This window comes from Pseudomonas sp. TYF_14, assembly GCF_043105275.1.
GTDB lineage: Bacteria > Pseudomonadota > Gammaproteobacteria > Pseudomonadales > Pseudomonadaceae > Aquipseudomonas > Aquipseudomonas alloputida.
In genome coordinates, this window is the sequence record NZ_JBICLK010000074.1 from 1 (window position 1) to 53,945 (window position 53,945).

Sequence of the window (53,945 nt, forward strand, 5' to 3'; positions counted from 1 at the left end):
GTCGCCATCGCGAATGGACTGTTCGCTGAGGCAAAACAGACGAATTTGCTTCTTGCTTCTTGCTTCTTGCTTCTTGCTTCTTGGATGTGGGCATTCACATCGAGTAGGTATTCATTCACGCAGGTGGCGCACAGTCACCTTTCCGCCCTTACGGCGGGTCACTTTTTGTCAAACGCGACAAAAAGTAACCAAAAAACGCTGGCTCCTATCATCCGGCCCCTGCGCTGCGCTCCGGGGTCCCCTCGCTCCGGGCTTGCTCCCGGGAGGACCGCGCTGCAGGCCCCATCCTGGGGCCCAGCGCTTGACGGGCATCCATGCCCGTCACCTCCCTTCGCAAGCCCTGCACTCGGCCTCCTGAAGTCGCAATCTGCGTCGCATGAACTATCGCGCGCTTAGAAGCAACAGCAAAAGCAGAAGCAGAAGCAAAAGCAGACGCAGAACGACGCGCTGGCCTCAGCGTGGCTTCAAATCGAGCCGCCGCAGGTGGCACGTCACTTCCTCGCGGTCGTGGTACAGCTGCTTGCAGGCAATCGACACCCTGATCTTGCGTGCCTTGAATGTTGCCTCCATACGGTCGAGCAGGCGCCGTACTTCGGCATAACGCTGCTTCATCGGCAACTTCAGGTTGACCACCGCCTCGCGGCACAGCCCCTCACCCAGCCAGGTTTCAATCAGCGAGGTGGTACGCGCCGGCTTCTCGACGATATCGCACACCATCCAGTCTACCGGCTGCTTCGGCTGCCAGGTAAACCCATCGGCCATCAAGTGCTGGACCAGGCCGGTGTCCATCAGGCTTTCGGCCATAGGCCCGTTGTCGATGGCTGTCACCAGCATGCCACGGCGCACCAGCTGGTAGGTCCAGCCACCCGGCGAGGCTCCCAGGTCGACGCCGGTCATGTCATCACCCAGGCGCTGCTCCCACTGCTCACGCGGGATGAACTGGTGCCAGGCTTCTTCCAGTTTGAGCGTCGAACGGCTAGGTGCCTCGCGAGGAAACTTCAGGCGCGGGATGCCCATGGGCCACAAGGCGCTGTTGCTGGCCGATGCAACGCCGACAAATACCCGCCGGCCGCTGATGAAGGTCAGCAGCAAGCGTGGGCGACCGGGGTCGTCGACCAGGCGGCCGGCCTTCTCCAGGGCCTTGCGCAACGGCACTTCGAACTTTCGGCAGAAGGTGGACAATTCCTTGCCTTCGTTGCTGTCCAGCACCTCCAGCCAAAGGCTACCGAACACCGGGAAGTCAGCCAACTGCGCCAGCAGTACGCTGATGCGGTCACTTTCCGGCAGTTCGACGTAACCGCCACGTGCCCACTGCCGCGGGAAAATCAGCTGGTTGAAACGCAGCTCCCCCATCAAGCGCTCGGCACCGCCCTCCTCGCTACAGACAAACTCGGCACTGGCACTTTGCGGCTTGCCTTTGGCATAGCCGGCAACACCCAGGCGGGCGGCATGTTCGCTGATTTCGGCGCAAACCTCGCCCTCGAAACCGGGCCGGCAATGCATGAACAGGGTATTCATCTCTCACTCCACTACGGCTGGCGCACCACAGGCGCCGGCAGGGCGGCGATGATAAAGGAAGTTCGGAACCTGCGACACGCCCCGCCGGTCCAGAAAAAGGTCAGGTAGCGTAAACCGGTCTAACCTGACCATTCAGCCAGGTCCGTGCCGTGCGGACCGATACAGAGCGGTGCTGCCGGCAAACCGTGAATATTTGCCGGGCACCGGTGCAGAAGGAGTTGGCAATGCCCTCGCTCGATAGCCTGAACACCCTCAAGCCCCTCAAGGTCGGCGACAAGACCTACCACTACTTCAGCCTCACCGAGGCCGCCCGCCAGCTGGGTGACCTGCAGCGCCTGCCCATGTCGCTGAAAGTGCTGCTGGAAAATCTGCTGCGCTGGGAGGATGGCGCGACCGTCACCGGCGACGACTTGCGCGCCATTGCCCAATGGCTTGGCGAACGGCGCTCCGACCGCGAGATCCAGTACCGCCCGGCGCGGGTGTTGATGCAGGACTTCACCGGCGTGCCCGCCGTGGTCGACCTGGCGGCCATGCGCGCCGCCATGGCCAAGGCTGGCGGCGACCCGCAACGGATCAACCCGCTGTCACCGGTCGACCTGGTGATCGATCACTCGGTAATGGTCGACCGCTACGGCACGCCGCAAGCCTTTGCCGAAAACGTCGACATCGAAATGCAGCGCAATGGCGAGCGCTATGCCTTTCTGCGTTGGGGCCAGAGCGCCTTCGACAACTTCCGCGTGGTCCCCCCGGGCACCGGCATTTGCCACCAGGTCAACCTGGAATACCTGGGCCGCACGGTGTGGACCCGTGAGGCCGACGGCCGCACCTATGCCTTCCCCGATACCTTGGTGGGCACAGACTCGCACACCACCATGATCAACGGCCTGGGCGTACTCGGCTGGGGTGTCGGCGGCATCGAAGCGGAAGCGGCCATGCTCGGCCAGCCGGTATCGATGCTGATCCCCGAAGTGATCGGCTTCAAGCTGACCGGCAAGCTGCGGGAGGGCATCACTGCCACTGACCTGGTGCTGACCGTGACACAGATGCTGCGCAAGAAAGGCGTGGTGGGCAAGTTCGTCGAGTTCTACGGGGACGGCCTGGCCGAGTTGCCCCTGGCCGACCGCGCAACCATCGCCAACATGGCACCGGAATACGGCGCCACCTGTGGTTTCTTCCCGGTCGACCAAGTCACCCTGGACTATCTGCGCCTCTCGGGCCGCCCCGAAGCGACCGTGCAACTGGTCGAGCAGTACTGCAAGGCACAGGGCATGTGGCGCCTGCCCGGCCAGGAGCCGTCATTCAGCGACACGCTGGCCCTGGACATGGACGACGTCGAAGCCAGCCTGGCCGGGCCCAAACGGCCGCAGGACCGCGTAGCGCTGGGCCAGGTCAGCCAAGCCTTCGACCACTTCATCGAACTGCAGCCCAAACCGCTGGCCAAAGAAGTTGGCCGCCTGGAAAGCGAAGGTGGCGGCGGTGTGGCAGTGGGCAACGCCGACCAGACCGGTGCAGTCGACTATAGCCATCAGGGCCAGACCCACACCCTGCGCGATGGGGCCGTGGTGATTGCCGCGATCACCTCATGCACCAACACGTCCAACCCCAGTGTGATGATGGCTGCCGGACTGGTGGCGAAAAAAGCACTGGAAAAGGGCCTGCAACGCAAACCTTGGGTCAAGAGTTCGCTGGCGCCGGGCTCCAAAGTCGTCACTGACTACTTCAAGGCAGCCGGGCTCACGCCTTACCTCGACCAACTGGGTTTTGATCTGGTCGGCTATGGCTGCACCACCTGCATCGGCAACTCCGGCCCGCTGGACGAGGCGATCGAAAAAGCCATTGGCAGCGCCGACCTCACCGTGGCCTCGGTGCTATCGGGCAACCGCAACTTCGAGGGCCGCGTGCACCCACTGGTCAAGACCAACTGGCTGGCCTCGCCCCCGTTGGTGGTGGCCTACGCCCTGGCCGGCAGCGTGCGCCTGGACCTGACGCGCGACCCGCTGGGGTCAGGCAAGGACGGCCAACCGGTCTACCTGCGGGATATCTGGCCGAGCCAGCAGGAAATTGCCGAGGCCGTGGCCAAGGTCGATACGGCGATGTTCCACAAGGAGTACGCCGAAGTGTTTGCCGGTGATGCGCAATGGCAGGCCATTGAGGTGCCACAGGCCGCCACTTACGTGTGGCAGGCTGACTCCACCTACATCCAGCACCCACCGTTCTTCGACGGCATCGGCGGGCCGCCGCCACAAATTGCCAATATTCACGGCGCACGGGTGCTGGCGCTGCTGGGCGATTCAGTGACCACCGACCACATTTCCCCCGCCGGCAACATCAAGGCCGACAGCCCGGCCGGGCGCTACCTGCGGGAACAAGGTGTGGAGCCACGCGACTTCAACTCCTACGGTTCGCGGCGTGGCAACCACGAAGTGATGATGCGCGGCACCTTCGCCAACATCCGTATTCGCAACGAGATGCTGGCAGGTGAAGAAGGCGGCAACACCTTGCATGTGCCCACTGGCGAGAAGCTGTCGATCTACGACGCGGCCATGCGTTACCAGCAGGAAGGCACCCCGCTGCTGGTGATTGCCGGCCAGGAGTACGGCACCGGTTCGAGCCGCGACTGGGCTGCCAAGGGTACCAACCTGCTGGGGGTCAAGGCCGTGCTGGCAGAAAGCTTCGAGCGTATTCACCGCTCCAACCTGGTGGGCATGGGCGTATTACCGCTGCAATTCAAGGCTGGGCACAACCGCAAACAGCTGGGGCTGACCGGCAAGGAGCAGATCGATGTACTGGGGCTGGATGGCGCGCATATCCACCCTGGCATGAGCCTGCCCTTGCGCATTACCCGCGAAGATGGCCAACAGGAACAGATCGAGGTGCTATGCCGGATTGATACCCTGAACGAGGTGGAATACTTCAAGGCGGGGGGGATTCTGCATTATGTGTTGCGCCAGATGATCGCCGGGTGAGTCTGGCCGAAGATTCGTTCCGTTCTTGAAACCGAGCGCCGCGGGGGCGGCGCTCGATCTCTGCAATCAATGAATCAAATATCCATTCAATAAAACCAGCCGCTTGCCGATACCTGTCGAAAGCCCTGCGGACTATCACCCATGCGTAACAACCAGCCGATTACCCAGAGAGAACGGACTTTCCCAGCCCAGCAGCGGTTGATCTCCACTACCAACGCCAAGGGTGTGATCACCTACTGCAACGATGCCTTTATCGAAATCAGTGGTTTCACCCGCGAGGAGCTGACGGGCGCACCGCACAACCTGGTGCGCCACCCCGACGTACCGCCTGCCGTGTTTGCCCATATGTGGCAAACCCTCAAGCAGGGCCAGCCGTGGATGGGTATCGTCAAGAACCGCTGCAAGTCCGGCGACCATTACTGGGTCAACGCCTATGTCACCCCCATTTTCGATAACAACCAGGTTGTCGGCTTCGAGTCGGTGCGGGTCAAGCCCACCGCCGAGCAGATCCGCCGTGCCGAGGCCCTGTATCAGCGCATCAACCAGGGCAAGCCACCGGTACCGCGCCGCGACAAGTGGCTGCCAGTGCTGCAGGACTGGCTACCGTTCATCCTGATCAGCCAGGTGGGCTTCCTGATCGGCAACTGGCTGGGTCATTCCTGGGGCTTTGCCTTGGCCGCAGGGCTTTCGGTACCACTGGGCCTGCTCGGCCTGAGCTGGCAGCAGCGCGGCCTCAAGCGCCTGCTGCGCCTGGCCGAGCAAACCACTTCCGACCCACTGATCGCGCAGATGTTCACCGACAGCCGTGGCGTGCAGGCGCGCCTGGAAATGGCCATGCTCAGCCAGGACGCACGCATGAAAACCTGCCTGACGCGTCTTCAAGACAGTGCCGAACACCTGAGCGACCAGGCACGCCAGTCCGATGCCCTGGCGCACAAGAGCTCTACGGGGCTGGAGCGCCAGCGGGTGGAGACCGAGCAAGTCGCCGCCGCGGTAAACCAGATGGCCGCCACCACTCAGGAAGTGGCCAACCATGTACAGCGCACCGCCGATGCCACCCAGGAAGCCAACCGCCTGACCAGCCAGGGCCGGCAGATTGCCGGAGAAACCCGCGAGGCCATCGAGCGCCTGTCGGCGGCAGTGGGCGAGACCGGCCAGACGGTTACGCAACTGGCCAAAGACAGCGACGAGATTGGGGGCGTGGTCGACGTGATCAAGGGCATCGCCGACCAGACCAACCTGCTGGCGCTGAACGCAGCCATTGAAGCGGCGCGCGCCGGTGAAATGGGCCGTGGCTTTGCCGTGGTGGCTGATGAAGTGCGACAGTTGGCCCAGCGCACCGCCGAATCCACCGGGCAGATCCACGGCCTGATCGCCAAGCTGCAACAGACCGCCAGCAACGCAGTGCTGACCATGGAAACCGGCCACCGCCAGGCACAGGAAGGCGTCGACCGGGTAATGCAGGCTGACGAGGCGTTGGTAGGCATCAGCGAAGCGGTGGCCAATATCACCGACATGGCCACCCAGATTGCAGCTGCAACCGAGGAGCAGACCGCAGTGGCTGACGAGATCAGCCGCAACATCAGCACCATTGCCGAACTGGCCGACCAGACCGCCGAACAGGCGCAGCACTCGGCACTGCTGAGCGAAGAACTGACCAGCACGGCGGGTAGCCAGTATTCGCTGGTGGAGCGCTTCAACCGCTGAAGCTCGAGACTTCCGCTGGGGATGGCACCGGCTCTGCCGGTGTTCGCGGGTGAACCCGCTCCTACAACGGCTGTGCCGAACCACCGATGCTGTGCCGGGCCGTCGATGCCTGTGTCGAACCACTGATGCGCGTCCAGCCCGGTCCATGTAGGAGCGGGTTTACCCGCGAATACGGTAGCGGCAGCAACGGTGAACGGCGGGTGGAAATTGGCGAGCAGGCCCGCCCCTTTAGCAGGCAAGCCCGCTTGCTGTGTTACCAGTCCAACCGCAAGCGGCTCTCGAAGTAGCGCTCTTTGCCACTCAGCGGGTCCTCGAAACGCAGGCTCTGCGCCAGCAGTTTCAGCGGCCGCTGGTAGTCATCCTCTTCGTTGAGCAATTGCGGATAGAACGGGTCATTGCTGATCCCTGCCCCCAAGGCCGCCATGTGCACACGCAACTGATGGGTCTTGCCGGTCACGGGCGACAGCCCATAGCGCCATCGCTCACCGTTCTTCTCCAACACCTCGGCCAGGGTTTCACTGTTGGCCTCACCCTCCACCTCATGCATGCGGAAAAATGGCTCGCCATGCACCAGGCGGCTTTTGTGCACCAGCGGAAAGGCATGCTGTGGCATGGCAGCGGCAATGGCTTGGTAACGCTTGTCGATACGCCGCTCGGGGAACAGCCGCTGGTAGGCGCTGCGGCTGTGCGGGTTGGCGGAAAACAACACCAGCCCGGCGGTGTGCCGGTCGATGCGGTGCAACGGCACCAGGTGCGGATTGTCCAGGCGACGGATCAGGCGGCGCAACAAGGTCTGCTCGACGTATTCACCGGTCGGCGTCACCGGCAGGAAATGCGGTTTATCGGCCACCACCAGGTGCTCGTCCACATGCAGCACCACCTCCTGCACCGGAATCGGCCGTTCGTTCGGCACTTCGCGGAAGTAATGCAAACGCATGCCACGCTTGTAAGGCAGGTCGGCGGCAACTGCCTGCCCCTTGGCATCCAGCACCCGGCCACGGGCAAAGCGGTCAAGCCACTGGGCGCGGTCGATGGCCTTGAAATGGTCACACAAGCAATCGAGCACCGTCACCCAGTTACCAGGAGGCAGGCACACCGTACTGGCTTGCTGGCGGGCGGGGTCGAAAGGCGTGGTCATGGCTGGGCTCGAAACGTTCATGGCCGCGCATTATCGCCCAACCCCGCCCCCTCAACCAGCCTGGGCCATCGCCTCGCAGCGATCCTTCAGCCAGCGCAGTACTTGCACCGGCTCCCAGCGGCCAGGGTCGTAGAGTGCATAGAGCAACCCCTGATAGCCCACTACATCCAGCCCCCGGTGGTAACCGGCCCGCTGGAACAAGGCCTCGATCTCGGCGAAGCAGGTATTGAAGTGGACTTTGCCGAACGGCGTGCAGTCGCCCGTCACCAGGCCTTCGAGGCGCAGTTCCAGAACGGCGTCAGCCACCCGATCCACGGGCATGCGGTTGACGCTGTACTTGAGTTGCTCGACATTGAGCATGGCTTCACCTCGACACTGTATTTATATACAGCATACGAACATCCCCTTGCTGCCGTCAATGCGCTTCATTGCAGCCCCGCCAGGTAGCCGCTGCCTTTGCGCATGGTCAGCACCTGCCTGCGCGGCGTGCCGCGCGTCACCGACAGATGCACCCATCTGTCGAATTCCAGGATCAGCTGATCGAAGGGCACCGCACTTTTGCTGATTCGCCGGACGGTCTCGCGCGGGCTGACCTCGATCACCGTGAAGTCCGCCGCCAGCCCTTGCACGTGCTGGCTATCGGAGGCGCCACCGATCAACCGATTGACCCTTTCGCTGCGATACCCGCTGCTGATGATGATGGGCGCGTCAAACAACGCACGTACCTGTTCCAGCGCACCACACAGTAATTGCAGGTTGGCCCTGGCTTCGAGGGGCGGTGCATTATCGAACCCCTCGCGGGCGGCGAGCTGGGAAACGGTCATTTCATCGAGGGTGAAATGTGGAGTGATCAACATGGCGAGCTGTTCCGATGATGGAGAAGGTTACCGGCGATGGTGCGCCTCCACCGGATCATCAGCTCGCTTCACAGATCATGGAGCAGGGTTGCAACTCCTCTGCAGCCATCATTGCCCAAGAAAGGCCACCACTTGTTCGGTATCGAACGGCCAGTGCAACTCGGCGCCGTTGTCACAGCGCCGCAGCACCGGAATGATCAGGCCATAACGCTCGAACAAAGGCTCGCTCTCGGCGATGTCGACCAGCTCTACCAGCAGGCCATGATCGACCAGAGGCATCAACACAGCCTCGGCCACTTCGCAGAGGTGGCAGCCGAGGGTGCCGAACAGTTGACATTCAGGCAGCATGTGGCAGGTCCCGGGTTGGCATACACAGAAGCCTATTCTAGGCGCGCCACGCCCACCCTGCACCTGACCTGGCTCAATCCTGGCTGGTAGCACCGATCCGGTGCAGCGACAGGTCCGCGCCCTGGAACTCCTGCTCATGGCTCAAGCGCAGGCCATGCAGCGCACGAATGGCTCCGTACACGGCAAATCCACCGGCCAAGGCCACCAGCACGCCCATCAGGCTGCCCAGCAACTGGCTGACCAGGCTGACACCGCCCATGCCACCCAACGCCACCTGGCCGAACACGCCACAGGCGATGCCACCCCACACGCCACACAGACCATGCAACGGCCATACGCCCAGGACGTCGTCGATTTTCCAGCGATTTTGCGCGGCGGTGAAGGTCCAGACAAACAGCGCCCCCGCCACCAGGCCGGTGGCGAGCGCACCCACCGGGTGCATCAGATCGGAACCTGCGCAAATCGCCACCAGCCCGGCCAGCGGGCCGTTATGCAGAAAGCCCGGGTCGTTGCGCCCGGCCAGCAACGCCGACAGGGTGCCACCCACCATCGCCATCAGCGAGTTGATCGCCACCAGGCCGCTGACGCCCTGCAAGGTCTGGGCACTCATGACGTTGAAGCCGAACCAGCCGATGATGAGGATCCACGAGCCCAGCGCCAGAAAGGGAATGCTCGACGGCGCAAACGCCACCAATCGGCCCTCGCGGTAGCGCCCACGGCGCGCCCCCAGCAGCAGCACCGCCGCCAGCGCCAGCCAGCCCCCCATGGCGTGTACCACCACAGACCCGGCAAAGTCGTGGAACGGTGCGCCGAAGCGTGCCTGCAGCCAAGCCTGCACGCCCAGGTTGCCGTTCCACACCACGCCCTCGAAGAACGGATAGACGAACGCCACGATCAACGCTGTGGCGCACAACTGCGGCACGAACCGCGCCCGCTCGGCAATGCCCCCGGAGATGATCGCCGGAATCGCCGCCGCGAAGGTCAGCAGGAAGAAACACTTGACCAGCGCGTAGCCATGGTCGACAGCCAGCGTTGTCGCCGGCTGGAAGAAGTTGACCCCATAGGCGATCCAGTAGCCTATAAAGAAGTAGACCAGCGCCGAGATGGCGAAGTCGCTGAGGATCTTCGACAAGGCGTTGACCTGGTTCTTGTGGCGCACCGTGCCCACTTCAAGGAACGCGAAGCCGGCATGCATGGCCAGCACCAGAATGGCGCCCATGAGAATGAACAGGGTGTTGGAACCGTGGACCAGAGAGTCCATAGCGCTGTGCATGTTTTCCATGAAATAGGCAGACCTGCTGAAAAAGGCACCAGGACAGTTCAAGAACCTGCATCCCTGCACCGAATCGGTGCCAGCCCCTACCCTGTTCAGGTGAGCGGGGTGAAGCCTGCGTGGTTTTTTCTTGGGTTTGTCGTGGATTGGGTTAAGGTTTATCGGTATCCGCTGCGCGGGCGCCCTGAATCGGCGCATAACCGGTCACAGGCGCTCCGCAACGTGGCAAAAACATAGCAAGGCCCATACCAGCAGCCGCACTTGAACCTTCCATGCGTGCTGTCACTCGAAGTACCAACACTCATCGACAGGGAGAGACCCATGGCCAGCAAATCGGCAAAGAATGCACAAGAGATATTGATGGCTGACTTCCAGGCCTTGGTGCGCGACACCGAGAAGCTGCTGGCCGACACCGCCAACCTGGCCGGCGACCAGGCCGACGAATTGCGCGAGCAGATTCACGAGCGCCTGGCCCAGGCCCGCGAAACCCTGCAACTGACCCAGGACTCGGTACGTGAACGCGGTCAGGCAGCGCTTGGCAGCGCCGAGCAGTACGTGCAGGAAAACCCGTGGCGGGCAATCGGCATCGCGGCTGGCGTCGGCCTGTTGATCGGTCTGCTGGCCAACCGGCGCTAAGGGGAACCCATGGAGAATGACGCCAACGGCGCCAGCGCTTCGGGCAAGCGCCTGGGCGCGGCCATGCTGGGGCTGCTGCACAGTCACATCGAGCTGTTCGGTATCGAGTTGCAGGAGCAGAAGGGCCGTACCTTGAGCCTGCTGCTGTTCGCCGGCCTGGCGCTGGTGTTCGCCCTGCTGCTGCTGACCGCGCTGTCCGGGCTGCTGCTGGTGCTGCTGTGGGACAGCTATCGACTGGCCGGTATCATTGGTCTGTGCGTGTTCTATGGCATTGCTGCACTGTACTGCGGCGTGCGCCTGAAGGCGGCGGTGTTCGACGAATCATCGCCCTTCGGCGCCACCCTCGACGAACTTGCCAAGGACAGGGAGCGCCTGTTGCCATGAGCCTGCCAGAACTGCCAAACACGCGTAACCCGCGCGAACTGCGCAAGGCGCTGTTGCGCCTGCGCATGGAAATGCACCGCCAGGAAATCCGTCATGAGTCCGGTCAGTTGCTTGAACCGCTGCGCCGCGTGCGCGGTATGGGCAGCTCGCTACATGAAGGCCTGGGTATCAAGCATGCGCCACTGTGGGGCATCGGTGCCGTGGTGGCGCTGGGCTTTCTCACCGGCAAAGGCGTACGCAGCGGCAACCTGACACGCCTGATACGGTTGGGCAGCACCCTGTTGCCACTGGTACGCCTCTACCTGCAAGGCAGCCGCCGCCCCTGACCAGGGTTCGCCCCGGCAGAAGCAGCCTTGTGCTGCGAAGAGGCCCGTTCCATCGATACGAATGCATCAAAGGGCAGGCCTCTTCTTCGCAGCACAATGCGCTTCCTGCAGGGTATGCTGCTGCCTTCGAACGACAGGAGACCGCGCCTTGGACTGGCACACCTTGCTTACCCGCGAACGGCTGGGCAAAGCCCTGTACAGCGCCGATGAACTCGGGCGCAGCCCCTTCCACAAAGACCATGACCGCATCATTTTCTCCGGTGCCTTCCGCCGCCTCGGCCGCAAGACCCAGGTGCACCCGGTATCGAGCAACGACCATATTCATACGCGCCTGACTCATTCGCTGGAAGTCAGCTGCGTCGGCCGCTCGCTGGGGATGCGCGTCGGCGAGACCCTGCGCGACAACCTGCCGGACTGGTGCGCCCCCAGTGACCTGGGGATGATCGTGCAGTCAGCCTGCCTGGCCCACGACATCGGCAACCCGCCATTCGGCCACTCCGGCGAAGACGCCATTCGCCACTGGTTCCAGCAGGCGGCCAGGCGTGGCTGGCTGGACGACATGAGCGATGACGAACGGGCCGACTTTCTCAACTTCGAAGGCAATGCCCAGGGCTTTCGCGTGCTCACCCAACTGGAATACCACCAGTTCGATGGGGGGACCCGGCTGACCTATGCCACCCTCGGCACCTACCTCAAGTACCCGTGGAGCGCCCGCCACGCCGACGCCCTGGGCTACAAGAAGCACAAGTTCGGCAGCTATCAGAGCGAACTGCCCCTGCTCGAACAGATCGCCCGCAAACTCGGCCTGCCGCAGCTGGAACACCAGCGCTGGGCGCGCCATCCACTGGTGTATCTGATGGAGGCTGCCGATGACATCTGCTACGCGCTGATCGACCTGGAAGACGGCCTGGAAATGGAGCTGCTGCAATACGCAGAAGTCGAGGCGCTGTTGCTCGACCTGGTCGGCGAAGACCTGCCAGAAACCTACCGCCAGCTCGGCCCACGCGATTCTCGTCGGCGCAAACTGGCCATCCTGCGCGGCAAGGCCATCGAACACCTGACCAACGCCGCCGCCCACGCCTTCGTCGAGCAGCAGCAGGCGTTGCTGGCCGGGCAACTGGCGGGCGACCTGGTGGAACACATGCATGGCCCAGCCAAACGCTGTGTACTGCAAGCCAAGGACATGGCGCGCAACAAAATCTTCCAGGACAAGCGCAAGACCCTGCACGAAATCGGCGCCTACACCACCCTGGAGATTCTGCTGAACACGTTCTGCGGTGCGGCCCTCGAGCAGCACGGTGGACGTACGCCATCGTTCAAGAGTCGCAGGGTGCTGGACCTGATCGGCAACAATGCGCCAGACCCGCATGCCTCGTTGCACAGCGCCTTCCTGCGCATGATCGACTTCATCGCCGGCATGACCGACAGCTATGCCAGCGAAATGGCCCGGGAGATGACCGGGCGCTCCAGCCCGACCTGAAACGCGTCGGTGCAGCGCGGGCTCGGCCAGGCGCTGCACCACGCTTGCAGGAAACTTCCTACACCAACGGGAGCCACACTAAACGGCACGAATAAAAACCAATGAAAAGTTACCAAAATCGCTTTGACAGCGAGTTAAGCACACCTATTCCGTAGCCCATTTTGCTTTATCTTGTAAGCCGTTTCCCATATAAGCCTAACAGCCATTCCTCGCACGCCTGACGACTTCCAACTGCGATAAGGTGACCACTGTCACCCTCAATCGACCGCAGGGAAGTTGAACATGCACTCCATATTTATCGTTGACGACCATCCGGTGATTCGCCTGGCCGTGCGTATGCTGCTGGAAAACCAGAATTACAAGATTGTCGGCGAGTCGGACAACGGCGTAGACGCCATGCAGATGATCCGCGAGAGCAACCCCGACCTGGTCATTCTCGACATCAGCATCCCCAAGCTAGACGGCCTGGAGGTGCTGGCCCGCTTTCAGAGCATGGCCCTGCCGTTGAAGGTTCTGGTGCTGACTGCACAGTCCCCGGCATTGTTTGCCGTACGTTGCATGCACTCGGGCGCAGCAGGTTATGTCTGCAAACAGGAAGACTTGAGTGAACTGCTCAGTGCAATCAAGGCCGTACTGGCCGGTTATAACTACTTCCCAAGCCAGGCAATAAAAAACAACCAGACCACCGACAGCGACCTGCAACTTTTCCGCCAGGTAAATGACCGCGAACTGATGGTGCTTCAACTTTTCGCCCAAGGCCGCAGCAACAAGGAAATTGCCAAGGGCATGTTCCTCAGCAGCAAGACTGTCAGTACCTACAAGAAGCGCCTCATGCACAAACTGCAAGTCAATACGCTGGTCGATCTGATCGAGATGGCCAAGCGCAACGCGCTGGTCTGAACGTGGTCATGGCCCGAGTTATCAATCGCCTGCTGCTCGTCCTGCTGCTGCTCAGCGGCGCGACACAGGCTGGCCATCGCGAAGCCGCGTCCTTTACGCTACTGGCGCGCTCATCGGCCCGCCCCGTCCAGCCCGTGCTCACGCCCGAACAACGGCAATGGCGCGAAGGCCGGCAGGAACTGGTGCTGGGCACGTCGGCACCCGACTATCCACCGTTCGATATCACCGGTGGCGGCAACGACTACCAGGGCCTGACCGCCGAGTATGCAAACCTGATCGGCAAGGCCTTGCAGTTGCCAGTGAGGGTGCTGCGTTTCTCCAGCCGGCAGGCGGCGGTGGAGGCGCTCAGGCACGGTGATATCGACCTGCTGGGCAGCGCCAATGGCTACGAAGCGGCCAGTGACGGCCTGGCACTGTCGCGCCCCTATGCCGTCGACCAACCTGTACTGGTAACACGTGAAGACGAAAACCGGGCACTGGACACGGACCTTGCCGGCATGCGCCTGGGCATGCTCTACCACTATTTGCCCAGACAGGAAGTACTCACCGCCTACCCCAAGGCCGAGCTGCTGGCCTTCGGTTCTTCCAGCCAGGCACTGAATGCTGTCGCGTTCGGGCAGGCCGACGTGTTCATCGGCGATACCATCTCCACACACTACCAGCTCAACCGTGGTCATCTGCCCCGCCTGCGCATGGCCAACTTCGGCAAACACGAGGCCATCGGCTTCGGTTTTGCCTTGCGTCAGCAAGATACCGTGCTGCTGGACCTGGTGAACACCATCCTGGACAGGCAAAGCCCGGCCATTCGCTCCAGTATCTTCAAACGCTGGAGCGCCGGCAGCGACCTGTTGCTGAGCGATCGCCAACTGCAATTGAGCGCGGCCGAGCAGCAGTGGCTGGAGAAGCACCCCGTGATGCGCGTGGCAGCCGATGACGCGGCTGCACCACTGTCCTACTTCGATGATTCGGGGCATTTCCGAGGCATCACCGCCGACCTGCTGGAACTCATTCGCCTGCGCACCGGGTTGCGTTTCGAAGTGCAGCGCGCCAGTGGCATTGCCGACATGGTCGCCCGCCTCAAGGATGGCCGGGCCGATGTCATCGCCGCACTGGCCAGCGCCGGCAAAGCAGGGGACGACCTGCAAATCAGCCGCCCCTACCTCGAAAGCGCCTATGTGCTGGTCAACCACAAGGACAACAACGCATTGAGTTCACTGGAGCAGTTGCAGGGGCATCGCATCGCCATTACCCGCTACAGCACCATGAACGCCATGCTGTCCCGGGACTACCCAAAGATAAGCTGGGTCGAGACCGAAAGCGCGTTCTACTCCATGGCGTTGCTCAACAGCGGGGCTGTCGATGCGGTGATCACCACCCTGATCGACGCCAATCACGCCCTGGCCAGCAACCCAGAACTGGTCATCCGCACCTCGGTCGGCAGCGAACCCGCTAACTTCGCCATGGCCACCATTGCCCCGTCACCGGCGCTGTTGTCGATCCTCGATAAAGCTTTGCTGAGCATCTCACCGGAAGAGCTGGGGGTAATCAACAACCGCTGGCGTGGCTTTGGCAGGCATGAGGATGACAACTCCAAAGGCTACAGCCGCCTTGCCCTGCAGGTGGTGCTGGCCACGGCCGTGCTTTTGTTGCTGGCCCTGCTCTGGAATGCCCGCCTGCGCCTGCAGATTCGCCAGCGCCAGCGCGCCGAACGCGCGCTGAACGACCAGTTGGCATTCATGCGCGCCCTGCTCAACGGTACGCCCCACCCCATGTATGTGCGCGACCGCGAGGGATGCCTGAAAAGTTGCAACTACAGCTACCTTGAAGCCGTGCAGGCCCGCTCCGATCAGGTGATCGGCAAAAAACTCAAGGACAGCCTGTTTGCCGATTCCGAGCAGGCTCGGCAGATCCAGGCGGATTACCAGAAAGTCATGGCGGCGGGCTCACCACTGATCAAGGACCGTCCATTACGGATCAAGGGCCGGGACCTGACCATCTACCACTGGATCCTGCCGTACCGCGACTCCCTGGGTGAGGTGCAGGGGATCATCGGCGGCTGGATCGACATCAGCGAACGCCGCCAACTGGTCCTGGAGCTGCGCCAGGCCAAGCAGCAGGCCGACGATGCCAACCGCGCCAAGAGCACGTTCCTGGCGACCATCAGCCACGAAATCCGCACCCCGATGAATGCCGTGATCGGCATGCTGGAACTGGCGGTCAAGCGCGCCGACCAGGGCCGGGTGGACCGCAGCGCGCTGGAACTGGCACACCATTCGGCCAAAGACCTGCTAGGCCTGATCGGTGACATTCTCGACATCGTGCGCATCGAGTCCGGGCACTTGTCCCTGGCCCCGGAGGTGGTCGACCTGGCGGCGCTGGTCGAATCGGTGGCGCGCATTTTCGATGGTCAGGCGCGGCAGAAAGGCCTGGCCCTGGAGGTGCAGATCGCCCCGGCCGCACGCTGCCATGTCCTGCTTGACCCGCTGCGCTTCAAGCAGGTGCTGTCCAACCTGGTGAGCAATGCCATCAAGTTCACCGAGCACGGTCAGGTGCGCATCAGCGTCAGGCTGCTGGATGACGGAACCAGCACACCAGCCGTACTGGAGCTGGAGGTGCGCGACAGTGGCATCGGCATCCACCCCGACGACCTGCAGCGCCTGTTCAACCCGTTCATCCAGGCCAACCCGCACAGCCAGGGCGCCCGCGCCGGTACCGGGCTGGGCCTGGCCATCTGCCGCAACCTGTGCGAAATGATGGGCGGCAGCCTGTCCATGAAGAGCCTGGAGGATGTCGGTACCCAGGTGCGCCTGAAGATGCCGCTGCAACGGGTGGATGGCGCAGAGCAGCCCAAACCGCTGCCCGAGCAGCTCGACGTGCCCGACCCACGGCTGAACGTGCTGGTCATCGATGATCACCCTGCCAACCTGCAACTGATGGCGCAACAACTTGGCTACCTGGGCCTGGAGCACGCCAGCGCCCGCGATGGGCAGGAAGGCCTGGCGACCTGGCGGGAAGGCGACTTCGATGTGCTGGTACTCGACTGCAACATGCCGCACATGAACGGTTACCAGCTGGCGACTGCCGTGCGCGCCGAAGAACGCCATGGCAAGCGACCACCCTGCACCATCCTCGGCTATACCGCCAACGCGCAGCCGGAAGTACGCCGCAAGTGCCTGACCGCCGGCATGGACGACTGCCTGCTCAAGCCCATCAGCCTGAGCACCCTCAGCCAGCGCCTGGCTGGCATTCGCCCGCGCCGCCAGCAACGCCCCCGACGCAAGCTGTACCAGCTGGACGGCCTGGCCGCCGTGGTCGGGCCTGACCCGGTTGACCGTCAGCGCTTCCTGGAAACCTTGCATCAGAGCCTTCAGGCCGACCTGGCCAGCCTGATGGCGCTTCACCCGCAACACGACAGCGGCGCCATTGCCGAGCAGGCCCACAAGGTGCTCAGCGCCGCGCGCATGCTGGAAGCCCCTGACCTGATGGCGGCCTGTGAAGCCCTCGAGGCCAGCGACTTGCCCACTGCCCAGGTGCGCCTGCGGCGCCAGGCACTGGCACGGCATATGTGCCGAGTGGAACGTGCCCTGGCCAAGGAATTGGCCACAAGCACGGATACTCAGGCAGGCAACCACACGTGTTAACTGGTAGACTGCGCGGCGTTATTACCTAAGAGGATTGTTTCATGGCCACAAACCGCTCCCGTCGTCTGCGCAAGAAGCTGTGTGTCGACGAGTTTCAGGAATTGGGCTTCGAGCTGAACCTGGAATTCAAGGAAGATCTGGATGACCAGGCAATCGATGCTTTCCTCGACGCGTTCCTGGAAGAAGCCATGGACGCCAACGGCCTGGATTATGTAGGCGGTGACGATTTCGGCCTGGTGTGCTCGGTCAAACGCGGCTCGGTCAGCGAAGAACAGCGCGCTGCCGTTGAAGCCTGGCTCAAAGGCCGCAGCGAACTGACCAAGATCGAAGTCAGCCCGCTGCTGGATGCCTGGTACCCGGAAAAGCCTATCAACAAGGCTGAGTGATACTTGTCAGCTTCGGGCTGAAAGGTTGATTGCTGAAAAGGCCACCCCATTCGGGTAATGCCGGTCAGTTAAGCCAAATGGGGCTGCTTTGCAGCCCTTCGCGGGCAAGCCCGCTCCCACAGGATTGCGCAAAATCTCAAGCTTGCGCTGTACCTGTGGGAGCGGGCTTGCCCGCGAAGGGCCGCAAAGCGGCCCCAGTTAATGAGGATGAAACCTTAACTGACTGGCATTACCCCACTCGGGTGGCCTTTTTTATTGGCGATGCTTTTCCGTCGAACGTGACGCATCGCGGCTGCGCTTGGGGCATAATGCGTACTGTTTACGTCGTGGGGCCATCATCTCTTACAGCCCCAAAGCCCTTTTCCCTCGCCGCAGGGTATTCACTCGCTATGATCAAAACGCTTCGTCCCCTCATACTTGCCGGCCTGCTGTTGCCACTTGCCTTGCCCAGCCACGCCGCCGTCAATACCACCCTGCCTGCCAAAGTGCAGCAGGCGCTCAAGGCCAACAAGCTGCAGGACACAGCACTGTCGCTGGTGATGCTGCCGCTGGACGGCCCCGGCACCCCGACCGTGTTCAATGCCGATGTGTCGGTGAACCCGGCGTCGACCATGAAACTGGTCACCACCTACGCCGCCCTCGAACTGCTTGGCCCGACCTTCCAGTGGAAAACCGAGTTCTACACCGACGGCACCCTGAGCAACGGCGTGCTTAACGGTAACCTCTACCTTAAAGGTGGCGGTGACCCCAAACTGAACATGGAAAAGCTGTGGCTGCTGATGCGTGACCTGCGCGCCAATGGCGTGCGCACCGTCACCGGTGACCTGGTGCTGGACCGCAGCCACTTCGTGCAACCCAACCTGCCGCAGTTCAACGACGACGGCGGTGATGAAAACAAGCCGTTCCTGGTCAAGCCCGACTCGCTGCTGGTCAACCTCAAGGCCCTGCGCTTCGTGGCGCGCAATGATGGTGGCAAGGTCACCGTCGCCGTCGAGCCACCGATTGCCCGCATCCGCATCGACAACCAGGTCAAGCCGGTAGCCTCTAAGAAATGCACCGGTGATGTGCGCTACAACCCGGTGCCCCAGGCCGACGGCATCAGTGTAACGGTCAGCGGCCAACTGGGTGACGGCTGCAACTCGCAAACCTACCTGTCACTGCTCGACCATTCCACCTACGCCGCCGGTGCCGTGCGCGCAATCTGGAACGAACTGGGTGGCAACATCCAGGGTGGCGACCGCATCGAGAATGTGCCCAAGAGTGCTCGCCTGCTGGCCCGCGCCTTCTCGCCAGACCTGGTGGAAGTGATCCGCGACATCAACAAGTACAGCAACAACACCATGGCCCAGCAGCTGTTCCTGAGCCTTGGCGCGCAGTTCCGCACCGATGCCGATGGCGACGACGCCCGTGCTGCCCAGCGCGTGGTACGCCAATGGCTGGCGAAAAAGGGCATCACCGCGCCGCATCTGGTGATGGAAAACGGCTCTGGCCTGTCGCGTGCCGAACGGGTCAGTACCCGGGAAATGGCCGAGATGCTGAAAGCCGCCTGGAAGAGCCCTTATGCTGCCGAATTCATGAGCTCGATGCCGCTGGTGGGCATGGACGGCACGATGCGCAAGCGTCTCAAGCGCACCGCGATGGCCGGCGAAGGGCACATCAAGACCGGCACACTGAACACTGTGCGGGCGATTGCCGGCTTCAGCCGCGACAGTAACGGCCATACCTGGGCGGTAGCGGCGATTCTCAACGACCCGAAACCGTGGGGTGCCTCGCAGGTGCTGGATCAGGTGTTGCTTGACCTGTATCGCCAGCCGAAGCTGGCTGGCAGTACAGCGGCCAACTGACGCCACCTGCCACACACCCGGGCCCGCTTGCGCGGTCGATGCAGGAGCGGCTTTGCGTCCCGAAAGGGCCGCAAAGCGGCCCCCACGCCGACCGCGCGCACGGTTTTATACCGGCTCCCCCTCCACCCGGTCCCGCCCGGCCTGTTTGGCCGCATATACGCCGGCGTCGGCGCGCAACAGCAAGGCATCGGCGCCTTCGCCCGACCGCCAGCCCGCCACACCGAAGCTTGCAGTCACCTGGCCCACGCCTTCCACCGGTACATTGCGCACCCCTTGCCATAACTCCAGCGCCAGCAGCCGGGCCTGATTGGCATCGCTGCCCGGGCAAAGCACCATGAACTCTTCCCCGCCCAAGCGGCAGAACACATCGGTACGCCGCAAACGCTGAGCGATGCGCTGGCACAGGCTACGCAGCACCCGGTCGCCGACGGCATGGCCGAAGCGGTCGTTGATGCGCTTGAAGTGATCAATGTCGAGCATGATCACCGCCAGCGGCAAGCCATCGCGCTGGGCCCTTTCCAGTTCGATCTTGAGCCGCTCCTGGAAATAGCGACGGTTATGGATACCGGTCAGCGAGTCGGTGACCGACAGCGCCCGCAACTCTTCCTCCACACCCTTCAGGTCGGAGATGTCAGTCAGGTAGCCATGCCACAGGGTGCAGCCCTGCTCGCCCACTTCCGGGGTCGCCTCGCCACGCACCCAGCGCAGTCCGGCCCGTGGCAGGCAGACTCGATACTCCTCGCGCCAGGGTGACAAGTGTTCGGCTGAATAGCGCACCGAGCGGCGCACGCGTTCCAGGTCATCGGGGTGGATACGTTCGAACACCGCCGAGGCATCCTCACGCAACTGCATCAGGTCGATCTCATAAATGTCATACAGGCCCATGCTGGCGTATGGAAAACACGAATGGCCGTTGGCATCCAGGCGATATTGGTAGATGCCGCCCGGCACCTCGGCACTGAGCTTTTCCAGCAACCGGTCACGCGCTGCCAACGCCTCATGCACCCGGCGCCGCTCGGTCACGTCAATGCAGATGGCCAGGTAGCCAACCCACAACCCCTGTTCGTCGAGCATGGCAGTCACCAGCATGTTGGCGACCAGCTGGCTGCCATCGGCCCGTAGCAAGGTCCACTCGCCAGGCTCGGCCCCGTGCTCCTGCACCGTTTCAGCGAACATCGCCTGGCCGCCAGCAATGGCGCGGCCAAAACGCAAGCTCAAGGCCTGGGCACGCAGGTTCAGCTCCTCCGGCAGTACCAGGTCTTCAAGGCGCAACCGGCCGATCGCTTCGCTGGCCGCGTAACCGAGCATGCGTTCGGCACCGGCGTTGAACGTGCTGACCACCCCCTTGAGGTTGGTGGCGATGATCGCCACCTGGGTCGCGGCATCCAGCACACTGCGCAGTTGGTTGTGGGTGCCACGCAACGACTGCTCGCTGACCTGCAACTCGGCAGTACGCTGAGCGACCAGGGCCAGGGCGCGCTGACGCTGGCTGAACAGGCTGTAGAGCAGCACGCTGAGCAACAGGCTCAAAAGTCCGCCCAACAAACCGACCGCCATCACCGCCGAGGAGCGGTTCGCCTGCGCGAACGCCTGGCTTGGCTGAATGCTCAGCTGGAAATGGTGATCGGCCAGGCGCAACAACTGATTGCTGGCCAGGGCCAAGGGCGCGACCGGATTTTGCGAGTCGAACAACACGACGGGGCCTTGTAACCCGGACGGGTCCGTGATGCGCACGACCAGGTTGTCATCAACCGCTACCGGTCGACCGTCGCTGACCAGCTCGCGCATGCTCAGCAACGCCATCACATAGCCCACTGCCGCACCGCGGGGGTCGGCATCGGAAAATACCGGCGCCACCATCAGCAGGCCGCGCTCTGCCGACTGGGTATCGAACAGGGCCAATGGCTCGGACACCGCCATGCTGCCCGGCGCCAGCGCCCGCGCCAGGGCCGCCTGGGGCTCGCTTTGACCAGCGAGGTCCAGGCCGTAAGGCAACCCGGGCCGCTCGCTCGATTGGGTATAGAGCACCGGGAAGTAATGGTCGCGCTGCGAAGCCGGGCGCCATTGGCCTTGCGCGTCCTGGTCACGGATCACATAACCTGGGCCGGTATGGGCACTGGCCAGGCGCTCGAATTCGGCGCGTTGCGCAGCCTCGACGCGCGGCGCCCAGGCATAGGCCAAGGTGCGTTGCAGCAGTGGTCGGGCATAGCCGTCGAATTCGCGCGGGGTGATCTCGCTGGAAAAACTGAAGAACCGCCGCAGCCCGTCCAAGCGCTGCTGCTGTTCGTCAAAGCGCTCGGCAATACGGCTGGCGCGCTCGCTGGCCAGCAGCTCGAAGCGCTGGCGCAGCTGCTGTTTGTAGAAGGTGTGCGCGGCAAATGCCAAGGCAGCGGTCAACAAGCCGCCCGCCACCAGTGCAATCAGCGCCATCGCCCAGGCGGACGCCCTCTCTGTGCACAAGCCAAGCAACCGCGCACGCACGCCACACTTTGACATACACCCATCTCGTCACGTCAGCGTCCTGCGGATTATCTTGCCCTGCCCTCAGTTATAGCTATTGGCCATTAGCCGTGCAATGTACCTCGTCGCCTCAACGAAGCTGCAAACGCCAGGCGCGATGGATACGGTTGTTACGGGCGAAGTCCGGGTCCAGGGTCTGGGCGCTGATTTCTTCCACCACGTAACGCGCCATCAGGTGCTCGTCCAGCTGGAACTTGCGGAAGTTGTTGGAGAAATACAGCACGCCCCCCGGCGCCAGACGGGCCATGGCCAGGTCCAACAGCTGCACATGGTCACGCTGCACGTCGAATACGCCTTCCATACGCTTGGAGTTGGAGAAGGTTGGCGGGTCGATGAAGATCAGGTCGTAGCTGTCACGGTTGCCTTCCAGCCAGGTCATTACATCGCTCTGCTCCAGGCGGTTGCGCTCGGAATAGCCATTGAGCGCCAGGTTACGCCGTGCCCAGTCCAGGTAGGTTTTCGACAGGTCGACGCTGGTGGTGCTGCGCGCACCGCCCTTGGCCGCGTGCACGGTGGCCGTGGCGGTGTAGCAGAACAGGTTGAGGAAGCGCTTGCCGGCAGCCTCGCGCTGGATGCGCATACGCATCGGGCGGTGGTCGAGGAACAGCCCGGTATCCAGGTAGTCGGTGAGGTTGACCAGCAGCTTGACGCCACCTTCGTTCACTTCCTGGAAACGGCCCTCGGTAGCCTGACGTTCGTACTGGCGCGTGCCGCTTTGCCGCTCGCGACGCTTGAGCACTACACGCTGCGGCGAAATGCCCAGCGCCTGCGGGATGGCAGCCAGTGCGTCGAGCAGACGGGCCTGAGCCTTGTCCGGGTCGACCGAACGTGGCGCGGCGTATTCCTGCACGTGTACCCAGTCCTGATACAGGTCGACCGCGAGGGCATATTCGGGCATGTCGGCATCGTACAGCCGGTAGCAGTCGATCTGCTCGCGACGGGCCCACTTGCCCAGTTGCTTGAGGTTCTTCTGCAGGCGGTTGGCAAACATCTGCGCCCCTTCCGAGAGCCGCGCGGGCTCGCTGGCCTGCGGCACCTGCTGTCGGGCTTCGGTGCCTTCAGGTTGCGCTTCGCGGCGTTCACCGGTGACGAACTGGTCCGGCTGCACCTTGAACAGCAGCAGCTTGCACGGCAATGCGCCGTTCCAGAACGCGTACTGCTTATGGCTACGAATACCCATGCGTTTGCCCAGTTGCGGCGCACCGGTGAATACCGCTGCTTCCCAGCCCATGCAGGCCTGGCGCAGGCGCTCACCCAGATTCTGGTAGAGGTACAGCAGGCTGGCTTCGTCACCCAGACGCTCACCGTAGGGCGGGTTGCTGATGACCAGGCCTTTCTGGTTCTGGTCCGGGCGTGGCTCGAAGGTGCTCACTTCGCCCTGGTAGATCTTCACCCAGTCGCCCAGGCCGGCACGCTCGACGTTGTTGCGGCCCGGCTGGATCAGCCGTGGGTCAGCCTCATAGCCACGGATCCACAGCGGTGGCTTGGCCAGGCCGGCCTGCGCGCGCGCCTGCGCTTCGTCATGCACCTTGCGCCACAGCGCCGGCACATGGCCGAGCCAAGCACTGAAGCCCCAGCGTTCGCGCTTGAGGTTGGGGGCGATATCGGCGGCGATCATCGCGGCCTCGACCAGGAAGGTACCCACGCCGCACATCGGGTCGGCCAGCGCACCACCTTCGGCAGCAATACGCGGCCAGCCAGCACGGATCAGCACCGCTGCCGCCAGGTTTTCCTTCAGCGGCGCGGCGCCTTGCTGCAGGCGGTAGCCACGCTGGTGCAGGCTGTGCCCAGACAGGTCGAGGGACAGAATGGCCTCGCCGCGGTCCAGGCGCAGATGCACACGCACGTCAGGGTCGATCTTTTCCACGGACGGGCGCAGGCCTTCGCGGTTACGCAGCTTGTCGACGATCGCATCCTTGACCTTCAGCGCACCGAAGTGGGTATTGTCGATGCCAGAGCCATGGCCGCTGAACTCCACAGCCAGGGTACCGTCGGCTGCCAGGTGGTCGGCCCAGTCGACCGCGTGCACACCGTCGTAAAGGTCGTCGGCGTTCTTCATCGAGAAGCGCTTGAGCACCAGCAATACGCGGTTGGCCAGACGTGACCAGACACACAGGCGGTAAGCAGTTTCCATGTCGGCGGCGCCGCGAATGGCCGAGGTGTGCTCGCGCACCTCGTCAAGGCCGAGGCCCTTGGCCTCTTCGGCGAGCAGGCTTTCAAGGCCTTTGGGACAGGTGAGGTAAAGTTCGAAACGGTCCGACATGAGTATTCCAGCGCCTTGGGCTATTTGACTGACGGGGCGACGCATCGCCCCGCGATGTTTGCCCGTACACCTTTCCAGCAGGCGTGCGGGTGGCCTTCTGCGACACACAACGTGCTGCAGAAAAGCCGGGCCGCCTGACCGATCCGTGCCTGGCCCAGTGGCAAGGACAGCTTAGATCATCAGGCAGTACGCGTAATTCTGGCGATCTCCGGGCCAATGTGACCCTTCGTCGCATTTCAAATTATTTCTGTCATCCGCAAACAACGCTGGCGAAATGACGTCAAAGATCGGCAAACCCCGATCATTGAAGGGCTAAACACCAAACAAGGTTGAGTCGCATTTATTTACTTATCCCCTCACCCTTGGAAAGGTTACGTGCTTATGACAAATCGGTCATTCACACCGTGACTCGCATTCGATAGAACTGGTCTCAGGCCGCTTCGCAACGAGGCGGCACTTTCAGCTCGCCACGCCGGCAGCGAGCGCAAACCGGCAGAACGACTCTGCCCGGCCTCGGAGAGGCCGACGGGACATTACAGTCAACAAGTGAGGGCAACACCCTATGAGAAGACTTAAGCGTGATCCGTTGGAAAGAGCATATTCACGTGGCTACCAATACGGGGTCACCGGCAAATCCCGCGAACTTTGCCCCTTCAATCTTCCTTCTGTTCGCCAAGCCTGGATCAACGGCTGGCGTGAAGGTCGCGGTGATAACTGGGACGGAATGACTGGCACCGCTGGCATCCATAGACTCAACGAAAATCACGCCGTTGGCTGAACGAGGACACTGAATTCGATTTACCATGCACGCCCCATCCGGGCGGCGGGCGAAGGCCCAGGGGCCCCTTGAAGGGGCCCTTTTTTATGCCTTGGCAAACCTCATCAGCTGCACCCACCCGCCCCCCCACAGGGGCGGGCTGGTCACCGCGGCATTGCCGCGATAGCATCCACCGCTTCGCGAATCAGCGCCGGCCCTTTGTAGATGAAGCCCGAGTAGATCTGCACCAGGCTCGCCCCGGCCGCGATCTTCTCGGCAGCATGGCGGCCTTCGGTAATGCCCCCGGCGGCAATGATCGGCAACTTGCCGCCCAGCTCACCTGCCAGCACCTTGACGATATGGGTGCTCTTCTCCAGCACCGGTGCGCCCGACAGGCCGCCCGCCTCGCCACCGTACGGCAATGCTTCGACACCTTCACGGCCCAGCGTGGTGTTGGTGGCGATCACCGCATCCATGCCCGACTCCATCAGCGCAGCGGCCACCAGCGCCGTTTCTTCGTCGCTCATGTCCGGCGCGATCTTGATTGCCAGGGGCACGCGCTTGCCATGTGCACCGGCCAGTTGTTCGCGGCGCTCGGCCAGGGCGTCGAGCAACTGCTTGAGCGAGTCGCCGAACTGCAGGCTGCGCAGGCCCGGGGTATTGGGCGAGCTGACGTTGACCGTGATGTAGCTGGCGGCGGTGTAGACCTTGTCCAGGCAGATCAGGTAGTCATCGACAGCACGTTCGACCGGGGTATCGAAGTTCTTGCCGATGTTGATGCCCAGCACCCCCTTGTAGCGCGAGGCGCGTACGCGCCCCAGCAGGTGATCAACGCCCAGGTTGTTGAAGCCCATGCGGTTGATGATGGCCGTGGCTTCCGGCAGGCGGAACAACCGTGGCTTGGGGTTGCCAGGCTGCGGACGCGGGGTGACAGTGCCGATTTCGACAAAACCGAAGCCCAGCTGGGCGAAGCCGTCGATGGCCGCGCCGTTCTTGTCCAGGCCAGCCGCCAGCCCCACCGGGTTGGCGAAGTTCAAGCCCATGACCGAAACCGGCAATGACGCCGGTTGCTTGCACAGCATGCCGTTGAGGCCCAAACGGCCACCGGCGCCGATCAGGTCCAGGGACAGGTCGTGGGAAGTTTCCGGGGAAAGCTTGAACAGCAGCTGGCGGGCCAGGGTATACATGGGCGGGCAAGGCTCAGGGTGAGTGAGGGGGCGATTATAGCCAGCGCGGGGCTGGCAGGACAGCAAATCGTGGAGCGCTTGGCACATCGGTTGCACCCGTTCGGCCCACAGCCTTATCAGTAAGGGCGAGGACTCTTGTGAACACTGTACCCCGAGCAACGCCCCTGGCCTGGGTCAACGGCAGCGACGCGCCGGAAAAAACCAGCCTGAACATCGGCTACATGGCCCTGACCGACTGCGCCTCGGTCGTGGTCGCCGCCACCCAGGGCTTCGCCCAGCAGCACGGCCTTACCCTCAACCTCCAGCGCCAGGGCTCGTGGGCCGGGCTGCGCGACAAGCTGGTCAGCGGCGAACTGGACGCCGCCCATTGCCTGTATGGCCTGGTCTACGCCGTGCACCTGGGCATTGGCGGCGTACCTGCCAGCGACATGGCCGTGCTCATGGGGTTGAACCAGAACGCCCAGGCTATCAACCTGTCCCCTGCCTTGCAGCGCAAGGGCGTGACCAACCCTGAGGCACTGGCGCGCCTGGTGCACCAGCATGGCGCACGCCTGACGTTCGCCCAGACCTTCCCCACCGGCACCCACGCCATGTGGCTGTATTACTGGCTGGCCAGCCAGGGCATTCACCCGCTGCGCGACGTCGACAGCGTAGTGGTGCCACCGGCGCAGATGGCTGCACACCTCCAGGCCGGGCGCATTGACGGCTTCTGCGTTGGTGAGCCCTGGGCCGCCGACGCGGTGGCCAAAGGCCAAGGCTTCACCCTGGCCACCAGCCAGTCGATCTGGCCGGATCACCCGGAAAAGGTCCTGGCCTGCGCCCGCGTCTTTGCCGAGCAATACCCCAACAGCGCCCGTGCGCTGATCAAGGCGATCCTCACCGCCAGCCGATTCATCGAGCAAAGCCCGGAAAACCGCCGCAGCACCGCGCAACTGCTCAGCGCAAGCGCTTACCTGGACACCCCGCTGGACAGCATAGCCCCCCGCCTGCTCGGCCATTATGAGGATGGCCTGGGCAACCAGTGGCAAGACCCACACGCCCTGCGCCTGTTCGACCAAGGCCGGGCCAACCTGCCCTATCTGTCCGATGGTATGTGGTTCATGACCCAGTTCCGCCGCTGGGGCCTGCTGCGCGAAGACCCCAACTACCTCGGCGTGGCCCGGCAGGTCCAGCAACTGCAGTTGTACAGCGAGGCCGCACAGAGCCTGGGCATCGCTTGCCCAGGCCAACCGATGCGCAGCAGCCTGCTGATCGATGGCTCCCGCTGGGACGGCAGCGACCCCTTCGGCTATGCCCGCAGTTTCAGCTTGCATGCCTTGGGCGACCTGCCCGATGCCCGTGTCGGCGCGTGAGGGGGGACGAACATGTTGCGCATCCTGCTGATCGACGACACCCAGAGCAAGCTCGGTCGCCTGAGGGCTGCGTTGAGTGAGGCCGGCTTCGAGATCATCGAAGCCCCAGACCTGACCATCGACCTGCCCGCCTGCGTCGAAACGGTGCGCCCGGACGTGGTGCTGATCGATACCGACTCGCCAGACCGCGATGTGATGGAACAGGTAGTGCTGGTCAGCCGTGACCAGCCGCGGCCCATCGTGTTGTTCACCGACGAGCACGACCCCGGGATGATGCGCCAGGCGATCCAGGCAGGGGTCAGTGCCTATATCGTCGAAGGTATCCATGCTGCGCGGCTGCAGCCGATCCTGGACGTGGCCATGGCCCGCTTCGAAAGCGACCAGGCACTGAAGGCACAGCTGCTGGCGCGCGACCAGCAATTGGCCGAACGCAAGCGCATCGAGCAGGCCAAGGGCTTGCTGATGAAAATGAAGGACTGCAACGAAGAGCAGGCCTACACCCTGATGCGTCGCCAGGCCATGAGCCGGCAGCAGAAGCTGATCCAGGTTGCCGAACAGATCATTGCCATGCATGAGATGCTCGGCTGATGCGCTGAAAATTCCGAGCAAGCCGCCCCGGAAGTTGGCCCATCTCTTGCTGAACAAATCTCACCGGTAGCCAACGGCGGTTACCCCACTTGAATCCCGACAAAGACGTCGCTCTCCCCTCCACACCCATGGAGCGGGTAGCGGCGTCTTTTTCGTTCCGTTGTACTACCGAGTGAGGTGTTCGATGAGTGCCAGCTTCTGGAAATCCGGGCATGTGCCCACGCTGTTCGCCGCGTTTCTGTACTTCGACCTCAGCTTCATGGTCTGGTACCTGCTGGGCCCGTTGGCGGTGCAGATTGCTGCCGACCTGCAACTGAGCGCACAACAACGGGGCCTGATGGTGGCCACGCCGATCCTGGCCGGGGCAATCCTGCGCTTCGCCATGGGCGTTCTGGTCGACCGCCTGTCGCCCAAGACGGCTGGCCTGATCGGCCAGGTGGTGGTCATCGTCGCCCTGGCCGCAGCCTGGCACCTTGGCGTACACAGCTATGAACAGGCCCTGCTGCTAGGCGTGTTCCTGGGCTTTGCCGGTGCGTCCTTCGCCGTCTCGCTGCCGCTGGCCTCGCAGTGGTACCCGCCACAGCACCAGGGCAAGGCCATGGGCATCGCCGGCGCAGGCAACTCCGGCACGGTGTTCGCGGCCTTGCTGGCACCGGCACTGGCAGCCGGCTTTGGCTGGAACAATGTGTTCGGCTTTGCGCTGATCCCGCTGTCACTGGCGCTGGTGGTGTTCGCCCTGTTGGCGCGCAATGCCCCACAACGGCCCAAGCCGAAAGCCATGGCCGACTACCTCAAGGCACTGGGCGACCGTGACAGCTGGTGGTTCATGTTTTTCTACAGCGTGACCTTCGGCGGCTTCATCGGCCTGGCCAGCGCCCTGCCCGGCTATTTCAGCGACCAATACGGCCTGAGCCCGGTCACCGCCGGCTACTACACCGCCGCTTGTGTGTTCGCCGGCAGCCTGATGCGCCCGCTCGGCGGCGCCCTGGCTGACCGTTTTGGCGGCATCCGCACCCTGCTGGGCATGTACGGCGTCGCCGCCATCTGCATTGCCGCAGTCGGCTTCAACCTGCCCTCTGCCGCAGCCGCACTGGCGCTGTTCGTCAGCGCCATGCTCGGCCTGGGTGCCGGCAATGGCGCAGTGTTCCAACTGGTGCCACAACGCTTCCGCCAAGAGATCGGGGTAATGACCGGCCTGATCGGCATGGCCGGGGGCATCGGCGGCTTCCTGCTGGCGGCCGGGCTTGGCACCATCAAGCAGCACACTGGCGATTATCAACTGGGGCTGTGGCTGTTCGCCAGCCTGGGCCTGCTGGCCTGGTTCGGCCTGCACGGGGTGAAACAGCGCTGGCGCACCACCTGGGGCTCGGCTGCAGTCACCGCAGCACGGGTCTGAGGCACGCCGATGAGCCTGCAACTGAGTTTTGCCCAAGCCAGCGCCACCGGGCCGCGCGCGGAAAACCAGGACGCCCTGCGCCTGGTCACGCCGGCACCAGAACTGGCCGCCAGCAAAGGCTACCTGTTCGCCCTGGCCGACGGCGTCAGCCAATGTGCCGACGGCGGCCTGGCGGCGCGCGCCAGCCTGCAGGCACTGGCCCTGGATTACTACGCCACGCCGGCCACCTGGAGCGTGGCCCAGGCCCTCGACCGCCTGCTGCTGGCGCAAAACCGCTGGTTGCGCGCCCAGGGCAGCGGCCAGCCGTTGCTGACCACACTTAGCGCGCTGGTGTTGCGCGGCCGGCGCTTTACCTTGGCCCATGTAGGCGACTGCCGGGTGTACCGCTGGCACGAGGGGAACCTGCAATGCCTGAGCGAAGACCATGTCTGGGACCAACCGGGCATGCAGCATGTACTGAAACGGGCGCTGGGCCTGGACCAGCACCTGCTGGTGGATTACCTGGAAGGCGAGCTGCAACCGGGCGAATGTTTTCTGCTGCTCAGCGACGGGGTCTGGGCCAGCCTGGGCGAACAGCACATCCAGGCCGTGCTGCGCGAGCAAACTGACCTGCAACTGGCCGCCGACACCCTGGTGGCCAGTGCCCACCTCAGCGGCAGCAAGGACAACGCCAGCGCCTTACTGGTGCAAGTCGAACAACTGGGCACGGCCAACCTGGGCGATACCCTGGCGCAACTGCAACAATGGCCAGTGCCCGGCCCGCTGCGCGAAGGCCAGGTGATCGACGGCTGGCAGGTCGAAACACTGCATGCGCACAGCCGCCAGTCCTTGCTGTACAAAGTGCGCGATAGCCAGAACCAGCCTTGGCTGCTCAAGACCCTGCCCACTGCACGCGAACAGGAACCGGGGGCGGCGCAAGGGCTGTTGCTGGAAGAGTGGTTTCTGCGCCGCATCGCCGGCCGGCACTTCCCCGAGCTACACGCCGCCAGTCAGCGCCAGCACCTGTACTACGTGATGCGCGAATATCCCGGCCAGAACCTGGCGGCGTTGCTGGCCGAACAGGGCCCGCTGCCCCTGCCGCAATGGCTGGAAGTCGCACGGCAACTGCTGCAGGCAGTCGGTGTGCTGCATCGGCGCAACTTGCTGCACCGCGATATCAAGCCAGACAACCTGCACCTGGGCCGTGATGGCCAGCTGCGCCTGCTGGACTTCGGCCTGGCTTATTGCTCGGGCCTGTCCGAAGACCCGCTGCACGAGCTGCCCGGCACGCCCTCGTATATCGCCCCGGAAGCATTCGATGGCCACCCGCCCAGCCCGCGTCAGGACTTGTATGCAGTGGGCGTGACCCTGTACCACCTGCTGACCGGACACTACCCGTACGGCGAGGTAGAGGCCTTCCAGCGCCCGCGCTTCGGCCAGCCGGTCAACGCCGCGCGCTACCGACCCGACCTGCCGGAATGGCTGCAGCACAACCTGCTGCAGGCCGTGGCGAGCGACCCGGCGCAGCGCTTCGAAACCGCCGAACACTGGTTGCTGCTGCTCGAGCGCGGCGACCGCCAGGAACTGCCCAGTCGACCCCGGCCGCTGCTGGAACGCGAGCCGCTGAAGGTATGGCGCACCCTGGCCCTGTTGTCGTTGCTGATCAATCTGATACTGCTGTTCACCCTGCTCAAGGGCTGAACGCGCCTTGCCGATGAGGAAACGCTGATGAATGCAAAAGTATGGCTGGTCGGTGCCGGCCCTGGTGACCCTGAACTGCTCACCCTCAAGGCAGTGCGTGCGTTGCAGCAAGCCGCCGTGGTCATGGTAGACGACCTCGTCAACCCGGCAGTGCTCGAGCATTGCCCGCAGGCCCGGGTAATGACCGTGGGCAAGCGCGGTGGCTGCCGCTCTACACCTCAAGCGTTCATTCAGCGCCTGATGCTGCGCCACGCGCGACAGGGCCGTTGCGTGGTGCGGCTCAAGGGCGGCGACCCTTGCATTTTCGGCCGTGGCGGTGAAGAGGCGCTGTGGTTGCAAGGGCATGGCATCGAAGTGGAGGTGATCAATGGCATCACCGCCGGCCTGGCCGGGGCCACCCAATGCGGGATTCCCCTGACTTCACGGGGCGTGAGCCGAGGGGTGACGCTGGTGACGGCGCACACCCAGGACGATAGCGAGCTGAACTGGGCGGCCTTGGCTCAGGGCGGGACAACGCTGGTGGTCTACATGGGAGTGGCGCGGCTGGAACAAGTGCGCCAAGGATTGCTGGCGGGGGGCATGGCGCCGGGAATGCCGGTGGCGATGATCGAAAATGCCTCGTTGCCGCAGCAGCGGGAGTGCAGAAGCGATGTGCAGGGAATGGTGGAAGCTGCGCGGGCGTTTGGTTTGCGTAGCCCGGCAATCCTGGTGATTGGGGAGGTGGTTGGGGAGCAGCAGGCTATGGGGCGGATTGCAATCGCAGGCTGACCGCAGGAGCGGCCTTCAGGGCCGGTTAAACCCAGGCAAAGAAAAACCCGGCCGAGGCCGGGTTTTTCATGAAGCTTCAAACCAATTACTTGGCCTGGGCTTCTACCTGAGCTTCAACGCGACGGTTGACAGCACGGCCTTCTTCGGTGGCGTTGTCAGCAACCGGACGGGTTTCGCCGTAGCCAACCGAGTCAACACGGCTGGATTCTACGCCGTACTGCTGGGTCAGCACTTGCTTGACAGCGTTGGCACGACGCTCGGACAGCTTCTGGTTGTAAGCGTCTGGACCCACGGAGTCAGTGTGACCTTCAACCACGGTGGTGGTTTGTGGGTACTGCTTCATGAAGTCAGCCAGGTTTTTGATGTCGCCGTAGCTGTTAGGCTTGACGACCGACTTGTCGAAGTCGAACTTGACGTCCAGCTCAACGCGAACGACTTCGGCAACAGCCGGGCAGCCGTCGGCGTCAACGGTAACGTTGGCCGGGGTGTCTGGGCACTTGTCGACGTTGTCGCACACGCCGTCGTTGTCGGAGTCGGAGCAGACTTCAGCAACTGGAGCAGGAGCAGCTTCAGCTTGCTTCGGGCTACCGCCGAAGTTCAGGCCAACACCAACGCTCGGGGCCCACTCGGTGTCGCCCTGGTCGATGTTGTACTGAGCTTCTACGCCGGCACGGGCATAGAACATGTCGGTGATGTACCACTTGGCGCCAGCGCCAACGTTGGCGAAGGTGGAGTGGTCACGACCGCCACGGCCGGTCTGGCCCAGCGACTGGTGCGAGAAACCAGCGGAAACGTACGGACGGATGGCGTCGTACGGGTTGTTGAAGTGGTAAACGGCGTCCAGGGCGGTGTTCGAGCCCTTGATGTTCTTGCCGTCTTCGCCACGAGCGTTGTGCACTTCGTCGTAGCCCAGACGCAGCTCAACGTCGTCGGTCAGGAAGTAACCGATCGAGCCGCCGAACAGGTTGCCGTCGTTCTTGAAGTCGCGCTGGCTGTCGAAGAATTCTTTCTTGTAGAAGATTTCAGTCTCGACGGCGCCTTGACCTTGTGCCATAGCGCCAATCGAAGTGGCGGCTACAAGCGAACCAATGGCCAAGCCCAAGGTGTTTTTCAGTTTCATCCGTTAAATCCCCATCTGGTGATAGTTAAGCAGTCCCACCACAAACAAGAGGGACAACTCGACGGCGAGTCTAGCAGAACTCGCCGGTTCGTTAGAGATATTTGCACGCCACTAAGTTTCATCAAGGCCGGCAAATTTCTCCCGAAGCTTGTCTAGCGCGCGCTTGTAACGCATTTTCGTCGCGCTCAGGCCCATGTGCATGATGTCGGCAATTTCCTGAAATTCCAGCTCTGCGACAAAACGCAGCACCAGAATTTCCCGGTCAATCGGGTTCACATGCACCAGCCACTTGTCCAGCCCGCCTTTTTCTTCCGGCTTCGGAGCCTTGTCTTCGGACGCCTCTTCAACAGGGTCCAGACTCAAGGCATCCATCAACCGACGTTTGCGGCGCTCCTTGCGGTACTGGGTAATGCACTCGTTGTAGGTGATGCTGTAGAGCCAGGTCTTGAACTTCGACTTACCCTCGAAGTTCTTCAGCCCGTACAGCACTTTCAGCATCACTTCCTGACAGACATCGTCCGCGTCACGGTCGTTCCCCAGATAACGCGCACAGACGTTGAACAGGGTCCGTTGGTAGCGCCGCATGAGCTCTTCATAGGCGCGGGTAACGTGGTACAGCTCCTCATGCGAACGCGCCACCAACTCTTCGTCTGTGAGCTCGCGGGGGTCATAGCGCATGGGCGGCGAATGAACTTTATTCAAAACGGATCTGGCCGACAGTCAGGTCAATGTCGCCGCGCGACCCCGTGGGTCGAATTTCGCGGCGGCATACATTAACAGCTTTTGTGCGGTTAGCGGCTATTGACGCGCTGTTCAAGCAGCTCGCGGTTAGCCAGTGACACCAGTTCGCCATCATCGGTCAGCAGCGTCGTCTTCACCGTACCGATCTCCTCGATATGCCCTTCGACCTCTCCAATCCGCACCTGCTGGCCGACTTGGTACAGCTCGCGCACGTAGATGCCGGCCAGGATCTGCCCGGCAATTTCGCGACTGCCAAGGCCCATGGCCAAGGCAACGGCCAGACCAACGGTAATCAGCCCGATAACGATGACGTGGTTCAGCAGGTCGGTTTTCACTTCAAGCTGGCTGATGGCCACCGAGATGCTGATGATGATCACCAGGCCTTGGGTAATACGCCCCAGGCCCGCCGAGTATTCCAGGCCGATACCTTCGGCAGCGCCACGCACAAGGCCGTTGGCCACCTGCGCCAGCAGTACGCCGGCCAGCAGCACCAGGGCCGCGCCGAACACCTTGGGCAAGTACAGGGCGAGCATGTCGAGGGTTGCCGAAACCCGCTCCAGGCCCAGCGATTCGGCGGCCGATACCAGAAAGATGAGCAGCACGAACCAATAGACGATCTTGCCGATCAGGGTCGAGATCGGCACCTGGATGCCGCCCCGACCGAGCATTTTGGTGAGGCCGGTGCCGGCCATCAGGCGGTCCAGGCCAAATTTGGCCAACAGTTTGGACAGCAGCGTGTCGAGCAGCTTGGCCACCACGAAACCGAGCAGCACCACGACCAGCGCGCCGAACAGGTTGGGGATGAAGTTCGCTACCTTGGTCCAAAGGGCAGTCATCGCGGTGACCAGGCTCTGGGTCCAGAGATCGAGTTCCATATTCAATCGGCCTTATCTGCTTTGCTGCCATTGGCAGCGTTGCGGGAAGAGTGTCGACGCACCGGCGCAACATGCGCCGAGCCATTGTTCACGGCAATCAGCAGCGCCTGGCTCCAGCGGCCAAGCAGGCTGAACAGATCACCCGCGCCAACCTGGCGGTTGGCGGTTTTCAGCACGCGACCCAGGCAAGCGGCGTCGTCCCGGTCGTCCCGGTCATTGCCGGAGGGTGACGCCTTGAGCAGGTCGCGCAGGGATTCTTCAAACGGATCGTGCATGGGCACCTCGCGCAGTGTCAGCAAGAGACGAGATGGCCGGGCGACGGGTCACACATCCTGTTGGCACGAAGGTTTCAAATTGCACAGCTATACCCACCGCAACCGCCGGAACAGCCACCACTGCCCCACGGCCAACCCCAGCACGACGATGCAGGCGAACAGGAAGCCCAAAGGGTTTTCCGCCCCGGGGATGCCGCCGACATTGATGCCCAGCAGCCCGGTGACAAAGCTCATGGGCAGGAAGATGCAGGTGATGATGCCAAAGCGGTACATGGTGCGGTTCATCCGCTCGCTGCGCCGCCGGTCCTCGCTTTCCAGCACCAGCGCAGCGCGTTCGCGGGCCAGTTCCAGCTCTTCGAGGTAGCGGATCAGGCTGTTGTTGAGTTCATTCCAGTAATCGGCGTCGGCATTGGCGAACCAGCTCCATTTGCTGCGCGACAACTGCGCGTAGATTTCCCGTTGCGGGGCGAGAAAGCGGCGCAAGCCAGCGGCACGGCGGCGGATCTGCTGCAGGCTGCCCTGCTCCGGGGCATACCGCTCGTCGGATTCGACCTTTTCTTCCTCCAGATCGACGAGCTCGGCCAGGTCGCTGACCAGGCCCTGGACCTTTTCGGTCAGCAACTCGCCCATCAACAGCAACAGTTCCGAGGCCGATTTCGGCCCCCTGCCTTGTTCCAGCAGCTGGAGAATTTCATCGCTGGCGCGCAACGGCCGCAGGCGCAGCGAAATAACCCGCTGCGCCTCGGCGAAGATGCGTACCGAAACCATGTCTTCGGGCTCGGCACCCGGGTTGAGGTTGACCCCCCGCAGGAACAGCAACAGCTGTTCGTCCGCCATGGGCAGCAGGCGCGGCCGGGTGTTTTCTTCCAGCAGCAGCTCGCAGGCGAACTCGCTCAGGCCGCTGTCGTGCAGCAGCCAGGAACGGGTTTGCGGATGGCTGCGGTCCCAGTGCAGCCACAGGCTCTGCTCCGGTTGCAACTGCAGGTCGTCCAGTTCGGTACGGGCAATCGAGCGCGCGCCACCTTTGCCATCGAGCACCAGGGCATGCACCAGCCCCCACTGCGCGTTGTCTTCCTCGAACATCAAAGCTCCATCAGCGCGTGCGGCGCATTACTCCGGCATTTTCAGCGGTTTCGGCGAGACCAGCACGCCATTGTTGTCGGCATACACATACTCACCCGGGCGGAAGGTTACCCCGGCGAAGGTCACCACCACGTTGAGATCGCCAATACCCCGCTTGTCGGTCTTCATCGGGTGGCTGGCCAGGGCCTGCACGCCAACGTCGGTCTGGATCAGCACGTCGACATCACGCACGCAGCCGTAGATCACCAAGCCTTCCCAACCGTTTTTTGCGGCTTTTTCGGCGAGCATGTCGCCGAGCAGCGCACGGCGCAGCGACCCACCGCCATCGACCACCAGCACTTTGCCCTTGCCGTCGAGTTCGACCTGCTCCTTGACCAGCGAATTGTCCTCGAAACACTTGATGGTAACGATCTGGCCACCGAACGAATCGCGGCCACCAAAATTGCTGAACATCGGCTCCAGCACTTGTACCAGGTCCGGGTAGGCGTCACACAGGTCGGGCGTTACGTAATGCTGCATGGGAAGCTCCTGTCAGTCACAACGAAAGCGGGTATCGGCCAAGGCTACACCTTGGAGGCTGTCGTAGTCATCCGGGACCGGGCAGTCATTTGTATTCATCCTGTCTCGGCCCTTCCATGCGTGACCCGTTCCTGCACAGGAACGCGCGTTATCCAGGTGTAGGAGCGGGTTTACCCGCGAATACGGTGGCGGCGTCAAAGGTGAACGGCCGGTGGAGATTGGCCAGCAGGCCCGGCCCTTTCGCGGGTAAACCCGCTCCTACACGACGGCCTGTGTCCCACCCCCGATGCGCGTCCACCACCAATCTGTGTAGGCGCGGATTCACCCGCGAAGAGGCCATGACAAGTACAGCAAACTCAGCTGGCAGGCACAGGTTCCGCAACGACAGTGGACGCATGCACCGGCAGCAGCGGGTTGTGCAGCCAGCGCTCCACCAGCGGCCACACCTGCACCTGCGCAGCCTTGCTCACCAGCATGTCGACATGCCCAAAGGCCTCGAAACCTTCTTCACGACCCAGCCGCAGGAACTGCTTGCGCTCGCCGCCCAACTGCTCGAACAGCTTGCGACAGGCCCACACCGGGTCCTGGAAGTCCCCTGCACCGGCCACTGCCAGCAGCGGTACATCCACTTCAGCCAGCCCTGCCCACCAATCGTTCTGCTTGTCGCCAAAGCGCCCGAACAGGCCGTGCCAGCGCATGCTCTCCAGGGCGAGGCCTATCGGTTCGTCTTCAGGCCCACGCTTGAAACGTGGCCCGGATATCTGCCCCCAACGCTTGAGCACCAGCTTCGCGCCCCAAGCCAGCGGCGGCACTTTCAACGGCCAATAGACACGGCTGATCTGGGTACCGAACAGCGCCACGCTGGCCAACTGCTCGGCAGCCAGAAAACCACCGCCCAGCGCAGCTACCAGGGTGGTGCCACCCAGGGAATGACCAACCCAGTGCGGCGCCTGGCCCGATTGCTCGCGCACGAAGGCGTTGATCAGCGGCAGGTCATCACGGGCGTAGGCGGCAACGCTGTTGTGTTTCCAGTCATGGTTACGCGGCGACAGGCCGTGGCCTCGCATTTCCGGGATCCAGACATCGAAACCGGCGCGCGCAAGGTAGGCACCCAGGCCAACCCCTTTGGGCGAATACCAGAAGCGCCGATTGGAAAAACTGCCGTGCAGGAGAATGACCGGCACGCCCTGGGCCTGAGCCTGGTCGGCCAGTCCCAGACGGGTGATGGCGAGCTCGACGCTGGGGTCCGGGCCATTGCCGGCCTTGATCCGATACACGTCTTCGCTGAGATCGCCGCGGCGCTCGGCACTGAGCAGGGCCACGGGGAATAAAGTGCTGCTGCTTTGCATAAGGTTGCTTGGTGCACAAAAAAGGGCGGGGTCCATTGCTGGAGCTCGCCCTGGAAAAAACCAGGCAGGAGGGCGCCAGACGCCCCCCCGCGTTTACTGCATCAGGCCGCGCCTTGGCCTTCGGCCAGGAAGAACCAGGTCTCGAGTACCGAGTCCGGGTTCAGCGACACGCTTTCGATGCCCTGCTCCATCAGCCACTTGGCCAGGTCCGGGTGGTCCGATGGGCCTTGGCCGCAGATGCCGATGTACTTGCCAGCCTTGTTGCAGGCGGCAATGGCGTTGGCCAGCAGCTTCTTCACCGCAGGGTTACGCTCATCGAACAGGTGGGCAATGATGCCCGAGTCACGGTCCAGGCCCAGGGTCAACTGGGTCAGGTCGTTGGAGCCGATCGAGAAGCCGTCGAAGTATTCCAGGAACTCTTCGGCGAGGATGGCGTTGGACGGCAGTTCGCACATCATGATCACGCGCAGGCCGTTGTCGCCGCGGGCCAGGCCGTTTTCGGCGAGCAGGTCGACGACCTGGCTGGCTTCGCCCAAGGTACGCACGAACGGCACCATGATCTCGACGTTGGTCAGGCCCATCTCGTTGCGCACACGCTTCAGTGCACGGCACTCGAGCTCGAAGCAGTCACGGAACGATTCACTGATGTAACGCGAAGCACCGCGGAAGCCCAGCATCGGGTTTTCTTCTTCCGGCTCGTACAGCTTGCCGCCGATCAGGTTGGCGTACTCGTTGGACTTGAAGTCCGACAGACGCACGATGACCTTTTTCGGGTAGAAGGCCGCCGCCAGGGTGCTGATACCCTCGACCAGCTTCTCGACATAGAAGCCGACCGGGTCGTTGTAGCCGGCAATGCGCTTGTCGACGCTGTCTTTCAGGTCGGCAGGCAGGCCCGCATAGTTCAGCAGCGCCTTGGGGTGCACGCCGATCATGCGGTTGATGATGAACTCCAGGCGTGCCAGACCGACACCGGCGTTGGGCAGCTGGGCGAAGTCGAAGGCGCGGTCCGGGTTGCCGACGTTCATCATGATCTTGAACGGCAGTTCCGGCATGGCATCGACCGAGTTCTGCTTGATGTCGAAGCCCAGCTCACCTTCGAAGATGAAGCCGGTGTCGCCTTCGGCACAGGAAACGGTCACGCCCTGGCCGTCTTTCAGCACCTGGGTAGCGTTGCCGCAACCGACAACCGCCGGGATACCCAGCTCACGGGCGATGATCGCCGCGTGGCAGGTACGGCCACCGCGGTTGGTGACGATGGCGCTGGCGCGCTTCATCACCGGCTCCCAGTCAGGGTCGGTCATGTCGGAGACCAGCACGTCACCCGGCTGGACCTTGTCCATTTCCGAGACGTCGTTGATGACGCGAACCTTGCCGGCGCCGATACGCTGGCCAATGGCACGGCCTTCGACCAGCACGGTGCCTTTCTCTTTGAGCAGGTAGCGTTCCATGACGTTGGCGCTGGAACGGCTCTTCACCGTCTCAGGGCGGGCCTGGACGATGTACAGCTTGCCGTCGTCACCGTCCTTGGCCCACTCGATGTCCATCGGGCGCTGGTAGTGCTGCTCGATGATCATGGCCTGCTTGGCCAGCTCGCTGACCTCGGCATCGGTCAGGCAGAAGCGTGCGCGCTCGGCGCGGTCGACTTCGACGGTCTTGACCGAACGGCCGGCCTTGGCTTCGTCGCCATAGACCATCTTGATCGCCTTGCTGCCCAGGTTGCGGCGCAGGATGGCCGGGCGGCCGGCCTGCAGGGTGTTCTTGTGCACGTAGAATTCGTCAGGGTTGACCGCACCCTGTACGACGGTTTCGCCCAGGCCATAGGCGCCAGTGATGAATACCACGTCGCGGAAGCCCGACTCGGTGTCGAGGGTGAACATCACCCCGGCGGTGCCGGTTTCGGAGCGGACCATGCGCTGCACACCGGCAGACAAGGCAACCAGCTTGTGATCGAAGCCCTGGTGCACGCGGTAGGCGATGGCGCGGTCGTTGAACAGCGAAGCGAACACTTCCTTGGCCGCGCGGATCACGTTATCGACGCCGCGAATGTTGAGGAAGGTTTCCTGCTGGCCGGCGAACGAGGCGTCCGGCAGGTCTTCAGCGGTAGCCGAGGAACGCACGGCAACGGCCATGTTGTCGTTGCCGGCGGCCATTTCGGCGAAGGCCGTACGGATTTCCGAATCCAGGCGTGGCGGGAATTCGGCTTCCATGACCCACTGGCGAATCTGCGCGCCGGTCTTGGTCAGGGCATTGATGTCGTCAACGTCCAGCGCGTCGAGCGCGGCGTGAATGCGGTCGTTCAGCCCACTCTGCTCGAGAAAGTCACGGTACGCCTGAGCCGTAGTGGCAAAGCCGCCCGGCACCGACACGCCGGCACCGGCGAGGTTACTGATCATCTCGCCCAGGGATGCGTTCTTGCCCCCCACATGCTCCACATCATGGACGCCGAGCTTATCGAGGGAAACTACGTACTCTACCAAGGTGATCTCTCCACTAACTGTGTTGGAAAAGCTCAAAAGGCGCCCGCCTGTCTTCTATGACTTGGCCGGGCGTTTGTGGCCTGTACCTGGAAAATAGGCGCTGCAAATGTGGCAGAATGTCGACAGCCGCATTCGGCAAACCGAACTTATCATATCCAAGAATCGCCATCAGCTTAAGGCCCAGATCGCAAATGAAACGAACCGCGTTCTTCATCTCCGACGGCACCGGTATCACTGCCGAAACCCTGGGCCAGAGTTTGCTCGCGCAATTCGAGAGCATTCCCTTCAACAAATTCACCCGCCCTTACATCGACTCGCCGGACAAAGCGCGGGTCATGGTCCAGCAAATCAACGCTGCGGCCGAGCGGGATGGGGTCCGCCCGATCATCTTCGACACCATTGTCAACCAGGACATCCGCGAGATCCTGGCGACGTCGAATGGCTTCATGATCGACATCTTTTCTTCGTTTTTATCCCCACTTGAGCAGGAATTGATTGCCCATTCGTCGTATTCCGTGGGCAAATCCCACTCGATTGGTGGCAATTCCAACTACATGGAACGCATCGAGGCGGTGAATTTCGCCCTGGATAACGACGATGGTGCACGCACCCACTACTACGACAAAGCCGACCTGATTCTGGTTGGCGTGTCGCGTTGCGGCAAAACCCCAACCTGCCTGTACATGGCCATGCAGTTCGGCATCCGTGCCGCCAATTACCCGCTGACCGAGGACGACATGGAGCGCCTGCAGCTGCCGGCGGTGCTGAAAAAGCACCACAGCAAGCTGTTCGGCCTGACCATCGACCCCGACCGCCTCACCGCCATCCGCCACGAACGCAAGCCCAACAGCCGTTATTCCAGCTTTGCCCAGTGCGAATTCGAAGTGCGTGAAGTGGAAAGCCTGTTCCGCAGGGAGAACATTCCCAATATCAATTCCACGCATTTTTCGGTGGAAGAGATTTCCGCCAAGATCCTGGTCGAAAAAGGCGTGGAGAGGCGGTTCAAGTAACGCCCCCCCCTGTAGGAGAGGGTTCACCCGCGAAAGGGCCAGCCCAGGCATACAAAAAAGCCCCGGCATCACTGCCGGGGCTTTGTTTTACCTCACCACAAGGCTCAGGACGGCACCACCGCTGCCTGCCCGCTCATGGCCAGATCGACCAGCTCGCGGTTGGCCACCGCGTACATCGCATAGTCAGTGCCGGTGGCATTGCGCAGGTCGTCGAGCATGGCGCGCCAGCGCTCCACCATTCCCCGATGCTGCTCTGACCACAGCGCCACGCGGGCATCCATGTCTTGCGGTGCATCGGCCATCTGCAGGACTGAAATGGTGATTGCCCGCTGCTGCAAGTCGATATCGTCGCGGAATGCCTCGCGCGCCAGCGCCTGCCAGTTGTTTTCCACCGGCAGGTTGCTGATTTCCTGCAGGTACCAGGTCAGGTCCAGCGCGCTGCCCACGGCGAAGAATGCCTTGGCCACCTGCGCAGGCTCATGGCCGGTAACGTCGGCCGCTTCAATGATCGGCAGCAGGGTGTACAGGTGGCTGGTACCCGCCACCATACGCGCCAGCAACTCCGGCACACCGGCGTCGACAAAGCCCTGGTAGCGCACCATCCAGCGTTCGCGGGTGGGGCCCTCTAGCAGCTCATCAAGCTTCAGACCCAACTGCGCAATCTTCGGCCCGAAGTGCGCGGTATCGCGCCCGGCGTCCTGTTCGTTGCGGCGGCTACGCAGGAACCAGCGGGTGGCTCGGCGGCCCAGTCGCATCAGCTCGTCCATCAGGGTGAGCTGGATCTCTGCCGGCACCTGATAGTCCAGCGCCTCGATCTGGCGGAACCAGTGCGGCAGGTGGAAGATATCGCGCACGATCACGTAAGCACCGGCCACGTTGGCCGGGCTCATGCCGGTCGACTCCTTCAGGCGCTGGACGAAGGTGATACCCATGTTGTTGACCAGGTCGTTGGCGATCTGGGTGCTGACGATTTCGCGCTTCAGGCGGTGGCGGCGCATGGCCTCGGCGAACTTGCTGACCAGGGACGGCGGGAAAGCGGTTTCCATGTCACGGGTCAGGTAGTCGTCGTCCGGCACCAGCGACTTGAGCAGTTGCTCCTTGAGGTCGATCTTGCTGTACGAGATCAGCACCGACAGCTCGGCGCGGGTCAGGCCCTGGCCGGCAGCCAGGCGTTCGGCCAACTGCTCTTCGGACGGCAGGAATTCGATGGCACGGTCCAGCTTGCCCCGCGCCTCGAGGTCGGCCATCAGGCGCTTGTACTCGGCAATCCGCTCGCGGGCGCGGCGGGCGGCCAGCGAAAGCGCCTGGGTCTGCTTGTAGTTGTTGCCCAGCACCAGGCCGGCCACTTCGTCGGTCATGCTGCCCAGCAGCTGGTTGCGCTGCTTCTCGGTCATGTCGCCACCCTGCACCACTTCGTTGAGCAGGATCTTGATGTTGACCTCGTGGTCGGAGCAGTCCACGCCGCCGGCGTTGTCGATGAAGTCGGTGTTGGTGGCGCCGCCGTTCAGGCCGAACTCGACGCGGCCGAGCTGGGTCATGCCCAGGTTGCCGCCCTCGCCCACTACCTTGCAGCGCAGTTCGTTACCGTTGACCCGCAGCGCATCGTTGGCCTTGTCGCCGACATCGGCGTGGCTTTCAGTGCTGGCCTTCACGTAGGTACCGATGCCGCCGTTCCACAGCAGGTCCACCGGGGCCTTGAGCAGCGCGTTCAGCAGCTCGGTCGGGGTCAGGCGGTCGGCTTCGATGGCGAAGCGCTCTTTCATCTGCGGGCTGATGGCGATGCTCTTGGCACTGCGCGGGAAGATCCCGCCGCCTTCGGACATGATGCTGGTGTCGTAGTCGCTCCAGGCCGAACGCGGCAGGTCGAACAGGCGCTTGCGCTCGGCAAAGCTGGTGGCAGGGTCGGGGTTGGGGTCGATGAAGATATGCAGGTGGTTGAACGCAGCCACCAGTTGCAGCTTGTCGGACATCAGCAGGCCATTGCCGAACACGTCGCCGGCCATATCGCCCACACCAATGACGGTGATCGGGTCTTCCTGCACGTTGATGCCACGCTCGCGGAAGTGACGCTGCACGCCCACCCAGGCGCCGCGCGCGGTAATGCCCATCTTCTTGTGGTCGTAACCGGCCGAGCCGCCCGAGGCAAAGGCATCGCCAAGCCAGAAGCCGTAGTCGATGGCAATGCCGTTGGCGATGTCGGAGAAGGTCGCGGTGCCTTTGTCGGCCGCTACCACCAGGTACGGGTCGTCATCGTCATGGCGCACCACGTTGGCCGGCGGCACCACGCCACCGTCCTTGAGGTTGTCGGTGATGTCGAGCAGGCCGGAAATGAAGATGCGGTAGCACGCCACGCCTTCGGCGGCGATCTCGTCACGGCTGCCGCCCAGCGGCAGGCGACGCGGCAGGAAACCACCCTTGGCGCCGACCGGCACGATGACCGAGTTCTTCACCTGCTGGGCTTTCACCAGCCCCAGCACTTCGGTACGGAAGTCCTCTTCGCGGTCGGACCAGCGCAGGCCACCACGGGCAACGTTGCCAAAGCGCAGGTGCACGCCCTCGACGCGTGGCGAATAGACGAATATCTCGAACTTTGGCACCGGTTTGGGCAGTTCGGGGATCAGCTTGGGGTTGAACTTGAAGCTGAAGTACGACTTGTTCTGGCCGTTTGCGTCGGGCTGGTAGAAGTTGGTACGCAGGGTGGCCTTGATCAAGTCCAGGTAGCGCCGCAGGATGCGGTCTTCGTTGAGCACCTGCACGTCATCCAGGGCGCTCAGGATGGCCTGTTCCAGGCGCTGCTGCTTGTCGTCAAGGTCGTCCTGGGTAAGCTTGCGCGCCAGATAGAAGCGGGTCTTGAACAACCGGGTCAGCTCGCGAGCGATGTCGGTGTGGTTGTTCAGGGTGCTGGCGATGTAGCCCAGATCGAAGCCCAGACGGATCTGTTTCAGGTAACGGGCGTAGGCACGCAGCAAGGCCACGTCGCGCCACGGCAAGCCGGCGGTGAGCACCAGGCGGTTGAAAGCGTCGTTCTCGGCGTCACCACGGACGATGTGGATGAAGGCGTCCTGCAGGGTGTCGTTGAGCTGCTGGATGTCCAGGCTCAGGCCTTCGCTGTAGGTGAAGGCGAAGTCGTGGATCCAGTATTCGCGGCCATTGGCATGGCGCAGGCGGTACGGGAACTCGCCGAGCACGCGCAGGCCGAGGTTTTCCAGAATCGGCAGCACGTCGGACAGCGCCAGCGGGGTGTCGGCGTGGTACAGCTTGCAGTGCAGGATGCGCTCGCCCACCTGGGTCAACGGCTGGTAGAAGCTCATTGCCAGCGGCTTGCTTTCCGACAGGTTCAGCACATGCTGCAGGTCGACCACCGCCGAGTGCGCGGCGAAGCGCTCGCGGTAACCGGCCGGGAAGCCTTTGGGGAAATCGGCGAGGATGTTGGTGCCCTGGGCTTCGCCGAAGTTTTCCACCACCAGTGCCGAGTAGTCGTCATGCCACGAGCGGCAGGCCTGGATGACTTCGCGTTCCAGCTGCTGCGGGTCGATGTCGATACGGTTCTTGGGGTCGACCCGCAGGATCAGTTGCACACGGGCCAGTACCGATTCGGAGAAGAAGGTCCAGAACTCGCAGTCGCTGGCCTTCAGGCGCTCCATCAGCACCTGCTGGATCTTCTGCCGCACTTCGGTGGAGTAGATTTCCCGCGGGACGTAGGCCAGGCAGTAGCAGAAGCGGCCATACGGGTCTTTACGCAGGAACACGCGGATCTTGTTGCGCTCCTGGATCTGCACGATTGCCATGACCGTGCTGAACAGCTCGTCGATCGGCGTCTGGAACAGGTCGTCGCGCGGCAGCACTTCCAGTACCTGGGCCAGTTCCTTGCCCAGGTGGGCCTTGGGATCGAAGCCCGAACGGCGCTCGACTTCGGCCACCTTCACGCGGATGTACGGAATGGCATGCACGCTTTCGCCATACACCGACGAGGTGTACAGCCCCATGAAGCGGTGCTCCTTGATGACCTTGCCGTCGGCGTCCAGCTGGCGGATCGACACGTAGTCCGGGTAGGCCGGGCGGTGCACGCGGCTGGGCAGTGCGGCCTTGGCGAACGACAGCAGCAGCGGCTCGTTGAGGTAGGCCACAGCGTAGTCTTCGATGCGCAGCTCTTCTGCGGTCAGGCCCACGCGCAGACGGCGCGGCAGGCCGAGGAACGACTGCTCGTCGTAGACCATCTGGCCGCCATCGGCGTCGCCCTTGACGGTGAATTCTTCATAGCCCAGGAAGGTGAAGTGGTTATCCAGCAGCCATTCGAGGAAGGCCTTGACTTCGCCTTTCTCGTTTTGGGCGGGGCCGAAGGCGGTTTGCTCCACCTGCGCTACCACTTCACGCAGCTTGGCCTTCATCGGTTCGAAGTCGGCCACCACCACCCGTACCTCGGCCAGCACCTGCTCGATCTCGCGGGTCAGCACCGTCAGCTCGGCGGCATTGGCGCAGCGGTCGATCTCCAGGTACATCAGTGACTCGTAGCGCACGCCTTCGCCCTGGGTTCCCTTGGGCAGCAGCTCCAACAGCTCGCCCTTGGCGCCACGGCGCACGCTGAGCACGGTGGTTTGCAGGGTGTGGATGCTGTAGCCACGGCGGTTGAGCTCGGTGCGCACCGAGTCGACCAGGAACGGCAGGTCATGGTGCAGCACTTCGACCACGGTATGGGTCGACTGCCAGCCATTGCGTTCGTAATCAGGGTTGTACACCCGCACTTGCGGGTATTCGGGGTCGAAACGCTCGATGATGCGCCAGGCTGACAGGGTGCAGCCGGCCAGGTCGGAAAGCCTGCGCTGGGTGAGTTCGTCCAGAGAGATGATGCCGAAGAACTGCTCGGCGAACAGCGCCACTTGTGGCAGGGACTGTTCGCTGATGTGCTGCGCCAGGGCCGCTTGCAGTTGATGCTGGAAGTCGGCTTTGCTGGCTGCGGTGAAGAACGCCATCTGTGGTACTCCGCTTGGGCTTTGTAATAATTGAAGCGTCGCTGCGTGCGCCGTGTACGGATCAACGATAGCCAACCCGTGGCATGACGGACGGTAAAAAACCAGACGTTGAACGTGCGCAGGCACGCCCAGGGCTCGCCGAAGCTTAACGACTGATCGGTCATCTACGCTTGCAGCGCTGCGACAATTTCGGTCAAGGGGCGGTAACTTTACGTTTATGCCTGTACGCAAGACTGTCAGAATTCCCTTCCGTTTCCTTTGACCCGAGCCTGCTCATGCAAATCAACACCGCCCTGCTGTTCGCCACCCCTTGCGATGACGAGGAAGACAACATGGCGACCCTGTGCTGCCACAGCGACAAGGGTCAGATGTTCCTGCTTACCCGTTACCCGGACGAGGACACCGTCGACCTGACGCTGGATGACGAGCCGTCGACGCTGGATGGCCTTAAAGTGACCCTGAGCGCCAAGCGCCTGCTGATCGAAGTGGCGGCCGGCGACCGGGACGCGCTGAAGGGGGATGAAGTACTGGAAATCAACCTGACCAGCGATTTGAGTGACATGGATGAAGTGAAGGAAACCCTGGAGAACATCCTGGCCGGTACTGGAACCTTGGTCTGCGAGCTTTGAACCCTGCCTAGTGGGAGCGCGGTCCACCCTGTGGGAGCGCGCCAGCTTTTAGAAATTGAGCAAGACAGTTGCCCCCACAATGATCAGGCCAGCGCCTGCTGCATTTCTTTGGCCTGCACCCGCAACGCCTCGCAAAACGGCTCCACCGCTGCCGATGCCGGCCGATGGTCCGGGCGTATGAGCATCACCTGATAGGGCACCGATACCCGTAACCTGCGGATCGGCAACCCGCCTTGCGCCGCCTCCAGCCCGCTCAGTGGGTTGATGATCGCCACCCCCAGGCCTTGCCTGACCATGGCGCACACCGAAGCGGCACTGGTGGTTTCGATGACCGTGCGGCGGTTAACCCCGGCCGCACGAAAGTGCTGATCCAGACGCTGGCGGTAGGTATCCAGGCTGGCCAGGTTGATGAAATCGACCTCATGGAAATCACTCAGCTCCAGTTCAGCCTTCACCTGCAGCGGGTGATGCTCGGGCAACACGCACACCATGTTGGCACTGAACAGCAATTCACCATACGCGCCGCGCGGTATCTGTTCGACTTCAGTCAGGCCAAGGTCATGCTGCTGGGCAACCAGTGACTCCTCCAGCAACGGCGACTCCTGCGCCAGAATGCTCACGCTCACGCCACTGTGCTGCTGGTGAAAGCGCTGGCAAGCCTTGGGCAACAAGGTTTGCGAGAACAGCGGCAGGCAGGTGATGGCCAGCCGGCCCTGCTCGAAGTTGCGGATGGCCTGGGCAAAGCGATCGATCCGCTCCAGCCCGACGTAGGCCCGCTCGACCTCTTCGATCAACAGCAGCGCCTGGGCCGTCGCCACCAGGCGCCCGCCCTCGCGCTCGAACAGGTTCAGGCCAGTCACCTGCTCCAGCCGCGCCAGTTCGCGGCTGACAGTGGGCTGCGAGGTGAACAGCAGGCGCGCCGCACCCGTGACACTGCCAGCGGCCATGATGGCGCGGAACACTTCGATGTGGCGGACGGACAGTTTCACGGCAGTACCCGGTGAGTCAACAATGGGTATATCAGATATGAATGACCAGCAGAAAAATAGCTATTTTTCTGAATTCCCGCTTTGATTCATCCTCGCGGCCTTCCTAATATGAGTAGCGCCACCATGACCGCACCCTTCACCCTTCTGGCCGAGGCGGTTCGCCAGCACGGCTCGCCGCTTTGGGCGTACGACGCCAGCACCATCGCCGAGCGTGTCGAGCAGTTGAACGTATTCGACACCGTGCGCTTCGCCCAGAAAGCCAACCCGAACCTGCATGTGCTGCGCCTGATGCGCGCCCATGGCCTGGTGCTGGACGCCGTGTCGCTGGGTGAAATGGAGCGGGCCTTCGCTGCGGGTGCGAGCGTGGACGGTGACCCTGCCGGCGTGGTGCTGACCTGCGACGCGCTGGACCGGCCAACACTGGAGCGAGTGGTGGCAGAGAAGATCGAAGTCAACGCCGGCTCCATCGACATGCTGCGCCAACTGGGTGAACGCTCGCCCGGCCACCGCGTGTGGATCCGCATCAACCCGGGCTTCGGCCATGGTCACAGCCGCAAGACCAATACCGGCGGCGAAAACAGCAAGCATGGCATCTGGCACGAAGAGCTGGACGAGGCGCTGGCGTGCATCAAGGCCCATGGCCTGCACCTGGTGGGCGTGCACATGCATATTGGTTCCGGGGTGGACTACCAGCACCTGGAACAGGTGGCCCGCTCGATGATCGAGCTGATCGGCCGCCTGGGCGTGGACATTGAGGCGTTCTCCATCGGCGGCGGGCTGTCCACGCCTTACCGCAGCACCGACAAACCGGTCGACCTGCAGCGTTATGCGCAGACCTGGGCGGTGGCGCGCAAGGAGATCGAAACGATGCTCGGCCACCCGGTGCGCATGGAGATCGAACCCGGACGCTTCCTGGTGGCGGAGTCGGGCTACCTGGTGGCCGAAGTCCGTGCCGTGAAACAGGTGGGGCGCAATACCTTCGTCATGATCGACGCTGGCTTCAACGACCTGATGCGCCCGGCGATGTACGGCGCCTACCACGGCATGACCCTGCTCGATGCCGATGGCCAGGCAGTAGATCGCCCGCGCCAGCCGACCGTGGTGGCCGGGCCGTTGTGTGAATCGGGTGACGTGTTCACTCAGGATGACCAGGCGCTGACCCCGCAGGACCTGCCCCAGGCACAGGTGGGCGACCTGCTGGTGATCCACGATGCCGGGGCCTATGGCGCGTCGATGTCGTCGAACTACAACAGCCGGCCGCTGCTGCCGGAGTTCCTGATCGAGAACGGTGCCCTGCGGATGATCCGCCGGCGGCAGACGGTGCAGGACCTGCTGAGCCTGGAGGCCGGGTTCTAACCACTGCCCTGCAAGCCTGCACGACTCTTTGTGGGAGCGGCCTTGCGTCGCGATTGGGCTGCACAGCAGCCCCACAAATGTAGCCGTGATGCCGAAACCCGGGCCGCTTTGCGGCCCAATCGCGACGCAAGGCTGCTCCCACAGGGTGTGTGCTCGCGGTCCTTGCATTAAGCCCCGCCTCTCGCGACAATGCGATCAATTCCCATTAATATTGCGGTCTTGACGCCATGGCAACGCTCGATCCCCAGGCCCTGCACCAGCTGTACAGCGAAAACAACAGCTGGCTGAAGGGCTGGCTGCGCGCCCGCCTGGGCAACGCCGCCGATGCTTCCGACCTGGCGCACGACACGTTCCTGCGGGTAATGACCGCGCGTAACCCGTTGCCGATCCGCGAGCCGCGCAGCTACCTCAGCGCTATCGCCCGCGCACTTCTGATCGACAAAGCCCGCCGTCGCATCATCGAAAAAGCTTACCTGCAGGCTCTGGCCCTGCGTCCGGAGCCGGTAGAGGTATCGCCGGAGGTGCGCTTGTCCATCATAGAAATGCTGGTGGCCGTGGACAGCCTGCTCGACGAACTCGGCGCCAAAACTCGCGCCATTTTCCTGGCCGTTCAACTCGAAGGCCTGACCTATGGCGCTGCGGCCGAACGCTTCGGCGTGTCGGTCACCACCGTGAAGAATCACCTGATCAAGGCCATGACACGCTGCCTGCTGGCAGTCGAAGGCTGAGGCCCATGGATCTCAAGACACTCGAAGCCGCTGCCACCTGGTATGTCCAGCTCAACGACGGCGCCCATAACGAGGCCCGCACCCAGGCCTGGCGACAGTGGCTGCAGGCCAGCCCCCTGCACGCAGCCGCCTGGGCGCGGGTAGAAAAGCTGCAGCAGCAATGGGCCATGGTACCGCCGCAGGCGGCGCTGTCCGGCCTTGGCGCGGCCCAGTCGCAGCGGCGTGACATGCTGAAGGTGTTGGGCCTGCTGGTGGCCATGGGTGGCGGCAGCTGGCTGGCGGCCGAGCAGGTGCCCTATCGTGCCTTGCTGGCCCAGCAAAGTACCCGAAGCGGTGAGCGCCGCGCCCTGCACCTGGAAGATGGTTCACAGCTGGAGCTGAACGTGGATACCGCGCTGGATGTGCGCTACGACACCAAGGTGCGGGCGATTCAGCTGTATCAAGGGGAAATTCTGGTGCGTCCGGTCAGCGACCGTCAGCAGCGCCCGTTCATCGTGCACACCGATGACGGCAGCTTATTTGCCCGCAGTACCGCGTTCAGCGTCCGCAAACTGGCGCAACAGACCCGTGTGGGTGTGCTTCAGGCCAGCGTCGACGTTCGCCCCCTGCGCCACCCTGATCGCGTGCTGCAACTGCACGCTGGCCAGCAAGTGAGTTTTGACCGGGATGTCGTCCCTGACGCCCATGCCCTCCCCGCCGACTCCACGGCCTGGTTGCAGGGCATGCTCAGCGTGAACGACTGGCGCCTGGGCGATTTCCTCGAAGAACTGGGGCGCTATCGGCCAGGCGTGCTGCGCTGCGCCTCGTCGATCCAGGCCATGAGCATTTCCGGCGCGTTCCGCATCGACGACACCGATATCGCCCTGGCCAACCTGCCGAAAACCTTGCCCGTGAAGGTGCGCTACTTAAGCCGCTACTGGGTGAGCGTGGAGCCCGCCTGAGCAACTGCGGAAAAACTTTCGCCGCAATCTTGCTGATTTCGATTCTCGTCCGTCCCTGACACAAGCCGCGACGACAGCGACTTTCTGCCATGACTCGGAAGGACCACGAAATGCCACACCTGCACCCTACCCCTGCAACCAAGCTGAGCCAGGCCGTGCGCCTGGTGCTGCTCGGCATGTCCTTGGCCAGCGCGCCCGGCCTGCTGCTGATGCCGGCCCAGGCAATGGCCCAAAGCCAGACCACCTACCATGTCCCCGCTGGCCCACTGGGCAACGCCATCACCCAGTTTGGCGTACAGGCGGGTGTGACCATTTCGTTCGACACTGCCCAGACACGTAACCTCGGCAGCGCGGGCCTGGAGGGCAGCTTCAGTGTGGAGGAAGGACTGGTGCGGCTGTTGGGCAACAGTGGCCTGCAGGCGCAACGTCAGGGCAATGGCGGCTATGTGCTGGTCCCTGCGCAAAACGGTTCGGCCATGGAACTGGCGCCGATGAACATCGACGCCAACCGGCTGGATGCGACCAGCGAAGGCACCCAGTCCTACGCCGCCCGTGCCATCACCATCGGCAAAGGCGTGCACACGCTGAAAGAAACCCCGCAGTCGGTCACCGTGATGACCCGCAAGATGCTCGACGACCAGAACCTCAACACGCTGGAGCAGGTACTGGACAAGACGCCGGGCATCACCGTGTACGACTCGCCCATGGGCGGCAAGTATTTCTATTCCCGAGGTTTCAACCTGGATGGCCAGTACCAGTATGACGGCGTGCCCCTGGACGTGGGCGGCAACTACGTGCAGGCCAACAGCTTTTCCAGCGACATGGCGTTTTATGACCGCGTCGAGGTGCTTAAAGGTGCGGCCGGCATGATGAAAGGCTCTGGCTCCTCCGCCGGGGGCGTCAACTTCGTGCGTAAACGGGGGCAGGAAAAAGCCGCCACCACCGTCACCTTGTCTGCAGGAAGCTGGGACAACTACCGCGGGCAAGTGGACGTGGGCGGCCCGCTTAACGCGTCGGGCACCGTGCGGGGGCGCGCCGTGGCGACGCTGCAGGATCGCCAGTACTTCTATGACACGGCCAAGCGCCAGGACCAGATACTGTACGGCGCCATCGACTGGGACGTCACAGCCGACACCACCGTGGGCTTTGGGCTGGCTTACGAGGATATCGATGCCACCCCATGCTACGCCGGCCTGCCACGCTACGCCGATGGCAGTGACCTGAAGCTGTCGCGCTCCACCTGCCTGGGGGCCAGCTGGAACGACTTGCAAAGCCAGCGTATTACCGGCTTTGCCGACCTCAAGCACCGCTTCAACGATGACTGGACCCTGAACTTCGCCTCGATCTACACCCACAACACCCAGGACATCGAATACGCCTACTCCGAAGGCACGGTACCGGTCGGCGCCAGCACCGCTGGCATGAACGTCCGCGCCGGCCGTTTCGACTACGATCAGGACGACTACGGCTTCGATAGCTATGTCGATGGCAAGTTCGAGGCGTTCGGCTTGCAGCACGAGCTGATCATGGGTGCCAACGCCAGCCGACAGAAAACCCATGATTACTTCGCGCTGATGCTGCTGGACGGCAAGCAGGACCCCTTCGCCCCCTCGCCGCACTCCCCACACCCGTCCAAGGGCGATTACCTGGTCAACCCGACCCGCGGCGGCAGCGTGCCAACCGACTCCACCACCACCCAGTACGGCACCTACGCCAACCTGCGCCTGAAGCTGGCAGAGCCGCTGACCCTGGTGCTGGGCGCGCGGGTCAGCTGGTACCGCAACAAGAGCGACTCCTATACCCAGTTCTACGATTACTGGGTGAATAACCGCAGTCAGGAAAACGGCCAGGTCACGCCGTTCGCCGCCGTGCTGTACGACTTGAACGACCAGTGGACCGCCTACGCCAGCTACGCCGATATCTTCCAGCCGCAGAGCGACAAGGTGAACGTCGAGCGGCAGTCACTTCAGCCCAAGACCGGCGCCAACTACGAGGTTGGCATCAAGGGCGAGCTGCTTGGCGGCGCGCTGAACACCTCGTTCAACCTGTTCCGCACTGTCGAGAAGCACCGCGCAGAAAGCGACTACAACGAAGCCTGCCCGTCAGGCGACGGCTATTGCTACACCGACAGCGGCAAGGTGCGTGCGCAGGGTTTCGAGGCCGAGATCAGCGGCTCGCCAATCGAGCGGCTGCAGCTGCTGGCGGGTTACACCTACACCCAGACCAAGTACCTGAGTACCATCGAAGACACCGACCCCACCGAGCTGACCTTCACCTCCAGCTTCATCCCGCGGCATATGCTCAAGGTGTGGGGTGACTACCAGTTGAGCGGTGCACTGGAGCGCTTCACCGTCGGCGCCGGCCTGAACAGCCAGAGCGAAAACTTCCGCACTACCGGCACTACCCGTGTCGAGCAGGCGGGCTACACCGTATGGAACGGCCGCGTGCAGTACCGCATCGACCCGAACTGGACTGTCGCCCTCAACGGCAACAACCTGTTCGACAAGAAGTACTACGCCACCATCGGTGCGCCGGCCTGGGGCAACTTCTATGGCGAACCGCGCAACTTCATGGTGACCTTGCAAGGGGCGTTCTGAAGTACTTCCCGGAGTGCGATCGGGCCGCTTTGCGGCCCTGTCTCGACGCGGGACCTTATAAAAAAAGCGACCAGGGTGGCGCTTCCACCCAGTAACCATGGCGCAACGAGAAGCAGACGGGTTGACGTAAAAGGCGATGAAAAACTTGGCAACGTCAACGATACCGCTTAATCAGAAATTTCCTACGCACCTATCGGAAGCGCAATGCTCCTTTGAGAAGTGATTCCTCGCTAGTGTCCAGCCTCGGGTCGAATGCAACGCTTGCATGCATTTGATGATCATCCCTGCTCGCTGGAGCTATACATGGACTCGTTGAAAGAAACCCTCGAACTGTGCAGGCGCATCACCTCCGGCTACCGCCCGGCCCTGCG

General features: G+C 62.9%; 41 protein-coding genes. 22 read left to right on the forward strand and 19 right to left on the reverse strand.

Translation table 11 applies throughout. The features are described 5' to 3' along the window. Window positions 1–453: 453 nt before the first annotated feature. Window positions 454–1,518, reverse strand: a complete 1,065-nt coding sequence (gene rlmM / locus ACF8O8_RS19680; protein ID WP_004577178.1) for a 23S rRNA (cytidine(2498)-2'-O)-methyltransferase RlmM — start codon at window positions 1,516–1,518, stop codon at window positions 454–456. A gap of 224 nt (window positions 1,519–1,742) precedes the next feature. Between rlmM and acnA the strand changes: the two genes are divergently transcribed. Together acnA and ACF8O8_RS19690 are read left to right on the forward strand one after the other, a co-directional pair. Next, the gene (gene acnA, locus ACF8O8_RS19685) at window positions 1,743–4,484 is read left to right on the forward strand and encodes an aconitate hydratase AcnA (RefSeq protein ID WP_392510303.1); all 2,742 of its coding nucleotides are present in this window, start codon (window positions 1,743–1,745) and stop codon (window positions 4,482–4,484) included. A gap of 141 nt (window positions 4,485–4,625) precedes the next feature. Continuing rightward, on the forward strand, window positions 4,626–6,191 hold the full coding sequence (locus ACF8O8_RS19690) for a PAS domain-containing methyl-accepting chemotaxis protein (protein WP_010953109.1): 1,566 nt from the start codon (window positions 4,626–4,628) through the stop codon (window positions 6,189–6,191). A 253-nt stretch (window positions 6,192–6,444) separates the two neighbouring features. Here the strand turns inward: ACF8O8_RS19690 and ACF8O8_RS19695 are convergent, their stop codons facing one another. The 5 genes from ACF8O8_RS19695 to ACF8O8_RS19715 form a co-directional block, all read right to left on the reverse strand. After that, window positions 6,445–7,329 (reverse strand): pseudouridine synthase, encoded by an 885-nt coding sequence (locus ACF8O8_RS19695; RefSeq protein ID WP_049586701.1) that lies wholly within the window; start codon window positions 7,327–7,329, stop codon window positions 6,445–6,447. Between the two features lie 51 nt (window positions 7,330–7,380). Beyond that, complete coding sequence (locus tag ACF8O8_RS19700; RefSeq protein ID WP_010953108.1) at window positions 7,381–7,689, reverse strand: hypothetical protein; 309 nt, start codon at window positions 7,687–7,689, stop codon at window positions 7,381–7,383. 65 nt (window positions 7,690–7,754) lie between these two features. Beyond that, on the reverse strand, window positions 7,755–8,186 hold the full coding sequence (locus tag ACF8O8_RS19705) for a D-Ala-D-Ala carboxypeptidase family metallohydrolase (protein WP_010953107.1): 432 nt from the start codon (window positions 8,184–8,186) through the stop codon (window positions 7,755–7,757). Between the two features lie 108 nt (window positions 8,187–8,294). Next, on the reverse strand, window positions 8,295–8,534 hold the full coding sequence (locus ACF8O8_RS19710; RefSeq protein ID WP_010953106.1) for a glutaredoxin family protein: 240 nt from the start codon (window positions 8,532–8,534) through the stop codon (window positions 8,295–8,297). A 73-nt stretch (window positions 8,535–8,607) separates the two neighbouring features. Next, window positions 8,608–9,816, reverse strand: coding sequence for an ammonium transporter (locus ACF8O8_RS19715; RefSeq protein WP_012053177.1), 1,209 nt, complete (start codon window positions 9,814–9,816; stop codon window positions 8,608–8,610). A gap of 312 nt (window positions 9,817–10,128) precedes the next feature. On the opposite strand from ACF8O8_RS19715, the gene ACF8O8_RS19720 reads away from it, so the two are divergent. The 8 genes from ACF8O8_RS19720 (at window position 10,129) to dacB (ending at window position 19,404) form a co-directional block, all read left to right on the forward strand. Next, the gene (locus ACF8O8_RS19720) at window positions 10,129–10,443 is read left to right on the forward strand and encodes a YqjD family protein (protein WP_010953104.1); all 315 of its coding nucleotides are present in this window, start codon (window positions 10,129–10,131) and stop codon (window positions 10,441–10,443) included. A 9-nt stretch (window positions 10,444–10,452) separates the two neighbouring features. Then, a complete protein-coding gene (locus ACF8O8_RS19725; RefSeq protein WP_010953103.1) occupies window positions 10,453–10,827 on the forward strand; it encodes a phage holin family protein in 375 nt (124 codons plus the stop codon). Beyond that, a complete protein-coding gene (locus ACF8O8_RS19730; RefSeq protein WP_020192627.1) occupies window positions 10,824–11,153 on the forward strand; it encodes a hypothetical protein in 330 nt (109 codons plus the stop codon). The genes ACF8O8_RS19725 and ACF8O8_RS19730 overlap by 4 nt, the downstream gene beginning before the upstream one ends. Window positions 11,154–11,301: 148 nt before the next feature. After that, window positions 11,302–12,633, forward strand: coding sequence for a deoxyguanosinetriphosphate triphosphohydrolase (locus tag ACF8O8_RS19735; RefSeq protein WP_392510304.1), 1,332 nt, complete (start codon window positions 11,302–11,304; stop codon window positions 12,631–12,633). Window positions 12,634–12,915: 282 nt separating this feature from the next. Beyond that, window positions 12,916–13,533 (forward strand): response regulator transcription factor, encoded by a 618-nt coding sequence (locus tag ACF8O8_RS19740; protein ID WP_003248700.1) that lies wholly within the window; start codon window positions 12,916–12,918, stop codon window positions 13,531–13,533. A gap of 8 nt (window positions 13,534–13,541) precedes the next feature. Then, window positions 13,542–17,174 (forward strand): ATP-binding protein, encoded by a 3,633-nt coding sequence (locus ACF8O8_RS19745; RefSeq protein ID WP_210172535.1) that lies wholly within the window; start codon window positions 13,542–13,544, stop codon window positions 17,172–17,174. A gap of 41 nt (window positions 17,175–17,215) precedes the next feature. Next, window positions 17,216–17,560, forward strand: coding sequence for a YggL family protein (locus ACF8O8_RS19750; RefSeq protein ID WP_003248695.1), 345 nt, complete (start codon window positions 17,216–17,218; stop codon window positions 17,558–17,560). Window positions 17,561–17,949: 389 nt separating this feature from the next. Continuing rightward, a complete protein-coding gene (dacB, locus tag ACF8O8_RS19755; protein WP_049586694.1) occupies window positions 17,950–19,404 on the forward strand; it encodes a D-alanyl-D-alanine carboxypeptidase/D-alanyl-D-alanine-endopeptidase in 1,455 nt (484 codons plus the stop codon). Between the two features lie 105 nt (window positions 19,405–19,509). Here dacB and ACF8O8_RS19760 read toward each other — a convergent pair whose 3' ends face one another. Then, window positions 19,510–21,900 (reverse strand): diguanylate cyclase, encoded by a 2,391-nt coding sequence (locus ACF8O8_RS19760; RefSeq protein ID WP_350297572.1) that lies wholly within the window; start codon window positions 21,898–21,900, stop codon window positions 19,510–19,512. 94 nt (window positions 21,901–21,994) lie between these two features. After that, window positions 21,995–24,187, reverse strand: a complete 2,193-nt coding sequence (rlmKL, locus tag ACF8O8_RS19765) for a bifunctional 23S rRNA (guanine(2069)-N(7))-methyltransferase RlmK/23S rRNA (guanine(2445)-N(2))-methyltransferase RlmL (protein ID WP_010953096.1) — start codon at window positions 24,185–24,187, stop codon at window positions 21,995–21,997. Between the two features lie 562 nt (window positions 24,188–24,749). On the opposite strand from rlmKL, the gene rmf reads away from it, so the two are divergent. Next, window positions 24,750–24,965 (forward strand): ribosome modulation factor, encoded by a 216-nt coding sequence (rmf, locus tag ACF8O8_RS19770; RefSeq protein WP_003248687.1) that lies wholly within the window; start codon window positions 24,750–24,752, stop codon window positions 24,963–24,965. A 143-nt stretch (window positions 24,966–25,108) separates the two neighbouring features. Here the strand turns inward: rmf and ACF8O8_RS19775 are convergent, their stop codons facing one another. Further along, a complete protein-coding gene (locus tag ACF8O8_RS19775; protein ID WP_010953095.1) occupies window positions 25,109–26,131 on the reverse strand; it encodes a quinone-dependent dihydroorotate dehydrogenase in 1,023 nt (340 codons plus the stop codon). A gap of 137 nt (window positions 26,132–26,268) precedes the next feature. On the opposite strand from ACF8O8_RS19775, the gene ACF8O8_RS19780 reads away from it, so the two are divergent. From ACF8O8_RS19780 to cobA, 5 genes are all read left to right on the forward strand, one after another. Further along, entirely contained in the window at window positions 26,269–27,483 is a 1,215-nt protein-coding gene (locus ACF8O8_RS19780) for a CmpA/NrtA family ABC transporter substrate-binding protein (protein WP_392510305.1), read from the forward strand. A 12-nt stretch (window positions 27,484–27,495) separates the two neighbouring features. Beyond that, the gene (locus ACF8O8_RS19785) at window positions 27,496–28,071 is read left to right on the forward strand and encodes an ANTAR domain-containing response regulator (RefSeq protein ID WP_003248677.1); all 576 of its coding nucleotides are present in this window, start codon (window positions 27,496–27,498) and stop codon (window positions 28,069–28,071) included. A gap of 184 nt (window positions 28,072–28,255) precedes the next feature. After that, window positions 28,256–29,467 (forward strand): NarK/NasA family nitrate transporter, encoded by a 1,212-nt coding sequence (locus ACF8O8_RS19790; protein ID WP_049586692.1) that lies wholly within the window; start codon window positions 28,256–28,258, stop codon window positions 29,465–29,467. Window positions 29,468–29,476: 9 nt separating this feature from the next. Continuing rightward, window positions 29,477–31,147, forward strand: coding sequence for a protein kinase (locus ACF8O8_RS19795; RefSeq protein WP_392510306.1), 1,671 nt, complete (start codon window positions 29,477–29,479; stop codon window positions 31,145–31,147). Window positions 31,148–31,174: 27 nt separating this feature from the next. After that, on the forward strand, window positions 31,175–31,915 hold the full coding sequence (gene cobA, locus ACF8O8_RS19800; RefSeq protein WP_392510307.1) for a uroporphyrinogen-III C-methyltransferase: 741 nt from the start codon (window positions 31,175–31,177) through the stop codon (window positions 31,913–31,915). Window positions 31,916–32,000: 85 nt separating this feature from the next. Here cobA and ACF8O8_RS19805 read toward each other — a convergent pair whose 3' ends face one another. The 8 genes from ACF8O8_RS19805 to ppsA all read right to left on the reverse strand — a co-directional run bounded on the left by ACF8O8_RS19805 (window position 32,001) and on the right by ppsA (window position 40,354). Further along, a complete protein-coding gene (locus ACF8O8_RS19805; protein ID WP_010953090.1) occupies window positions 32,001–33,035 on the reverse strand; it encodes an OmpA family protein in 1,035 nt (344 codons plus the stop codon). A 111-nt stretch (window positions 33,036–33,146) separates the two neighbouring features. Continuing rightward, on the reverse strand, window positions 33,147–33,713 hold the full coding sequence (gene sigX / locus ACF8O8_RS19810; RefSeq protein ID WP_003248665.1) for an RNA polymerase sigma factor SigX: 567 nt from the start codon (window positions 33,711–33,713) through the stop codon (window positions 33,147–33,149). 113 nt (window positions 33,714–33,826) lie between these two features. Beyond that, window positions 33,827–34,651 (reverse strand): mechanosensitive ion channel domain-containing protein, encoded by an 825-nt coding sequence (locus ACF8O8_RS19815; RefSeq protein WP_010953088.1) that lies wholly within the window; start codon window positions 34,649–34,651, stop codon window positions 33,827–33,829. Between the two features lie 2 nt (window positions 34,652–34,653). Further along, window positions 34,654–34,926, reverse strand: coding sequence for a hypothetical protein (locus ACF8O8_RS19820; RefSeq protein ID WP_010953087.1), 273 nt, complete (start codon window positions 34,924–34,926; stop codon window positions 34,654–34,656). Between the two features lie 87 nt (window positions 34,927–35,013). Next, entirely contained in the window at window positions 35,014–36,009 is a 996-nt protein-coding gene (locus ACF8O8_RS19825; protein ID WP_003248655.1) for a zinc transporter ZntB, read from the reverse strand. A gap of 27 nt (window positions 36,010–36,036) precedes the next feature. After that, window positions 36,037–36,528, reverse strand: a complete 492-nt coding sequence (gene rraA, locus ACF8O8_RS19830) for a ribonuclease E activity regulator RraA (protein WP_010953085.1) — start codon at window positions 36,526–36,528, stop codon at window positions 36,037–36,039. A 356-nt stretch (window positions 36,529–36,884) separates the two neighbouring features. Continuing rightward, a complete protein-coding gene (locus ACF8O8_RS19835) occupies window positions 36,885–37,877 on the reverse strand; it encodes an alpha/beta fold hydrolase (protein WP_010953084.1) in 993 nt (330 codons plus the stop codon). 101 nt (window positions 37,878–37,978) lie between these two features. Then, window positions 37,979–40,354 (reverse strand): phosphoenolpyruvate synthase, encoded by a 2,376-nt coding sequence (ppsA, locus tag ACF8O8_RS19840; protein WP_019752139.1) that lies wholly within the window; start codon window positions 40,352–40,354, stop codon window positions 37,979–37,981. 191 nt (window positions 40,355–40,545) lie between these two features. Between ppsA and ACF8O8_RS19845 the strand changes: the two genes are divergently transcribed. After that, window positions 40,546–41,364, forward strand: a complete 819-nt coding sequence (locus tag ACF8O8_RS19845) for a pyruvate, water dikinase regulatory protein (protein WP_010953083.1) — start codon at window positions 40,546–40,548, stop codon at window positions 41,362–41,364. A 104-nt stretch (window positions 41,365–41,468) separates the two neighbouring features. Here the strand turns inward: ACF8O8_RS19845 and ACF8O8_RS19850 are convergent, their stop codons facing one another. Next, window positions 41,469–46,334 (reverse strand): NAD-glutamate dehydrogenase, encoded by a 4,866-nt coding sequence (locus tag ACF8O8_RS19850; RefSeq protein ID WP_049586685.1) that lies wholly within the window; start codon window positions 46,332–46,334, stop codon window positions 41,469–41,471. A 275-nt stretch (window positions 46,335–46,609) separates the two neighbouring features. Here ACF8O8_RS19850 and ACF8O8_RS19855 point away from each other — a divergent pair, with 275 nt between their 5' ends. Then, entirely contained in the window at window positions 46,610–46,963 is a 354-nt protein-coding gene (locus ACF8O8_RS19855; protein ID WP_020192899.1) for a hypothetical protein, read from the forward strand. 83 nt (window positions 46,964–47,046) lie between these two features. Here ACF8O8_RS19855 and ACF8O8_RS19860 read toward each other — a convergent pair whose 3' ends face one another. Beyond that, window positions 47,047–47,952: a LysR family transcriptional regulator gene (locus tag ACF8O8_RS19860; RefSeq protein ID WP_010953080.1), complete on the reverse strand. Its 906-nt coding sequence runs from the start codon at window positions 47,950–47,952 to the stop codon at window positions 47,047–47,049. 123 nt (window positions 47,953–48,075) lie between these two features. On the opposite strand from ACF8O8_RS19860, the gene lysA reads away from it, so the two are divergent. The 4 genes from lysA (at window position 48,076) to ACF8O8_RS19880 (ending at window position 53,574) form a co-directional block, all read left to right on the forward strand. Further along, window positions 48,076–49,308, forward strand: coding sequence for a diaminopimelate decarboxylase (gene lysA / locus ACF8O8_RS19865; protein ID WP_198748265.1), 1,233 nt, complete (start codon window positions 48,076–48,078; stop codon window positions 49,306–49,308). 227 nt (window positions 49,309–49,535) lie between these two features. After that, window positions 49,536–50,036, forward strand: a complete 501-nt coding sequence (locus tag ACF8O8_RS19870; RefSeq protein ID WP_350297568.1) for a sigma-70 family RNA polymerase sigma factor — start codon at window positions 49,536–49,538, stop codon at window positions 50,034–50,036. Between the two features lie 5 nt (window positions 50,037–50,041). Continuing rightward, the gene (locus ACF8O8_RS19875; protein WP_392510308.1) at window positions 50,042–50,977 is read left to right on the forward strand and encodes a FecR domain-containing protein; all 936 of its coding nucleotides are present in this window, start codon (window positions 50,042–50,044) and stop codon (window positions 50,975–50,977) included. Between the two features lie 110 nt (window positions 50,978–51,087). Next, window positions 51,088–53,574: a TonB-dependent siderophore receptor gene (locus tag ACF8O8_RS19880; RefSeq protein ID WP_392510309.1), complete on the forward strand. Its 2,487-nt coding sequence runs from the start codon at window positions 51,088–51,090 to the stop codon at window positions 53,572–53,574. The last annotated feature ends 371 nt before the right edge of the window (window positions 53,575–53,945 follow it).

What these genes read in the sequence shown, in the direction of transcription:
- rlmM (WP_004577178.1), bottom strand. Translation starts at nt 1,518, where the DNA reads ATGAATACCCTGTTCATGCATTGCCGGCCCGGTTTCGAGGGCGAGGTT.
- acnA (WP_392510303.1), top strand. Translation starts at nt 1,743, where the DNA reads ATGCCCTCGCTCGATAGCCTGAACACCCTCAAGCCCCTCAAGGTCGGC.
- ACF8O8_RS19690 (WP_010953109.1), top strand. Translation starts at nt 4,626, where the DNA reads ATGCGTAACAACCAGCCGATTACCCAGAGAGAACGGACTTTCCCAGCC.
- ACF8O8_RS19695 (WP_049586701.1), bottom strand. Translation starts at nt 7,329, where the DNA reads ATGACCACGCCTTTCGACCCCGCCCGCCAGCAAGCCAGTACGGTGTGC.
- ACF8O8_RS19700 (WP_010953108.1), bottom strand. Translation starts at nt 7,689, where the DNA reads ATGCTCAATGTCGAGCAACTCAAGTACAGCGTCAACCGCATGCCCGTG.
- ACF8O8_RS19705 (WP_010953107.1), bottom strand. Translation starts at nt 8,186, where the DNA reads ATGTTGATCACTCCACATTTCACCCTCGATGAAATGACCGTTTCCCAG.
- ACF8O8_RS19710 (WP_010953106.1), bottom strand. Translation starts at nt 8,534, where the DNA reads ATGCTGCCTGAATGTCAACTGTTCGGCACCCTCGGCTGCCACCTCTGC.
- ACF8O8_RS19715 (WP_012053177.1), bottom strand. Translation starts at nt 9,816, where the DNA reads ATGGAAAACATGCACAGCGCTATGGACTCTCTGGTCCACGGTTCCAAC.
- ACF8O8_RS19720 (WP_010953104.1), top strand. Translation starts at nt 10,129, where the DNA reads ATGGCCAGCAAATCGGCAAAGAATGCACAAGAGATATTGATGGCTGAC.
- ACF8O8_RS19725 (WP_010953103.1), top strand. Translation starts at nt 10,453, where the DNA reads ATGGAGAATGACGCCAACGGCGCCAGCGCTTCGGGCAAGCGCCTGGGC.
- ACF8O8_RS19730 (WP_020192627.1), top strand. Translation starts at nt 10,824, where the DNA reads ATGAGCCTGCCAGAACTGCCAAACACGCGTAACCCGCGCGAACTGCGC.
- ACF8O8_RS19740 (WP_003248700.1), top strand. Translation starts at nt 12,916, where the DNA reads ATGCACTCCATATTTATCGTTGACGACCATCCGGTGATTCGCCTGGCC.
- ACF8O8_RS19745 (WP_210172535.1), top strand. Translation starts at nt 13,542, where the DNA reads ATGGCCCGAGTTATCAATCGCCTGCTGCTCGTCCTGCTGCTGCTCAGC.
- ACF8O8_RS19750 (WP_003248695.1), top strand. Translation starts at nt 17,216, where the DNA reads ATGGCCACAAACCGCTCCCGTCGTCTGCGCAAGAAGCTGTGTGTCGAC.
- dacB (WP_049586694.1), top strand. Translation starts at nt 17,950, where the DNA reads ATGATCAAAACGCTTCGTCCCCTCATACTTGCCGGCCTGCTGTTGCCA.
- ACF8O8_RS19760 (WP_350297572.1), bottom strand. Translation starts at nt 21,900, where the DNA reads ATGTCAAAGTGTGGCGTGCGTGCGCGGTTGCTTGGCTTGTGCACAGAG.
- rlmKL (WP_010953096.1), bottom strand. Translation starts at nt 24,187, where the DNA reads ATGTCGGACCGTTTCGAACTTTACCTCACCTGTCCCAAAGGCCTTGAA.
- rmf (WP_003248687.1), top strand. Translation starts at nt 24,750, where the DNA reads ATGAGAAGACTTAAGCGTGATCCGTTGGAAAGAGCATATTCACGTGGC.
- ACF8O8_RS19775 (WP_010953095.1), bottom strand. Translation starts at nt 26,131, where the DNA reads ATGTATACCCTGGCCCGCCAGCTGCTGTTCAAGCTTTCCCCGGAAACT.
- ACF8O8_RS19785 (WP_003248677.1), top strand. Translation starts at nt 27,496, where the DNA reads ATGTTGCGCATCCTGCTGATCGACGACACCCAGAGCAAGCTCGGTCGC.
- ACF8O8_RS19790 (WP_049586692.1), top strand. Translation starts at nt 28,256, where the DNA reads ATGAGTGCCAGCTTCTGGAAATCCGGGCATGTGCCCACGCTGTTCGCC.
- ACF8O8_RS19795 (WP_392510306.1), top strand. Translation starts at nt 29,477, where the DNA reads ATGAGCCTGCAACTGAGTTTTGCCCAAGCCAGCGCCACCGGGCCGCGC.
- cobA (WP_392510307.1), top strand. Translation starts at nt 31,175, where the DNA reads ATGAATGCAAAAGTATGGCTGGTCGGTGCCGGCCCTGGTGACCCTGAA.
- ACF8O8_RS19805 (WP_010953090.1), bottom strand. Translation starts at nt 33,035, where the DNA reads ATGAAACTGAAAAACACCTTGGGCTTGGCCATTGGTTCGCTTGTAGCC.
- sigX (WP_003248665.1), bottom strand. Translation starts at nt 33,713, where the DNA reads ATGCGCTATGACCCCCGCGAGCTCACAGACGAAGAGTTGGTGGCGCGT.
- ACF8O8_RS19815 (WP_010953088.1), bottom strand. Translation starts at nt 34,651, where the DNA reads ATGGAACTCGATCTCTGGACCCAGAGCCTGGTCACCGCGATGACTGCC.
- ACF8O8_RS19820 (WP_010953087.1), bottom strand. Translation starts at nt 34,926, where the DNA reads ATGCACGATCCGTTTGAAGAATCCCTGCGCGACCTGCTCAAGGCGTCA.
- ACF8O8_RS19825 (WP_003248655.1), bottom strand. Translation starts at nt 36,009, where the DNA reads ATGTTCGAGGAAGACAACGCGCAGTGGGGGCTGGTGCATGCCCTGGTG.
- rraA (WP_010953085.1), bottom strand. Translation starts at nt 36,528, where the DNA reads ATGCAGCATTACGTAACGCCCGACCTGTGTGACGCCTACCCGGACCTG.
- ACF8O8_RS19835 (WP_010953084.1), bottom strand. Translation starts at nt 37,877, where the DNA reads ATGCAAAGCAGCAGCACTTTATTCCCCGTGGCCCTGCTCAGTGCCGAG.
- ACF8O8_RS19845 (WP_010953083.1), top strand. Translation starts at nt 40,546, where the DNA reads ATGAAACGAACCGCGTTCTTCATCTCCGACGGCACCGGTATCACTGCC.
- ACF8O8_RS19850 (WP_049586685.1), bottom strand. Translation starts at nt 46,334, where the DNA reads ATGGCGTTCTTCACCGCAGCCAGCAAAGCCGACTTCCAGCATCAACTG.
- ACF8O8_RS19855 (WP_020192899.1), top strand. Translation starts at nt 46,610, where the DNA reads ATGCAAATCAACACCGCCCTGCTGTTCGCCACCCCTTGCGATGACGAG.
- lysA (WP_198748265.1), top strand. Translation starts at nt 48,076, where the DNA reads ATGACCGCACCCTTCACCCTTCTGGCCGAGGCGGTTCGCCAGCACGGC.
- ACF8O8_RS19870 (WP_350297568.1), top strand. Translation starts at nt 49,536, where the DNA reads ATGGCAACGCTCGATCCCCAGGCCCTGCACCAGCTGTACAGCGAAAAC.
- ACF8O8_RS19875 (WP_392510308.1), top strand. Translation starts at nt 50,042, where the DNA reads ATGGATCTCAAGACACTCGAAGCCGCTGCCACCTGGTATGTCCAGCTC.
- ACF8O8_RS19880 (WP_392510309.1), top strand. Translation starts at nt 51,088, where the DNA reads ATGCCACACCTGCACCCTACCCCTGCAACCAAGCTGAGCCAGGCCGTG.